Genomic DNA, 53746 nt, shown 5'->3' on the forward strand with positions numbered 1-53746 from the left:
CACGTGGGTGATCTCGGTCATCGGCAGATCGAGGTCGAAATTGACCTCGCAGAATTCCTTGACCGCATCCTCGGTGTCGAGTTCCTGCGCGAAGTCGTCCGAGGGCACGGCCAGCACGACGAGGCCGGCCTCGCGGTAGCGGTCGTAAAGCGCCTGCAGCGCATCGTATTGCGGCGTGAAGGCGCATTGCGAAGCGGTGTTGACCACAAGGACGGGCCGCCCCGAGAAGGCGGCAAGGTCGATCTGCCCGCCGTCGATCGACTCGAACACGAACCGGTCGGGCGTGGCCGCCGGCCCGCCCGCCGCCGACGCCGCCATCGAACCCATCGCCGAAACCACCGCCGCCACGATCAGAGTGTTGCGCATGCTCGCCTCCTGACTGCTGCAGGATCTAGGGGAAATCCCACGGTTTCAACACTATCTGGCGAGGGCGGCCTTTCAAGTTGCCGGGCGCAATGCTAGGTTTGACGCAATCACAACGCCGAAGTGGACGCGAAGACGTCCCGGGACGGCGGTCGAGCGGAAAGCGAAGTCAGGATGAACCAGCCACGGATCAAGCATCGCCCGTTGCATCTGATGTCGTTCGGCAAGCGCGACCTGCGCACGCAGTTCGGCGCGATCTGCTGGCGCCTGCGCGAGGGCGAGGTCGAGATGATGCTGGTGACCAGCCGCGGCACCGGGCGCTGGATCATCCCCAAGGGCTGGCCGCTGCGCGGCACCACGGCGGCACGCGCCGCCGCCAACGAGGCCTGGGAAGAGGCCGGCGTCACGGGCGTGATCCACCCCATCTCGCTTGGCATCTACAGCTACGAGAAGGTCGGCGGGCGCCGCCGCAAGCAGCCCGTGGTCGTGGCCGTCTTCGCGCTTCACGTCACGCAGGTCGCCGAGAAGTGGCCCGAGATGCGTCGGCGCACCCGGCGCTGGGTGAGCCAGGCCGAAGCCGCCGAACTGGTCGAGGAGCCCGAGCTCAAGCACCTGCTCGAAACCTTCGTGCCGCCCGAAGCGGTGCACGCCGAGTGACCGCGACCTCACCGCGCGGGGCTTTGACATTGCGGCGGGGATGCCTACCTCTGTCCGGGCCGGCCCGTGCCGCGGGCCGGGGGTAACGTCGGGGTCGCAGGGAATGATCCGCTACACGCTCAGATGCGCCGAAGGGCACGACTTCGACAGCTGGTTCCAGTCGGCCGACAGCTTCGACAGCCTGTCGCGGACGAACATGCTGACCTGTCCCGACTGCGGCGGTACCCGGATCGAGAAATCGCTGATGGCGCCGCAGGTCCGGCCCGCCCGCCGCCGCGCCACCATGCCTGACGAAGAAACCGCGGCGCGCGGCCCGAAGGCGCCCCCGGTGGCGGGCCCGCAGGCCGGGCCACTGGCCACCCCCGCGGACGAGCGTGAACGTGCCCTCGCGGCGCTGCGTGCCCATGTCGAGGCGACCTCCGACTATGTCGGGCTGAACTTCGCAGCCGAGGCGCGGGCCATGCACGAAGGCACCGCGCCTGCCCGCTCGATCCATGGCGAGGCGCGGCTCGACGAGGCGAAGAAGCTCATCGAGGACGGCGTGCCTGTGGCGCCCCTGCCCTTCCTGCCGCGATCCCGGACGAACTGACCGCGCACCAGCCGCCACGACCAAGGGGGGAGCAACCCGCATGCATGTGACCATCACCGGCGCCTCGCGCGGAATAGGGGCCGCCCTCGCAGACCGCTACCGCGCCCAGGGCCACCGCGTGACCGGGACCTCGCGCCGGGGCGGCGGGACGGACGATCTTGTCGCCCTCGACGTCACCCAGCCCGCGCAGTTCGCGGCCCTCGCCAAGCGCCTTGGCGGCGCGCCCGTCGATCTTCTGGTCTGCAACGCCGGCGTCTATCCTGACGGGGACGAGACGCTCGACACCGGCTATCCGGCCGCGCTCTGGGCCGAGGTGCTGGCCACCAACGTGACCGGCGTCTTCCTGACGATCCAGACGCTTCTGCCGAACCTGCGGCTTGCCCCGGGTGCGCGCATCGCGATCCTGTCAAGCCACATGGGCTCGACCGCGCGGGCGCCGGGGGACAGCTACATCTACCGCGCCTCGAAGGCGGCGGTGCTGAACCTCGGCCGCAACCTTGCGGCCGACCTGCGCGGCGACGGCATCGCGGTGGGCATCTATCATCCGGGCTGGGTGCAGACCGACATGGGCGGACCCGGGGCCGACATCCCGGTTCAGACCTCGGTCGAGGGACTTCTGGCGCGCTTCGCGGCGTTGTCGCCCGAGAATTCCGGCTGTTTCGAGACCTGGGACGGTCGGCCGATCCCCTACTAGCCGGTCACCCCGCCGCCCGGCCCATGGCCGAACGGGTGACGCTGATGAGGGCGCCGCCCTCGGTGGCCATGCAGGTCCAGAAGCTGCCGTCGCGGTCGTCCCTGATCTGCACGCGCACGCCGGCCTCGGTGGGCGCGACGGCCAGCGTGGTCAGGCCACCCGACCCCGACGCCTCCGCGACCGCGGCGCGGCAGGCGAACTCGGCGGGGGACTGGACAAGGCTCATGATGTCCGGCCCGCGGTTGCATCCCGCAAGCGCAACGCCCGACAGCGTCCACAAGACCAGTGTCGCGATCCTCATTGCCTGCCGTGCCGTCCCATTCCTGCCCACTGCCGCGGCCCCGACCGGGTCCGCGTCCGCACATCTTGCAAGCCCGGCGCGCAATGTCCACCACCCGCGGCACGGCACGGCCTCTTGCCCTTGCCCCGGGCCTTCCCTAAAAGCCCGCCAGTTGCAAGGCGCAACAGGAACGGGACAGGGACAGAACCGCGGGCCATGCCAATCCTGGTGATGAAATTCGGCGGCACCTCGGTCGCCACGCCCGACCGCATCAAGCGGGCCGCGAAACGTGTCGGCCGCGAGGTCGCCAACGGCCATGACGTGATCGTCATCGTCTCGGCCATGGCCGGCAAGACCAACGAACTCGTCGGCTGGGTCGAAGAGACGTCGAAGTTCTTCGACGCCCGCGAATACGACGCCGTCGTCTCGTCGGGCGAGAACGTGACCGCGGGCCTGATGGCGCTGACGCTTCAGGAAATGGACATCCCCGCGCGCAGCTGGCAGGGCTGGCAGGTGCCGCTTCGGACGACCTCGGCCCATTCGGCCGCGCGCATCGTCGAGATCCCCACCGACCACATCATGGCCAAGTTCGCCGAGGGCATGAAGGTCGCCGTCGTCGCGGGCTTCCAGGGCATCAGCCCCGAGGGCCGCATCACCACGCTGGGACGGGGCGGGTCGGACACCACCGCCGTGGCCTTCGCCGCCGCCTTCGACGCCGAACGCTGCGACATCTACACCGACGTGGACGGGGTCTATACCACCGACCCGCGCATCAGCGCCAAGGCGCGCAAGCTCGATCGCATCGCCTTCGAGGAGATGCTCGAACTCGCCTCGCTCGGCGCCAAGGTGCTGCAGACCCGGTCGGTCGAACTTGCCATGCGCTACAACGTGAAGCTGCGGGTGCTCTCGAGCTTCGAAGACAACGGCGACGAGGCGGGCACCCTCGTCTGCGCTGAGGAGGATATCGTGGAAAGCAATGTGGTCTCCGGCGTCGCCTACAGCCGCGATGAAGCCAAGATGACGCTGACCGCGGTCGCCGACCGCCCCGGCATCGCGGCGGCGATCTTCGGGCCGCTGGCCGACGCGGGCGTCAACGTCGACATGATCGTCCAGAACATCTCGGACGGCGGGCTGACCGACATGACCTTCTCCTGCCCGGTCAACCAGGTTCCCCGCGCGGAAAAGGCCATGACCGAAGCCAAGGCCAAGGGCGAGATCGACTTCGCCAGCCTCGTCGCCGACACCGATGTCGCCAAGGTCTCGGTCGTGGGCATCGGCATGCGCAGCCATGCCGGCGTCGCCAGCCAGATGTTCAAGGCGCTCAGCGCCGAGGGGATCAACATCAAGGTGATCACCACCTCCGAGATCAAGATCTCTGTCCTGATCGACCGCAAGTACATGGAACTTGCCGTCCAGGCGCTGCACGACGCCTTCGGCCTCGACCGCGCCGCCTGATCGCCGGGCGTGCACCGGACCACGGTCCTTCTTCTTGGGTCAAGTATCCCGGGGGAGTCCCCGCCCCGGCGGGGACGGGGGCAGAGCCCCCAAGACCGTTTCGTTTCCGACAGTTGTATGCTCTAAGCTGACCTCGGCGCGGACTGGTCGCGCCCTCAGCCGGAGACGCCCGACCGCCGATGCCCGATCGCGCCGAGACCGAAAGCCGCAAGCTTCTGCGCCGCCTGCGCGAGACGATGGCGGATGCCAGCACCGCCGGGCAGGTGCGGCTTGATCGAATCACCCACATCATCGCCGACTCGATGGGCACCGAAGTCTGCTCGATCTATCTTTTCCGCGACAAGGACACGCTCGAGCTGTGCGCCACCGAAGGCCTCAAGCCCGAGGCCGTGCACCAGACCCGGATGCGGGTGGGCGAAGGCCTGGTCGGGCGCGTCGCGCGCACCGCGACCCCGATCAATACCGCCAACGCCCCCCAGACCACGGGCTTCCGCTACATGCCCGAAACCGGCGAGGAGATCTTCTCGTCCTTCCTCGGCGTGCCGATCCAGCGGCTGGGCGAACGGCTGGGGGTCCTTGTCGTCCAGTCGAAGCAGGCGCGTGAATACTCCGACGACGAGGTCTACGCGCTCGAGGTCGTGGCCATGGTGCTGGCCGAGATGGCCGAGCTTGGCGCCTTCGTGGGCGAAGGTTCGGCGATGGCCGCGCGCCACAAGCAGCCGGTGATGTTCCGCGGCGCCGTGGGCCAGGAAGGCACCGCCGAAGGCCATGTCTGGCTGCACGATCCCCGCGTGGTCGTCACGAACCCGGTGGCCGACGACCCCGAGACCGAGATCGCGCGCCTGCACGCCGCGGTCGAGAAGCTGCGCGTCTCGGTCGACGACCTGCTCGAAGGGGCGGCCGCGGCGGGCGACAAGGACCAGCGTGAGATTTTCGAAGCCTACCGCATGTTCGCCAACTCGCGCAGCTGGATCCGCCGCATGGTCGAGGACATCAGCCGCGGGCTGTCGGCCGAGGCCGCCGTCGAAAAGGAACAGTCGGCCGCCCGCGCGCGCATGGCGCAGGTGCCCGACACCTATCTGCGCGAACGTCTCGACGACCTTGACGATCTGTCGAACCGGCTTCTTCGCATCCTCACCGGTCAGGGCCGCGACACCGGCGCGGCGATGCCGCAGAACCCGATCCTCGTCGCGCGCAACATCGGCCCGGGCGAGCTTCTGGAATACGGCCGGGCGCTCAAGGGCGTCGTGCTCGAGCAGGGCTCGGTCGGCAGCCATGCCGCGATCGTCGCCCGGGCCTGGGCGATCCCGCTGATCATCCATGCCGACGGCATCATCAACGAGGCGCTGAACGGCGACCACATCATGCTCGACGGCGAACAGGGCATCGTGCACCTGCGCGCCGAGGACACCGTGGTCTCGGCCTTCCGAGACAAGATCGCGATGCAGGCCAAGGCGCAGGAACGCTATGCCGGGCTGCGCGACCTTCCGGCCGAGACGCTCTGCGGCCAGCGGATCTCGCTTCAGATGAACGCGGGCCTGATGGCCGACCTGCCCAGCCTCGAAGGCTCGGGCGCCGAGGGCGTGGGTCTTTTCCGGACCGAGCTGCAGTTCCTCGTGCGCAACAAGGTGCCCCGGCGCGACGAGCTTGCCGCGCTTTACGGGCGCGTCATGGATGCCGCACGGGGCCGGCGCGTGGTGTTCCGCACGCTCGACATCGGGTCGGACAAGGTGCTGCCCTACATGAAGCGCGAGGACGAGCCGAACCCCGCGCTGGGCTGGCGCGCGATCCGCGTGGGCCTCGACAAGCCGGGCGTCATGCGGATGCAGCTTCAGGCGCTTCTGCGCGGCGCGGCGGGGCGGCCGCTGACGGTCATGTTTCCTTTCGTCGCCCAGCTCGACGAATTCATCGAGGCCCGCCAGCATCTTGTGGACGAGATCGAGCGCGAACGCCGGCTCGACCATGTCCTGCCGTCCCGCGTCGAGATCGGCGCGATGGTCGAGACGCCGTCGATGGCCTTCGCGCCGCGACGCTTCTATGAACTGGCGGATTTCATCTCGATCGGCGGCAACGACCTCAAGCAGTTCTTCTTCGCCGCCGACCGCGAGAACGAGCGCGTGCGCCGCCGCTACGACACGCTGAACGTCAGCTACCTGTCGCTGATCGAGCAGATCGTGCAGCGCTGCGCCGAAACCGGGACGCCACTGAGTTTCTGCGGCGAGGATGCCGGCCGCCCGGTCGAGGCCGTCTGCTTCGCGGCGATCGGACTGCGCGCGCTGTCGATGCGGCCGGCCTCGGTCGGCCCGGTCAAGAACCTGCTCCGGCGGGTCGACCTGACGCAGGCCCGCGCCGTTATCGAAGAGGCGCGCGCCTCGGGCGTGCAAAGCGTTCGTCCCGCGGTGATGGAGTGGCTGCGCGGCGTGTCCTGACGCCTCAGGCGGGCGCCGGGGTGCGGCCGGCCAGCGTCCAGAAGCGCCGGAACAGAAGCCCTGCCGCGAAGGCCAGCCCGATGACGAGGCCGGTCCAGACGCCGACGACCCCGAACCCCAGCGGGAAGCCCAGCACATAGGCCGCGGGCATCCCCACCCCCCAATAGCTGATCGCGGCATGGATCATCGGCACCCGCGTGTCCTGGATGCCCCGCAGGACGCCCAGCGACATGACCTGCCCCGCGTCCATCAGCTGAAAGAGCGCGGCCATGGCCAGAAGCGTCACCCCAACGGCGATGATCTCGGGGCGCGCGGGATCGGACGGGTCAAGGAAAAGGCCCACGATCGGCGCGCCCAGCGTCAGGAAGGCGGCGATCGTCGCGGCAACCATCAGCCCCGACAGGCCGTAGGCGGCGAAGGCCGCGCCGCGCAACGCGCGCGGGTCCTGCCGCCCGTGGAACTGGCCCACGCGGATCGTCGCGGCCTGGCTCAGGCCGATGTGCACCATGAAGGTGATCGAGGCCACGTTCATCGCGATGCCGTGGGCGGCCAGTTCGACCGTGCCGATCCAGCCCACCAGAAGCGACGAGCCCGCGAAAAGCCCGGTTTCGGCAAGGCTCGTCATGCCGATCGGCCAGCCAAGGCGGAAGACGGCGCGGAACGCCTCCCAGTCGGGACGCCAGAAACGGATGAACAGCGCGAATTCCGGCGTCACCCGCGCGACATAGACCGCAAGTGCGGCAAGGCTCACGATCTGAAGCGTGACCGAGGCGACGGCCGCGCCCGCGACGCCCAGTTCGGGAAAGCCCCAGTTTCCGAAGATCAGCGCATAGTTCAGAAGCCCGTTCAGCACCGCCGTTGCGACGGTGATCCAGAACACGGCCTGCGTACGCTCAAGCGCGGCAAGATAGCTTTTCAGCACCATGACCAGAAGGCTGGGGATGAAGCCGATGGCGGCGATGCGCAGATAGACGGCGGCAAGGCGGCTGACCTCGGGATCCTGGCCCATCAGGCGCAGAAGCGGCTCGGACCAGACGAGCACAGGGGTCACCGCGGCGCCGAACAGGATCGACAGCCACAGGCCCATCCGCGTGACGCGGCGCACCTGCGTCCCCTCGCCCGATCCGGCATAGCTTGCCACCATCGGCATCACCGCCCAGGCGAAGCCCGAGCCCACGACGAACAGCACGAAGTAAAGCGGCACCGCCAGCACCAGCGCGGCAAGCTCGGTCACGCCGTACCAGCCCAGCATGACCGTGTCGGTGGTGTGGATGGCGATCTGCCCCAGATGGCTGCCGATCAGCGGCAGACCCAGCACCAGAAGGGCGCGGGCGTGTCCCGCTTCGGGGCCGGGCGGCGTATGATCGGCGATGCGGGCCATGCGCCGGCTCTAGACCTGCGGCGTGGCGGCGGCAAGTGGGGCCTGCGGGCCGGAAAGAAAAAGCCCCGGCGCGATGGCCGGGGCTTTCGTGTTTCGCTTGTGGCTGCGGCCCTGGCTCAGGCCGACTTGCGCTTGCGGCGGACCGCAGCGAGGGCGCCAAGACCGCCGATCAGCATGAGCGCCGGGGCCGGCAGAGGAACGGCGCTGACGGTGATATCGTCGATACCCCACCCATCGTTCCGGGTGTCAACGTTGAACGTCACCGACTTCACGCCCATGTCGAAGAAGGCCGTGACGTAGCTGATCTCGCCGTTATTGGCAGCACCGCCCGCACCGCCGAAACTCAGCACCGTCGAGTCACCGTTGGCGAACGTCGCGGTCATGGACGCGGACACGTCGTTGATGTCCGTCATGAAGAAGCCCAGCGACAGCACGGTCTGCGTGAAGTTGAGTGTCCACTTGACCTCCTTGCTGTCGTTGCTGTCCAGCCACTGACCCGAGTTGTCCGCGTTGGTCATGTCGCGGCGGCCAAGGAACGGCGAGGTCCCGGCGTCAAGAATGCGCAGCCCCCCGGCCTTTTGACCCGCAACCGTCTGCTCGAACGTACCCACGGCCGTCGAGATCGTGGTGTTGCTCTGGATCGGCAGCGACTCGAAATTCTCGGTCTTGATATTCGTTCCTGCGATCAGCGCCAGATAGGCAGCCTCGGCCGCCTTTGCGCCGGCATAATCACCGCTGGCAAAAACCTGCTGATTGACCGTGGCCGCCGACACGGCACCGGCCGCAAGAAGCGCCACCGCAGCGGTTGCACCAAAAATTGCTCTCTTCATCTTTTCCCTCACAAGTTACCCAAGCGCCGCCACACGCGATCACTTCCCCGACAAGTTAACAGAACGTGAAGTGCGAGTCTCCCTGTTTCTTGGCCAAAAGTCGCCCAAAATGTGGTCGGATTGTGGCCGCGACCGCGGCGCCCGCCCGCGCAATCCTGAAGCGAAAAACGTTCTTTGTCAGTTACTTACATCCGAATGGGGCGCCGCACCTTCCCCAGGGTCAAGCAGGCCTCAAACGCGAACCAGTGCGTTCTCGATATGGAAACAGCGACTCGCCGCCCGCCCATACCCCTTTCCTGTCCCTTGCCCGGCGTTTCCCCGGCCTGCCGCCACGGCCATTGCCGAGACGGCGCCTTCGGCCCTATCCTGCGCGCAACCAACAACAACATCCGAGCAGCCCATGGCCGACGACCTTCTTTCCGCCGCCGCAGACACCTATGACGCCACGTCGATCGAAGTGCTCGAGGGGCTCGAGCCCGTGCGCAAGCGGCCGGGCATGTACATCGGCGGCACCGACGAGCGCGCGCTGCACCACCTTGTGGCCGAAGTCCTCGACAACGCGATGGACGAGGCCGTCGCCGGCCACGCCACCCGGATCGAGGTGGAGCTTCACGCCGACTACAGCGTCAGTGTGCGCGACAACGGGCGCGGCATACCAGTGGACCCGCACCCGAAGTTCCCCGGCAAGTCCGCGCTCGAGGTGATCCTGTGCACGCTGCATGCGGGGGGCAAGTTCTCGGGCAAGGCCTATCAGACCTCGGGCGGCCTGCACGGGGTGGGCGTCAGCGTGGTCAACGCGCTGTCCGACCATCTGCGCGTCGAGGTCGCCCGCAACCGCGAGCTTTACGCCCAGGAATTCTCGCGCGGGCTGCCGCAGGGACCGATCCAGAAGATCGGCCCCACCCCGAACCGGCGCGGCACCACCGTGACCTTCCACGCCGACGACGAGATCTTCGGCCATCACCGCTTTCGGCCCGCGCGGCTTCTGCGCATGGTGCGCTCGAAGGCCTATCTTTTCTCGGGCGTCGAGATCCGGTGGAAATCCGCGATCGAGGACGGCGACACGCCGATGGAGGCGACGTTCCACTTCCCCGGCGGCCTGTCGGATTACCTGGGCGAGACGCTGGAAGGCGCCACCACCTATGCCGACCGGCCCTTCGCCGGCACCGTCGAATTCGCCGAGCGCTTCGGCGTGCCGGGCAAGGTCGAATGGGCGATCAACTGGACGCCCGTGCGCGACGGTTTCATCCAGTCCTACTGCAACACGATCCCCACGCCCGAGGGCGGCACGCACGAGGCCGGCTTCTGGGCGGCGATCCTGAAGGGCATCCGTGCCTACGGCGAGCTTGCCAACAACCGCAAGGCCGCCAACATCAGCCGCGAGGACCTGCTGACGGGCGGCTGCGCGCTGGTGTCGTGCTTCATCTCCGAGCCCGAGTTCGTGGGCCAGACCAAGGACCGGCTGGCCACGACCGAGGCCGCGCGGCTGGTCGAGAATTCGGTGCGCGACCATTTCGACAACTGGCTGGCGGCCGACACGCGGTCGGCCGGGGCGATCCTCGACTTCCTCGTCCTGCGGGCCGAGGAACGCATCCGCCGCCGGCAGGAAAAGGAAACAAGCCGCAAGACGGCGACCAAGAAGCTGCGCCTGCCGGGCAAGCTGGTCGACTGTTCGCGCCAGACCCGCGAGGGGACCGAGATCTTCCTGGTCGAGGGCGACAGCGCGGGCGGGTCGGCCAAGATGGCGCGCGACCGCGAAACCCAGGCGCTTCTGCCGCTGCGCGGCAAGATCCTGAACGTGCTTGGGGCGGCGTCCTCGAAGCTGGGCCAGAACCAGGAGATCGCGGACCTTGGCCAGGCGCTGGGCGTGGGGCTGGGGTCGCGCTTCGTGCTGGATGACCTGCGCTACGAGAAGGTCATCATCATGACCGACGCCGACGTCGACGGGGCGCATATCGCCTCGCTTCTGATGACGTTCTTCTTCACCCAGATGCGCCCGATGATCGACGCGGGCCACCTTTACCTGGCCTGCCCGCCGCTGTTCCGGCTGACGCAGGGGGCGAAACGGGTCTATTGCCTGGACGAGGCCGAGAAGGCCGCGTGGATGGCCAAGGGCCTTGGCGGCAAGGGCAAGATCGATGTCAGCCGCTTCAAGGGCCTGGGCGAGATGGACGCCAAGGACCTCAAGGACACCACGATGAACCCCGCGACGCGCAAGCTGATCCGCGTGACCGTGGGCGACGAGATCCCGGGTGAGACAGAGGACCTGGTCGAGCGTCTGATGGGCAAGAAGCCCGAACTGCGGTTCCAGTTCATTCAGGAGAACGCGAGGTTCGTCGAGGAGCTGGATGTTTAGGCAAGCATAAATTCATCAAAGTCCGGGCGCACATAGGCGCAATGCTTGCTAAGCGTCTGCAAGCATGCTAGCAGCATTGGCGACGGATTCGGAAGAAGGATGCTTGCCTTGAAAAGATCACCTCAACGTATGGGCGGGGAAGCCCGCGCAAAGGCACTCGATCCCCAGAAACGGGCGGAAATTGCCCGAAAGGCGGCGGCCGCGCGATGGGAAGGCAAGGATGACGTTCCGGATCAAACGGAGCTGCCGGTCGCCACACACCAAGGAAGCGTGAATCTCGGAGGGCTCGCACTTGACTGCTATGTCCTCGCTGACGGCAGGAGAGTGTTTCACAAACGCGGCATGGCGCGGGCTCTTGGTATGCGCTCCGCTGGCGGAAATGCCTTCGTCAAGACCATTCAGCGGAAGGGGCTTTCTAGTCAAATCGACCGGGAACTTGCCGAGAAAATTGACAATCCATTCTACTTTCGTGCGTTGAATGGTGACATTGCTCACGGCTACGACGCGGAGATTCTGGTTGAAGTTTGCAAGGCGATCATGCGCGCCCAGCAAAACGGAAACCTAACCTCTGCACAAGAACCTTTGGCAGAACAAGCTAGAGTCCTTCTAAACGCCTTTGCAAAGGTTGGCGTCACAGCACTTATTGATGAGGCGACTGGCTTCCAAGAGATTCGTCACCCGGATGCCTTGCGCCTTTTGGTCGATCAATACATTGAAGAAGAGAAGCGGGAGTGGGCCAAGGAATTCCCGGACGACTACTATGACGAGCTTAATCGAATATTTGGAAGCAAGAGGCTGACTCACACTAAGTCTGGCCGGGTAGTGCAGAACCGTCCACAACACTTTGCGAAGTTCACACGAAGCTACGTTTATCATCCGCTTGAGAATGGCGCAGTTCTTGAGGAACTCGACCGAATTAATCCGAAGTTTGGAAAAAATGGAAACCGCCGCGCTAGGTTTCACCAACATCTTTCGGAAGGCTATGGACTTCAGAAATTAAAGATTCAAGTTCAGGAAGTCCTGACGCTAATGAAGATCTCGGACAATGTTTCTCAGTTTAAGAAACTCTTCGAGAAGAGGTTTAGCAGAAGTTATCAACCTGACCTTTTCGACACCTGAGGGCTGGGGTTGGGATCGACTTTGAGCCGTGAGTTGGCCGAAATCCTCCGCAAGGCTTGCAAGCTCGGCCGACTGCCCCTGCCCGAGGATCAGCGGAAGCTGCAGGTGACGCTTTACCTCGACCGCGATGTGCTGGCGCGGTTGCGCGCGGACGGGCGCGGCTGGCAGACGCGGGCCAACGCCGCGTTGCGCAAGGCGCTCGGGCTTTGAGGGCCCCAAACCCCCTCCCCCTTGCACGCCACCCCGCGCCCCCATAGATTCCCCCGTGCAGGCGCGGTGCGCCGCCCTGCTGCCAAAGGGATCATCGCCCCGACGATGCGCGGCTGTCGCGCCCGCTCGGGCAACCCTGACACCCCCCAAAGCATCGGCCCGGGCCGGCATTCCGCCCCCGGGAACCAGCGACGGGAGAGACCCCATGTCCAAGGAAAAAAGCCGCGGCAACAAGGAAGCCAAGAAGCCCAAGAAGGAAAAGCCGAAGGTTCTGGCCACCGCCAACTCGAACCTCGGCAAGGATGGCACCGTGATCGCCGGCAAGAAGATCAAGTGACCGCCCGGGGCGTCACAGCGGCACGACACGACCGACGGGCGGGCAGCGATGCGCCGCCCGTTTTCCTGTCTGTCGCCGGGTCGGCCCGCTACTGCTGCACCGCCTGAAGCCAGGCCACGAGGTCGGCGATGGGCGCGGCGGTCAGGATCGGCTGGCCGTCCTCGGCCGGGATCGCCGCGTCGGGAAAGTCGAAGTAGGTCCCGAACAGCGGCATGACGCCGCCATGGACCAGTTCGGGGTCGCGCCCGTCGATCTGACGCGCGACGCGCGCGGTGGGAAAGACCCCGCCGTTCATGGCCGCAAGCTGCGTCAGGTCGGGCGGATGCAGCGCGAGGATCGCCGACAACTCGCCCCCGCCCGTCGCGTCCGCGCCATGGCAGGCCGCGCAGAACGAGGCGAACAACTGCCCGCCGAACTCGGCGTCCTGCGCCCTGCCCGGCCCCGGCACACCCAGTGCCAGTAGCAGCGCCGCAACGCCCATTCCGATCATCCGCCGCATCGCATCCTCCGGTGAACGCGCCCCGTGCCCGCGGATCAAGCCTGCCGCAGCGCCGCGCGCCGCGCCTTGATGCGCGTCAACTCAGCGCTGAAGCGACTCGATGTAAAGCGCGAGGTCCAGAAGCCGCAGGGGCGTGGGCGTCATCACCCCCGGCGCGGTTTCGAACAGCACCGTCTCGCCGGTCAGAAGCGCGCCGAACTCGGGCATGGCGCCCGTGCCGTGGGTGTAGCCGTCGACCCGGGCCATGACATCGACCGTCGGGAAGACCCCGCCGTTGCGCGCCGCCAGCCGCGTGAGGTCGGCGGGCGGCGGCGACAGGTCCTGCCCCACCGGCCCGTCGCCCCGCCCGCCGTCGCCGTGACAGGACGCACAAAGCGCCTGGAAATCGGCCCGCCCCGCCCCTTCCGAGGGCGGCGGCACGCAGGCGGCCAGCGCAAGCCCCGCAAGACCCAGCGCCAGGGTCGGAATGATGAATGCTCGCATGCTGTGCCTCCGGTCCTTGTTGTTGCGGCAAGCCTAGCACGGTCGGCGCGCTTGCAGAACCGCCCGGAGGCATTCTAGGGTCGCATCATGCGCGTTTCCGCCCTTCTCGCCCTTCTGGTCCTGTCCGGCTGCGTCGGCTTCGCCCGCGGCGACGGACAGGGCAATGTCGAGGTCGTGACCAACTGGGGCAGCTTCGGCGGGGCTGCCGAGGAGACGCCGGAAAAGCCCGTCGCCGAGGCTGCGCAATAGCGCGAAAAACCCCTTGCAGCCCCCGGCCCGAGTCGCTATCTGACGCCTCACCCAAGGACGCGGGCGTAGCTCAGGGGTAGAGCATTACCTTGCCAAGGTAAGGGTCGTGAGTTCGAATCTCATCGCCCGCTCCAACATCCAGGAAACCGGCCTCTGGCCGGTTTTTCTTTTTCTGCAGCGCACTGGCCCCTCGCTGGCCCCTCCCCGACACCGCCCGTCGGCCCGGGCGACCTGAGGCACGCCCGCCGCGCCGGGCGGCGAAATGACGGCCTCCGGCTTCCCCCCCGGGCCCGGCCGCCCTATAAGGCGCGCGCAGCAACCGGAGCACGCCCATGCGCACCGCGAAGATCACGCGCAAGACCGCCGAGACCGAGGTGACCGTCGAGATCGACCTGGACGGAAGCGGCAGTTACAACAACGTGACCGGGGTCGGGTTCCTCGACCACATGCTCGACCAGCTGGCGCGGCATTCGCTGATCGACATTCGCGTGCGCGCCGAGGGCGACCTGCACATCGACGACCACCACACGGTCGAGGACACCGGCATCGCGCTGGGCCAGGCGCTGAGCGCGGCGCTGGCCGACAAGCGCGGCATCCGGCGCTATGGCGAATGCCACCTGCCGATGGACGAGACGCTGGTGCGCGCCGCTCTTGACCTGTCGGGGCGGCCCTTCCTTGTCTGGGACGTGCCGATGACCGCGCCCAGGATCGGCAGCTTCGACACCGAGCTGGTGCGCGAATTCTTCCAGGGCTTCGCGACCCATGGCGGGATCACGCTGCACGTCAGCCGGCTGGCCGGCGTCAACAGCCACCACATCGCCGAGGCCACGTTCAAGGCCGTGGCCCGCGCCCTGCGCATGGCGGTCGAGACCGATCCGCGCAAGGCCGACGAGATCCCGTCGACCAAGGGAAGTCTCTGAGGCGGGCATGCTGACGGCACTGATCGACTACGAGTCGGGCAATCTTCACTCGGCCGAGAAGGCCTTTCAGCGCATGGCGCGGGAAACCGGCGCGGGCCAGGTCGTCGTGACCTCGGACGCCGAGGTCGTGGCGCGGGCGGATCGGATCGTGCTGCCCGGCGACGGAGCGTTTCCGGCCTGTCACGCGGCGCTCACCGGGCGCGGCGGCCTTCACGAGGCGCTGCGCGAGGCGGTCGAGGTCAGGGGCCGGCCCTTCCTTGGGATCTGCGTGGGCATGCAGCTCATGGCGCGGACGGGCCACGAATACCGCGAGACGCCCGGGCTGGGCTGGATCGACGGCGAGGTGGTCGCGATCCGGCCGTCGGACGCGCGGCTCAAGGTGCCGCACATGGGCTGGAACGACCTGGTGATCGACCGCGCACACCCCGTTCTCGACGGGATCGCGACCGGCGACCACGCCTATTTCGTCCATTCCTACCAGATGGTTCTGGACGATCCTTCAAGCCTTCTGGCGCATTGCGACTATGGCGGCCCGGTGACCGCCATCGTCGGACGCGACACCATGGTGGGCACCCAGTTCCACCCCGAGAAAAGCCAGGCGGCCGGCCTGCGGCTGATCGCGAATTTCCTGGGCTGGGCGCCCTGATCCGGCCCTACTCGACCCGCGTCCAGGCCTGGTCGCGGCAGATCAGGCCACCCGCGACGCAGCCCGCCACGCTTAGCGTGCTGCCCGACAGCGACATCTTCGAATTGTAGGTCTTGTCGCGGTCCGGCGCCCAGATCTTGCCGCCGGAATAGGCGCCGTTGCCGGTGGCCTTCATGTCCCAGATCATCCGCTTGCCGATGTTGGGCGAGGCGACCTCGGTTCCGGCGGCGTCGAAGGCCTTTTCGATCGTTCCGCACAGCGCGCCGCTGCAATCGTAGATGCGGACATGGCCGAAGTTGCCGTTGTCGTCCGGGCGCGTCTTCCACAGGCCCTCGACCGGATCGGCGGCAAGGGCGGGCACAGCAAGACAGAGGGCCGCAACGGTAAGCGTGGCAAGGTGTTTCATGGATCCTCCTCCCTGATCGCGGCGGAGAGTGGGGCCGCGCCGGGCCATCGCGCAAGCGTGACGTTGGGACAGACCCGCCGGACCGGAGGGGCCAGCCCCTCCGGACCTCCCCGGGATATTTGCAGGTCGATGGAGGGACGGGGTTGCCCTGCAACGCGCGGCCGGGCAAGAGGGCCGCGCCAAAGACGGAGGCGGCGATGATCCTTTACCCCGCGATCGACCTCAAGGACGGGCAGTGCGTGCGGCTTCTGCGCGGCGAGATGCAGGCGGCCACCGTCTTCAGCGACGATCCTGCCGCGCAGGCCTGCGCCTTCGAGGCCGCGGGCTGCGACTGGCTGCATCTTGTCGATCTGAACGGCGCCTTCGCCGGCGCGCCGGTGAATGGCGCGGCGGTCGAAGCGATCCTGGCCGCGGTCTCGGTCCCTGCGCAGCTTGGCGGCGGCGTCCGCGACATGGCCACGATCGAGATGTGGCTGTCGAAGGGGCTGGCGCGGGTCATCCTGGGCACGGTCGCGGTCGAGACCCCGTCCCTGGTGCGCGAGGCGGCGCGGGCCTTTCCCGGGCAGGTCGCGGTCGGGATCGACGCGCGCGGCGGCAAGGTCGCGACCCGGGGATGGGCGGAAGAGACGGATGTCGACGCCGTCGCCCTTGCGCGCAGCTTCGAGGACGCGGGCGTGGCGGCGATCATCTATACCGACATCGACCGCGACGGCGCGATGGGCGGGCCGAACATCGCCGCGACAGAGGCGCTGGCCCGCGCGGTGACGATCCCGGTGATCGCAAGCGGCGGCGTGTCGCGTCTGGCGGATCTGATCGCGCTGCGCGACACCGGCGCGATCGCCGGCGCGATTTCGGGGCGGGCGCTCTACGACGGCGCGATCGACCTGGCCGAGGCGCTGGCGGCGCTCAGGGGCTGAGCCTCAGGGCAGCGGGCCGGTCTGCCACAGCTTCACCGTCAGCCCGCCATGGGCGACCGGCGGACCTGGCGGCAGGAACGGCAGGCCCGTGGCCTTCGCCAGCCCGTCGTCCGACGTGACAAGCCCCACGCGCCAGCCCGACAACCGCTCTTTCGTGACCGCGCCCAGCGCCCCGTAGAGGGCGAAAAGAAGCTTCCGCTCGCCGATGCGCGCGCCATAGGGCGGGTTCACCATCATCAGGCCGGGCGGGCCCTCGGGGCGGACGAGGTCGCCGATCGCCCGGCGCTCGAACGTGCAAAGGCCCGCCACACCCGCCCGTTCGGCGTTCTCCGCCGCGCCCCGGGTCGCGCCCGCGTCGCGGTCGGCGCCGTGAAAGCGCAGGCCGGTCGTCCGGGGCGCGGAGAGGCCCGCGCGCATCGCGCCCCAGGCGGTGGCGTCGAAGCCCGCGAGATCCTCGAAGGCGAAACGGCGCGCGCGGCCGGGGGCGAGACCCGCTGCGATCTCGGCCGCCTCGATCACGAAGGTGCCCGAGCCGCACATCGGGTCAAGCACGGGTTCGGTCCCGGTATAGCCGCAGGCGCGCAGGAACAGCGCGGCCATCGTCTCGCGCAGGGGGGCCTTGCCGACGGCCTGTTTCAGGCCGCGTCGGTGCAGGGGCTCGCCGCTGGTGTCGAGGCTGAAGGTGGCGAGGTCGTCGTCGATGCGCACCATGAGCCGCAGCGCCGCGTCCTCGGCAATCGGCGCGCCCAGCGTTTCGGCGATCGCACGCGCGACGCGGTCGCGGGCGGCGCCGGCGTGGTAGATCCGGGATTTGCGCGTCGTGACCTCGATGCGAAGCGGCACGTCGGGGCGCAGCAGCGTTGACCAGTCGACCTTGTGCGAACGCTTGTCGAGCTGCGCCAGGTGCAGGGCGCGGAATTCGGCCACGCGCGCCAGCACCCGGCCCGCGCCGCGCAGGGTCAGGTTCGCACGCCAGACCTCGGTCCAGCCTCCGGTGCAGGTGACGCCGCCCGGCGTCTCGGCCACGCCCTGAAACCCCGCCTCGCGCGCCTCGTCGGCCAGAAACGGCTCGAGGCCGGGCTGGGTGGCGAGGAAGATCTGAAACGGGGCGTCCATCCCGCCCCCTTAGCGCGGCGGGCCGGGGGCCGGAAAGGCAAAACCCGCTTCCCCCGCGTCGCTTTCCCCAGTATCACGCGCCGCATGCTGAAGACGCGCATCATCCCCTGCCTCGACGTGGCCGACGGCCGCGTGGTGAAGGGCGTGAACTTCGTCGATCTCGTCGACGCCGGCGACCCGGTCGAGGCCGCCATCGCCTATAACGAGGCCGGCGCGGACGAGCTGTGCTTCCTCGACATCCATGCCACCCACGAGAACCGGGGCACGATGTACGATCTGGCCACCCGCACGGCCGAACAGTGCTTCATGCCGCTGACCATCGGCGGCGGCGTGCGCACGGTCGAGGATGTGCGCAACCTTCTGCTGGCGGGCGCCGACAAGGTCAGCTTCAACTCGGCCGCCGTGGCCGACCCCGACGTCGTCGCGCGCGCCGCCGACCGCTTCGGCAGCCAGTGCATCGTCGTGGCCATCGACGCCAAGACCGTGGAACCCGGCCGGTGGGAGATCTTCACCCACGGCGGCCGCCGGCCCACGGGGATCGATGCGGTGGCGTTCGCGCGGACCGTGGCTGAAAAGGGCGCGGGCGAGATCCTGCTGACCTCGATGGACCGCGACGGCACGCGCGCGGGCTTCAACATTCCCCTGACGCGCGCGGTCGCCGACGCGGTGTCGGTGCCGGTCATCGCCAGCGGCGGCGTCGGCACGCTCGATCATCTGGTCGAGGGCGTGACCGAGGGCCACGCGAGCGCGGTGCTTGCCGCCTCGATCTTTCACTTCGGCGACTTCACCATCGGCCAGGCGAAGGCCCACATGGCCGCCGCCGGCATCCCGGTGCGCCTGACATGAGCGCGCTCGACCGCCTTGCCGCGACCATCGCCGCCCGCAAGGGCGCGGACCCCGGCACGTCGTGGACCGCGAAGCTTCTGGCCAAGGGCCCCGAGAAATGCGCCGAGAAATTCGGCGAGGAAGCCGTCGAGGCCATCGTGGAGGCCGTGAAGGGCGACCGCGACCGGTTGACCGCCGAGGCCGCCGACGTGCTGTATCATCTGCTGGTGATGCTGGCCGCGCGGGACGTGACCCTGACCGACGTTCTGGCGGAACTGGAACGCCGGGAAGGCACCTCGGGCATCGCGGAAAAGGCATCGCGCGGCTGAGGCGCCGGCCGCCCCCGCGCCGCCCGCCGCTGGGCGCCGCATTCCCAAGAAAAAGGCGCCCGGTGCAAAGCACGGGCGCCAGTCACGGAACGAGGGACAGTGAAGTGAAACGCAAGTGTTCCGGACCTGCGCTTCGTGAACAGAAGGTAGGCAGGCCCTCCTGCGTTTAAAGAGGATGTAATAGACTTGTGAACAGGGAGTGAACAGAGCGTGCGCCCAGCACCCCTGCCCCGTCTCAGTCGAAGATGTCCTCGATCAGGTCGAAGGCTTCCTCGAACAGCCGTCGCCCGAAGCCCTTGCGGCGCTTCGCCTTGCGCGGTCCTGGCCTGGGTCTGGCGGGGCGTCCGTCCGGCGCGCCCTGCCAGTCGTGCAGCGGCGACGGCTTGACGGTCCGACGGTCCTCGACGTGATCGGCCTTCAGCATCTTCAGGTCATGCAGCGGCGCCCCGCACCCCGCGCAGGCCAGTTCGTGCCGGGCGGTTCCCGTCAGCACGAGGGCCGCGCGCGCGCCGCAATAGCAGCAGGTGGCGATCTTCCGGTGGGGCATGCTCTCTCCGCTCGTCGCGCCGATTCAGCGCCGTTGCGTGGCATATAGGGCGATCGCGGCCGCGTTGGAGACGTTGAGCGACCCGAATTCGCCCGCCGCCTCGATCCGCACCAGCGCATCGCAGGCCGCCTTGGTGCCCTCGCGCAGGCCTGGCCCCTCGGCGCCAAGCACCAGCGCGACGGGCCGGTCCGTCGCCTCGGCCAGCGCCTCGCCCAGCGCGAGCTCTGCCTCGCCGTCAAGGCCAAGGACCCGGTAGCCCATGTCCTTCAGCGTTCCGATCGCGTCGGACAGGTTCTTGACCCGCAGGTAGGGCTGGCGCTCGAGCGCGCCCGACGCGGTCTTGGCAAGCGCGCCGGTCTCGGGCGCGGAATACCGCGCCGGCGCCACCACCGCGCGCGCGCCGAAGACCTCGGCCGAGCGCAGGATGGCGCCGGCGTTGTGGGGATCGGTCACCCGGTCAAGCAGCACCATCACGGGCGCGCGCCGTTCAGCGCCGTCCCCGGTCGCGGCCATGGCCAGATCCTCGAGCCGGCCCCAGTCCAGCGGCCGGACCTCGAGCGCGGCGCCCTGATGCACCGAGTCGGGGTCGATGGGTGCGGGAAACTTGCGGGGGTCGGCGATTTCGGCCGTCATCCCCGCCGCGGCGACGGCGTCGGCCAGACGGTCGGCCGCGTTCTTTGTCAGGATCAGGCGCAGCTTCTCGCGCCGGGGATTGAGCAGCGCGTCGCGCACCGCGTGCAGACCGAACAGCCAGACCGTCTCGGCCGCGGCCTTGCGGCGGGCCTGTTCCTTCTCGACGACCCATTTCGGCTTCTGCATCGCACCCTCCGGCCCTTCCCGGGGCCCGTCATCGTGCCCGCCCCGCGGCCCCTTCCAGGGCCGCGCGCGACCCTGCCCCGCGCGCCTTCGGGATGCAAGGGTCGGCGGCGCGGGGGGCGGGCCAGCCCCGCATCGGCCGCGTTTCGATTCGGCATTGACGGCCCCGGCCTTGCCGCGTATCCACCGCCCGCATCGGGCCGCGAGGCGCGATGAGGGCGACGAGCTGCAAGGTGCGGCAGCGGACTGTAACTCCGCCGGGGAGACCCATGCCTGGTTCGATTCCAGGGTCGCCCACCACTTCCCACGCAATTGGTTATCCTTGGGTGGCCAGACAGGGTCCGGGCCCCCGGTGGGAAAAAGCGCCTCCTGCGCTCCGCCCGGCGACACACGGCATCTAAGCGAACACACCAGTGGAAGCTTTCGTCTTCCTGCCGGCAAGATTCCGGGGGTCACGTCCCCCCGGGATGCTTTTCCAGCTCCGGCCGCTCGGCGCCCTCCGCCTTCGCCCGCCGGCCCGCGAAACCCTGATGCCGATGGGTCCCAGGCCTATCATGCAGAGACACCCAAACCGGACCACTCGGTGGGCGCAGTCCACGGCCTCCTGCACTCGTGCACGGGTCAGTCGCGATCCGTGCGTTCAGGTCGGCCGGAAGACAAGCGCCAGGCCGTTGAGACAGTGGCGCTTGCCGGTGGGTTCGGGGCCGTCGTCGAAGACATGGCCAAGGTGCGAGCCGCACCGGCTGCAGTGCACCTCGGTTCGGACCTGGAAGATGAAGCTCCGGTCCGCGCGCGTCGCCACCGCGCCCGGGAGGGCGGAATGGAAGCTTGGCCAGCCAGTGCCGCTGTCGTACTTGGCCGCGGACGGATAAAGCGGAAGATCGCAGCCGCGGCAATGGTAGGTCCCCGTCCGCGCCTCGCCGTTCAGGGGGCTCGAGCCCGGCGGCTCGGTCGCTTCCTCCCGCAGGACCTCGTATTCGGCCGGTGACAGCAGGGCGCGCCATTCGGCCTCGCTGCGTTGGATCTGGAAGGTCTCGTTTCCTGCACGGGCCGACCCTGCCGCGCAAAGGGCAGCGGCCGATCCGAGAAGCATCTGGCGGCGGTTCATGCGGGTTCCCCCTTAACGGTGTGAGGGCCGCCCCGGATCGACCATGATACGGGGCGGCACGGGCGTCACTTCGGAACAAGCACGATGTCCACGACGTGAATGACGCCGTTCGACTGCTTCACGTCGGAGATCGTGATGCGTCCCGCATTGCCGCTTTCGTCGTAGATGTAGAGGTTCTGGCCCCGCGCCTGTGCGGACAAGGCATCGCCGGAGACGGCGTTGAAGTGGTAAAAGCCGTCCGCGCTGGCGCGCGCCATGCGCGCGATGTCCGCCGACGACCAGTCGCCCGCGACGACGTGGGCGGTCAGCACCTTCGTCAGCATGCCCTTGTTCTCGGGCATCAGAAGGGTCTCGACCGTTCCCGCCGGCAGGGCTTCGAACGCGGCGTTGACCGGCGCGAACACGGTGAACGGGCCATCCGACTGGAGCGTCTCGACTAGGCCCGCCGCCTGAACGGCCGCGACGAGTGTGGTGTGGTCGGCGGAGTTCACTGCGTTCTCGACGATGTTGCGCTCTTCCAGCATGGGGGCGCCGCCGACCATGGGGTTTGCGGCAAGCGCGGCGCCGGCGACGGCGAAAAGCGCGAGGGCGGCGGTGGCAGTCTTGGTGAAGGTCATGTCTGACTCCTGTGTTGCATCGTCCGGGTCACGCCCGAAGACATGCAAAGCCACGAGGCAAGGCAGGAAAGAGTTTCAGCGGGCGCGCGAAAAAGATGCCTAGCCGGCCGGAAGGGTTCCAAGCGCAAGCACCGCGCCGGTGGGCTGGCCGGTCGGCGACCCGCCGGGTGGCTCGTCCGACACGGCCAGAGTGCCGCCGGCCATCGCCGCGGCGAGGGTTTCCGGCAAGGCAAGCGACATGCGGTCGCCCCCGGGCAGCACCCCAAGCGACACCGGTGCGGACGCGCCCTCGGCGATAAGCCACAGTTCGTGGACCCGACCCTCGGCCGGCGCGCCGTCGATGCGCGCGACCTCGAGGCGACCCTGCGCAGGTTCAAAGCGCACCGCATAGACAAGCGAGCGGTCCTCGGCCGCGACCTCGGCCGTGAGCGCGGGACCCGGTGCGGGCGGTCCGATCCAGAGCAGGAGCGCCACGACAAGCGCGATCGCAGTCAACGCCCCGCCGAGGAACCGGGTCCAGCTCCAGCGTCCGGGGCGCGTCGCCGGCGCGTTCCCGAAGAGCCGCCCCTCGATTGCCGATTTCAGGCGCGGCGGCGGTGCGACGGGGTCGACCTCTGCGGCCAGCGACGCCAATCGCTCTTGCCAGGCGCGGACCTGCCCGCGCAGGACCGGGTCGCGCGCGAGCCGGGTCTCGAAGGCGGCACGCGCGTCGGACTCCATCAGCCCAAGCGCGTATTCCCCCGCGAGCACGTCGTCCTCGTCGCTGTCGGTCGCGTCCGTCATCGGCTGAGGCACTCCCTGAGTTTCAGAAGGCTTCGGCGCAGCCAGGTCCGCATCGTGTTGAGGGGGACGGCATATCGGTCGGCGAGTTCCTGGTAGGTGGCCCCGTCGAGATAGGCACGGCGCACCGCATCGGCCCGGCCGGGTTCGAGTTCGGCAAGGCAGCCGGCGATCCGGGCGCTTTCCGAAGCAGCGATGGCGGCCGCCTCGGGCGTCGGCCCCGCATCGGCGAGTTCGGGCATCGCGTCAAGCCCGTCGGCCGGCGCCTTGCGGGCACGCAGCCGGTCGATGGCGATGTTCCGCGCCAGCGTGATGAGCCAGGTCATCGGGCTCAAGCCATTCGCCGAATAGCGGCCCGCCTTGTGCCAGACGCGCACGAAGACCTCCTGCAGGGCATCCTCGGCTTCGTGCCGATCGTTCAATACACGGAGGCAGACACCGAAGAGTTTCGCGCTGGTCGCGTCGTAAAGCGCCGCGAAGGCGGCCCTGTCGCCAAGCGCGACGCGCGCGATCAGCGCCTCGATGTCGGAAGGTGTGCGCATCGCCGCCCGTGAAGGTCCCAAAATCGAAGCTATGCGTTGGCCCTGCGATGTCAAAGGGAAACGCCGGGGGCGGCTTCTGCCCCGGGCGTCCGGCGTCGCCGTCGACATGCCGTCGTCCGCCCGGCGCGCGTCACCCACCCGGTCTCACGCGCCGCTGCCCTTTCGGCGGAGATGACGATGATGACAAGGGCGTCGTCGACTGGGATGCCCTTCACCCGTCCGGCAGGCGCGGCCCGACCACGCGGCGTCGCAGAGCGGCCAGTGCCAGGTCGGGCAGATCACGTCCGACGTGGCAGGTCCGGAGCAGACCCCGGACCCGACCGACGACGACACCGCAGGGTGTGCCTAAGGCCGTTCCGGCGTCGCTTCCGCAAAAGTTCTGAAAAGCTCCTCGATCTCGTCCCGCGTCGCCACACCAAGGGCGACCGCGGCGTCGGCGACGCCGAGCCCGCCGTCAAGCGCGGCCTTCGCGACTTTCGCCGCGCGGGCGTACCCGATGGTCGGCACCAGAATCGTCGCCAGGACAAGGCTGTTTTCGAGCGCCCCCTCGCAGACCTCGACGTTGGCCTCGATCCCGGTCACGCACCGCTCGGCCAGCGTGTCCATCGCGCTCATGAGGATGCGCATCGACTGCAGCACGTTCAGCACGATCACCGGCTCCATCGCGTTAAGCTGCAACTGCCCCGCCTCGGCGGCCATCGTCACCGTCAGATCATTGCCGATGACCTGGAAGGCCACCTGGTTCACCACCTCTGGTATAACCGGGTTGATCTTCCCCGGCATGATCGAAGAGCCCGCCTGCACCGGCGGAAGGCGGATCTCGTTGAAGCCGGATCTTGGGCCGGACGACAGCAGCCTGAGATCGTTGCAGATCTTCGAAAGCTTCACCGCGATCCGCTTCAGCACGCCCGAGAAGGTGACGTAGGCGCCCGCGTCCGACGAGGCCTCGATCAGGTTCGCGGCCAGCGATACCTCGAAGCCCGAAACCGCCGAAAGCTCGGCCACCGCGCGCTCGGGATAGCCCTCGGGCGTGTTCACGCGCGTCCCGATGGCCGTTCCGCCAAGGTTGACCTCGAGGAGAAGGCGCGACAGCCGTCCGATGATCTCGACGTCCTCGTCGATGGTCGCGGCAAAGCCTCCGAATTCCTGCCCGAGAGTCATCGGCACGGCGTCCTGAAGCTGCGTGCGCCCGATCTTGCGCACCCCGGCAAAGGCCGTCGCCCGATCCGCGAAGGCCGCCGACAGGCGCCGCTGCGCGTCCTGGAAGGCCGCGCACTGGCTGACGATCGCTAGCCGCATCGCGGTGGGATAGACGTCGTTCGTGGACTGAGAGCGGTTCACGTCGTCGTTCGGATGCAGGCGCGCGTAGTCGCCCGGCGTGCTGCCCAGCCGGAGAAGCCCGAGGTTCGCAATCACCTCGTTGGCGTTCATGTTGGTCGAGGTCCCTGCCCCGCCCTGGATCATGTCCACGCGGAAGTTCTCGTGATGCTGCCCCGCGATGATCTCGGCACAGACCGCCTCGATCACCTCGGCCTTCGCGGGATCGAGCACGCCCAACGCGCGGTTCGCCCGCGCGGCCGCCGTCTTCACCCAGGCGAGCGAGCGGACGAACTCGGGGAAGTGCGACAGGGGAATGTGCGAGATCGGGAAATTCGCCATTGCGCGCGCGGTGTGGATGCCCCAGAGGCAGTCGCGCGGCAGGACCATCGTGCCGAGGCTGTCCTCCTCGATCCGGATGTCGGACAGGTCGAGCGGGCTCATGCTGCTTGCGCCGCAAGGAAGGCCTGAAGCCGTTCGGTCCGCGGCGTCCGCAGCACCTCGCGCGGATCGCCCTCTTCGCAGATGACGCCCTTGTTCAGGAACACGACCTTGTTCGCCACCTCGCGCGCGAAGTTCATCTCGTGGGTGACGACGATCATCGTGCGCCCCTCCTCGGCGAGGCTGCGCATCACCCGCAGCACCTCGCCCACCAGTTCGGGGTCAAGCGCGCTTGTCGGTTCGTCGAAAAGCATGAGTTCCGGCTCCATCGCCAGTGCCCTGGCGATTGCGACGCGCTGCTGCTCTCCGCCCGAAAGGAAGCCGGGATAGGCGTCCTTGCGGTGCGACAGGCCCACGCGCGCAAGATAGGCCTCGGCCCGTTCGCACGCTTCGGCCCGCGACAGGCCGTGGACACGGATGGGGCCAAGCATCACGTTCTCGACCGCGGTCATGTGGGACCACAGGTTGAACTGCTGGAACACCATCGTCACCCGGGCGCGGTAGGTGCGCAGGGCCGCAGGATCGGCCACCGTCAGGTGACCCGCGCGGTCGCGGCGGCAGACAAGCTCCTGCCCGTCCAGCCGGATCGTGCCCGAGGTCGGCCGCTCGAGGAAGTTGAGGCAGCGCAGGAAGGTGCTCTTGCCCGACCCGGACGAGCCGATCATGGCGATCACGTCGCCCCGGCGGGCCGACAGGTCGATCCCCTTCAGGACCTCGACGGCCCCGAAGGACTTGTGGATGTCGGTGGCGGTCAGCATCTCGGTCATGGTCGGGTCCTCACGGGCTGAGCAGCAGGCCGTCACGGAACGGCACCGCGCCGGCGATCTTGCCAAGGCGCTTTCCGACCTCGGCGATGCGGGTGGCAGGTCGGGCGTAGAACACGCCCGAGGTGGTCGCGCGGACCGCGCTGACGCGGCCCGTGCCAATATCGGTGATTTCGGCCACGACATCCCCGGCAGAGACCTCGGTCCCGACCGCGACGGCATAGGACAGAAGGCCCGGAACCGGGGCCGTCAGCGCCTCGGAGCCCGCGAGCGGCGCGGGATCGCAAGGCAACGGCGGAAGCGTCACGTCGCCGGCCACGGCCCCCATGTGGACGAGATAGTCGAAAAGCGCCGCCGCATCCCGCGCTCCAAGCTCGCGCGACACGTCCGACCGCCCCCGCAGTTCGAGCGTGCAGCTTGCGCAGCCGTGCGGCACCGGGTGGTCGGGCAGTTCCCGGCCAAGATCGGACCAGAGCCGGGTCAGCGCCTCGTCGAAGGGATTGCCGCCCGACACCTCGGCCACCAGCACGGCCCGGCACCCGGTCAGCGCCGCCAGCGGCAGGATCCGGTCGAGGGCGGCGGGACAGGTGTAAAGATGCACCTCGGCCTCTCCGTCGCAATGCAGGTCCAGCACCACATCCGCCCCGGCGGCCAATCGCAGAAGTGCCAGGCGCAGTGCATCGGACGGCGTCGGTCCCTTGCGGGCTTCGACCGTCGCGGCCAGCGCAGAGCGGATCAGCCGCAGGTTCGCCTCCGGATCGTCGCCAAGCGACGGACCGACGCGCGCGGCCACCTCCCGCGCAAGGTCGGGGTAGTCGCGGTTGAAGTTGCGCCCGTCGTAGAGGTCGAACCGCCCGGCATGGTCGCCCAGCACGAACTGGCCAAGCCCGATGGGATTGGCGGCCGGCACCACGGTGACGCAGCCGGTCAGGCGCCCCTCGCGCTCGGCCTCGGCCAGCCGGTCGGCCAGCATTCGCGCCGCAAGCATCCCGGGCCCCTCGTCGGCGTGAAGCCCGCCCTGAACGTGGACATGGGGTCGCGCGTCGGGATCCCCGAAAGCCAGAACCGTCAGCGCGTGGGTCGTTCCCGGGCCGAAGCCCGGCAGGGTGATGGTCGTCTCACGCATCGGCGATGTGAACCTTTCCGGTCGGCAGGGGCGTCGCGCTCTCACTCGGGCGAAGGTGGCGCAAGTAGTGCCGTTCAAGGCGGCGGAAGCCCTGGGTCAGCAGGATCGTCAGGGCGAGGTAAAGGACCGCTGCGGTGCCGAAGCTTTCCGGCACGACAAGATAGTTGGTGTAGACGTCCTTCGCGACGCGCAGGATCTCGACGATGGTCACGGTGCTTGCCAAAGCCGTCGCGTGCATCATCTGCACGACCTCGTTGCCGTACTGCGGCAGCGCGCGCCGCCAGGCCCCCGGCCAGAAGACGTCGCGGAAGACCTGAAGTGGCGTCAGGCCCATCGCGCGGGCGGCTTCGATCTCTCCCGCCGGGGTGGCGCGGATGGCGCCCGCGAACATCTCGGTCGTGTAGGCCGTCGTGTTCAGCGTGAAGGCCAGCCACGCGCAGAACCAGGGGCTGCGGAAGAGGGGCCAAAGCGCACTTTCGCGGAGCGCGTCGAACTGCGGCAGGCCGTAGTAGATGATGAAGAGCTGCACCAGAAGCGGGGTGCCCCGGATCACGTAGGTGTAAAGCCACACCGGGGTGCGCAGCCAGGGATTGCGCGAGGCGCGGGCCACCGACAGAGGGATCGACAGAAGAAGCCCGGTCGAGACCGAGATCACCAGCAGGATCAGCGTGACCTGCACCCCGCGCAGGAAGGCAGGCAACGTCTCGGCGATGATGGTCCAGTCGATCATCACGCCTGCTCCCGCCGGACGCCGCGCGAGAACCGCCGCTCGAGCGCGGACAGCGCGAGGATCGAGACCGTGGTGACCGCGAGGTAGAGCGCGCCGGTCAGCGCATAGAAGGTGAACGGCGCGCGGGTCGCGGCCGAGGCAAGGCCCGCGCGGTGGACCATGTCGTCAAGCCCGATGACCGAGACGAGCGCGGTCGCCTTCAGCATGACCAGCCAGTTGTTGGTGAAGCCCGGGATCGCGTGGCGGATCATCTGCGGCACGAGGATGTGCCGGACGACCTGGCCCCCACTCAACCCGCAGGCCTGCCCGGCCTCGATCTGGCCGCGCGGGATGGCGAGGATGGCGCCCCGGAATGTCTCGGTCAGGTAGGCGCCGAAGACGAAGCCCAGCGTCAGCGTGCCGGCGGCGAAGGCGTTTACGTCGATGTAGCCCCAGTCCTGCGCCTCGGCGACGCGGTTGAGCAGGATCTGCCCGCCGTAGAACACGACGAGCATGAGAAGGAGGTCCGGCAAAGATCGCACGACGGTCGTGTAAGTCCCGGCGATCGCCCGCAGGACGGGCGAGGCCGACAGTTTCGCCAGCGCGCCCATCATCCCGAAGACGCAGGCCACCGCAAGCGAGACCGCGGCGACCGAAAGCGTCACGCGCAGCCCGTCAAGGATCATCGGCAGGTAGCCATGGAACATTGGAAGACCCTCCCCGGGACGCGGCGTCAGTTGCCGACGCCCTGCGGCGTCACGTCGAAGTCGAAGTACTTGTCGGCCAGCGCGGCATAGGTGCCGTCGGCCATGATCGCAGCCAGCGCGTCGTTGATCTGCGTCTTCAGCTCTTCCTCGTTCTTGCGCAGCGCGATGCCGACGCCGCCGTCGGACACGGCGGTCAGGAACATGGGCTCGCCCACCTGCACGAAGCCTTCGCCTTCCGGCGTCTTCAGGAAGGACTCGCCCGACACAACCGACGAGCCGAAGGCGATGTCGCCGCGACCGGCCGCGAGTTCGAGGTAGACGGCCGTCTCCTTGTCGACGAGGAGCGTGGGGCTTTCGGGATAGGTAGCGGCGATATAGTCGGCGCGCGGGCTGTTGCGCAGGACGATGATCGTCTTGCCCTTCAGCTCATCGGGCGTATACCCGGTGAAGGCGCCGTCCTTGGCGATGAAGCGCGAGGGCACGTCATAGTAGGGGTTCGAGAAATCGACGACTTCCTTGCGCTTGTCGGTGATCGACATCGAGGCGACGATCATGTCGAACTTCCTGGCGTTCAGCGCCGGGATCATGCCGTCCCATTCCTGCTGGACCATCTCGCAGGTCACCTGCATTTCGGCGCAGAGCGCATTGGCGATGTCGATGTCGAAGCCGGACAGCGTGCCGTCCGCAGCGACCTGACTGAAGGGCGGGTAGTTGCCTTCGACGCCGATTCGAATGGCGTCAGAGGCATGTGCGATGGACGCACTGAAGACTGCGGCCACGAGGGCCGGGAAAAGGGTGGAACGCATCGGGAATCCTCTCCTGAAGGATGTTTTCTTCCGAGGCGATTCATGGCAATAGATTTTCATTTGGTCAACACATGAAAAACAAAACGTCATCGCAATCGGCGTCCTGGTCGCCCGACTCCGATCGCCGCTTCACCTCGTCGGCGCTTGGCAAGCAGGTTCTTGCGCTGTTCTCGACCGGTTCGCCGTCTCAGCGGCAGCTGTCCGAGTTCCTCCTGCGCGACCCGGTCTTCGTGGCGACGCACGGCATCGAGGATCTCGCAAGATCCTCGGGAATCTCGGCCAGCACGATCAGCCGCTATGTCCGCGACCTCGGGTTCGCGGGCTTCGCCGAGTTTCGCGCGGGCGTGGGCGAGACGGTGCATTCCCTGATCGCGCCGGTCGCGAAACTCGGCGAACGGATGGCGAGGCCCGACCCCGACCGCGCGCCGGCCGAGGCGAGCCTTGCAGCTGCCGTCCACAGCGTCGAGACCCTGGCAGGTCCGGGCACGGCAGACAGCATCCGGGCCGCCGCGCATCGCCTCAAGGACGCGCGCCAGGTCTGGGTGATGGGCTTCGGCCTGTCCGCGCACCTCGCCGGGATGCTGGCGCTGGGACTTCAGCCTTACCGGGACGGAGTGGTGAACGTGGTGCAGTACGGCGGGAACGAGGTCGCGGCCGGGCGGCTCATGTCGGCAGGTCCGGGCGATGTCGTGATCGCCCTGACCTTCCCGCGCTATTCGGCGGACGTGACCGAACTGGCGCGCGCCGCTCGGGCGGCCGGGGCGCGCATCGTCGCGCTGACCGATTCCGTCGTCTCGCCGCTGGCTGCGGTGGCCGACGACCTTCTCCTGGCGCCATCGCCGCACCCGGTCCTGTCGGCCTCATCCCTGCCCGCGCTCGCCGTCATCGAGGCACTGGTTTCGGAGTTCCTTTTGTCCGATCCCGCTCACCTCGAGCGCGCGGGCCGGCTGGCGGCGGCGATGGCCGCCTATCTCGCCTCGCAGGGATAGGGGTCAGGCGGCGACTGGTGTCGACCGCTGCACCATGCCGAACAGGTCGCGCGGATCGTCCGGGTCGGCGAGAAGGTCGAGGTCAATGTAGAGGCCAGTGCCCCGGATGCGCTCGCGCACGTAGCAGAGCGCACTGAAGTCCTCGACCGCGAAACCCACGCCGTCGAAAAGCGTGATCTGCCGCTCGTACGTGCGGCCCGGCGCGCGGCCGGCCAGCACCTGCCAGAGCTCTGTCACCGGATGGTCGGGTGCAAGCTGCTGGATCTCGCCCTCTATCCGGGTCTGCGGCGTGTATTCCACGAAGATGTCCGACCGATGCAGGATCTCGGCCGCGATCTCGGTCTTGCCGGGGCAGTCGCCGCCGATCGCGTTGATGTGGACGCCCGCGCCGACCATGTTGTCGGTCAGGATCGTGGCGTATTGCTTGTCGGCCGTGCAGGTCGTCAGGATCTGTGCCCCCTCGATCGCCTCTTCGGGACTGCGGCAGACGGTGACGGACAGGCCCGTTCCGGCAAGGTTGCGGGCGCATTTCGCGGTTGCCGCAGGGTCGATGTCGTAAAGTCGCACGGCGGTAACGCCGCAGACCGCCTTCATGGCCAGCGCCTGGAACTCGGACTGTGCGCCGTTACCGATCATCGCCATCGTGCGGGCGTCACGCGGCGCGAGGTGCCTCGCCACCATGGCCGAGGTTGCCGCCGTCCGCAGCGCGGTGAGCAGCGTCATCTCGGACAGGAGCACCGGGTAGCCGGTCCCCACGTCCGCCAGAAGTCCGAAGGCCGTCACGGTCTGAAGCCCCGACCGCGTGTTCTTCGGATGGCCATTGACGTACTTGAAGCCGTAGACCTCGCCGTCCGAGGCCGGCATCAGTTCGATCACGCCCTCGGCCGAATGCGACGCGACGCGCGGCGTCTTGTCGAAGCTCTCCCACCGCAGGAAGTCGGCCTCGATCCTGTGGGCGAGGCCCACGAGCATCGGTTCGAGCCCGATCCGGTGAACGAGCTGCATCATGTGGTCGACTGAGACGAAGGGCACGAGGGCCCGTCCGGAAGGTAGTGGTGTCATGCGTAGGCCCTTGTCGGTCGGTCGAAGACGCGGCGGCCCAGCGCCGAAGCGGCGAGGTCCACCATGAGAAGCGCGGTGCGGCCGCGTTCGTCGAGGAAGGGGTTCAACTCGACGAGGTCGAGCGAGGTCATCAGGCCGCTGTCGCTCACCATCTCCATCGCGAGGTGCGCCTCGCGGATGGTGACGCCGCCGGGAACGGTCGTGCCCACCGCCGGCGCGACGCCGGGATCGAGGAAATCGACGTCGAGCGACACGTGCAGCATGCCCCCCGCCGCGGACACCCTGTCGAGGAAGGGCGCGATCAGGCGTTCGATGCCCTGCTCGTCGATCTCGCGCATGTCGTGGCGGCGGATGCGGCTTCGGGACAGCGCCTCGCGCTCGGCCCGGTCGACCGAACGCAGGCCGATCACGCAGATGTTTTCCTCGGGCACCGGCGCACGCAGCGGCGGGAACCCGTGGAACCCCGGGCGGCCGGTCACGTAGCCGAGCGGCGTGCCGTGCAGGTTGCCCGAGGTCGTCGTCTCGGGCGTGTGGAAGTCGCTGTGCGCGTCGAGCCAGAGGACGAACTGCGGACGCCCGACCGCCGCGGCATGCGCCGCGACCCCCGAGACCGTACCGAGCGACAGGCTGTGGTCGCCGCCAAGAAAGATCGCAAGGCCCTTGGCCACCGCCGCCTCTGCGGCGGCCGCGAGGGTGCGCGTCCAGCCGATCGTCTCGCCAAGGGCGTGCAGGCGGCTGTCGCCGAGATCGCGGTTGAGCGGCACGGGCGTCAGGTTGCCGTGGTCCTCGACAGCGTGCCCGAGTTCGCGCAGCGCCGTGGCAAGTCCGGCCGTCCGGTAGGCGTCCGGCCCCATGAGGCAGCCCGGGCAGCGCTGGCCGCTATCGACGGGCGCGCCGATCAGAAGGCAGGTCTGGGGTGTCATCAAGGGCTCCGAATGGTGCAGTCGCCTCATGCATCCTTCCGATTTGGATTGCATTCCATGGATCATTTCGATCAGAAAGAACACAAATTCGCCGCAACGAAGGGCAATATGGACAAAACGGACGAACGTTTGATCGCCGCGCTCCGCGTGGACGCGCGCGCTTCGCTGTCGGATCTTGCGCAAGGTCTTGGTCTCTCGCGCACCACCGTTCGCGCGCGGATCGAGCGTCTTCAGCGCGACGGGCAGATCGTCGGCTTCACGGTGCTGACCAAGGCCGACGTCGCGACCGCGGCCGTGCGAGGGCTGATGATGATCGGAATCGAAGGCCGCGGCGCCACGCGCATCATCCGCCAGCTTCAGGGCCTGCCCGAAGTGCGCGCAATCCACAGCACAAATGGCCGCTGGGACCTGATCGTTCAGATCGAGACCGCGACGCTCGAGGCGCTCGACGCCGTTCTCGCGCGAATCCGCCAGTTCGATGGGGTCAGCACCAGCGAAACGAACTTGCTGCTGTCCACGAAGGCGGCCAGTTGACCTTTGGGTCCCTGCCCGGACGCCGGCCTTTGCCACCCATCCTTCGGCAGGCGCCCGAATGGTGTCCGTCGTCAGAGTTTGCTCGAGACCTGAGTGGCTTTGTGAGGGAAGGCTCCGGTTGGGTTTCTGGTTCAGATTTGGCTGCAGCGCATTGGTTCCAAAAGCGGCGCTGGTGGAAGGTCTGTTCTTGATCTTCTCTCTCTCGCATTCAGGATCCGGGCGCCGATCTCAAGGGCGTTCAGGAGCCGCACCGCTGGGATACCGCCCGGGACGATGCGCCGCGCGACCGCGGTCTTGGTTCAGCCCGCCAGCCGACCTGTGCACTTGCCGGCCTGGCATCATCGACTTCCGCTTCCCTCTGCGGGTTGATCGCCACCCCGCCCGCAAGGGCGGGCACGTCAAGGTGTCTTTGGGCACGAGGGAACCAACACTCGCCGGGCCGCTTGCCGCCATCCGATCACCGCACCAGAACCACCGGCACCTTGCAGGACCGGAGCATCGCGGTCGTCGTGGAGCCGATGATCAGGCTGCGGATGCGCGAGTGCCCGTAGGCGCCCATCACCAGAAGGTCGTAGGGCGCCGTTTCCACCAGCTCGCCAAGAGCCGTCTCGGGCTGGCCCGACAGGACCTCTGTCGCGGCGGTCAGGCCGGCCGCGGCCAGCATGGCGCGGGCCTCCTCGAGACCCGTCCTCACGGCATCCGTCGCGGTTCCCACCGTCGCCACCGTCACGGAAAGCCCCCGGTAAAGCGGGGAGTGCGCGATGTGATCGACCGCCCGCATGGCCGAGGGGCCCCCATCATAGGCGACCAGCATCCGCGAGATGGGCCGGAACGCGCGCGCGGCCACGAGGATGGGCCGGTGGCTGGCCCGCACGATCCGTTCGAGGTTCGACCCGAGGTGCCCTTTGGCGAAGTCCGCGGCCTCGCCCCGCTTGCCTATGAGGACGAACGCCGCCCCCGCCTCTTGTTCGGCCAGCGTGTCGACGATGTCGCCCTGACGTAGGCGCGTGGTGATCTCGGTCACGCCCGCCTTGTCGACGAGGGCGTGCGCATCCTCGAGAATGGCGCGGCCGCGGTGCGACACCAGCCTGGCCCGCTGCGCGTCGAGTTCGGCCAGTTCTTCCAGCAGCGCCGTCCGGGCGCCAAGCGCGATGGACCCCGACAGGTCGGTTCGGGCCGCGCCCTCGCGCCGGCCGAGGACGTGCAAGATCTCGACGGCCCAGCCGGTGCGGGTGGCCACCCAGGCCGCATGGTCGCAGACGCTGGCCGAATAGACCGAGCCATCCACGAAGGCGATGATCTTCTGGGTCATGTGCGTCCCTCCCTCAATGCGCCATGAGCCGGCCAAGCGCGCCGGGCCTGTCGTGCTCGGCCAGACGGTCCATCAGCGTCTCGGACGCTTCGTTCATGCCCGCGATTTCGACCTCGGCGCCGTCCCGGCGGAACTTCAGCACCGCCATGTCGAGTGCCTGGACCGACGAGATGTCCCAGATATGCGCCGCGCTCACGTCGATCACGACGCGCTCGGGCACCTCGCGGAAGTCGAAGGCGCGCATCAGGTCCTCGACTGACCCGTAGAACAGCTGACCCTCGACCCGGTAGGTCCGGACGCGGCCGTCCGCGCTGATCTCGGACGTGACGCGGAAGAGCTGCGCGATCTTGGCCGCGAAGAAGATGCCCGAAAGAAGCACGCCCACCAGCACGCCGATGGCGAGGTTGTGGGTATAGACCACGGTCGCCACCGTCGCGATCATCACGATCGACGAGGATCTCGGGTGCGTGCGCAGATTGCCGATCGAGGACCACGAGAAGGTCCCGATCGACACCATGATCATGATGGCGACTAGCGCGGGCATCGGGATGACGCTGACAAGATCGCCAAGGCCCACGACGAGGATCAGAAGGACCACGCCCGCCGTGAAGGATGACAGCCGCCCGCGCCCGCCCGACTTCACGTTGATGATGGACTGCCCGATCATCGCGCAGCCTGCCATCCCGCCGATAAAGCCCGTGGCGGTGTTGGCAAGACCCTGCCCGATGCATTCCTGGTTCCGGTCCGAGGTCGTGTCGGTCAGGTCGTCAACGATGTTCTGGGTCATGAGGCTTTCGAGAAGGCCCACGACCGCGACGGCCACGGAATACGGGAAGATGATCGCCAGCGTGCCGAAGGTGAAGGGCACGTCGGGGATCAGGAAGACCGGCAAGGTATCGGGAAGCGCCCCCATGTCGCCCACGCTGCGCACGTCGAGTCCAAGCGCCCAGACCAACGCCGTCAGAACGACGATCGTGACAAGCGGCGACGGCACCGCACGGGTAAGGCGCGGGAACAGATAGATGATCGCAAGCCCCGCCGCGACGAGGACATAGGTGATCCACGTGACCTCGCGCGGGTCGAGTTCGGGCAGTTGCGCCATGAAGATCAGGATCGCGAGCGCGTTGACGAAGCCCGTCATGACGGACTTCGAGACATAGCGCATCACGAAGCCGAGCTTCAGCGCCCCGGCCCCGATCTGAAGAAGCCCGGCAAGCACCGTCGCGGCGAGAAGGTACTCCAGCCCGTGGTCGCGCACGAGCGTGACCATCAGCACCGCCGTCGCCGCCGTGGCGGCCGAGATCATGCCGGGCCGGCCGCCCGTGATCGCGGTGATCACCGCGATCGAGAAGCTGGCGTAAAGTCCGATCTTGGGGTCCACACCGGCGATGATCGAGAAGGCGATCGCCTCGGGGATCAGCGCAAGGGCCACGACGAGACCGGAAAGAAGGTCGCCGCGGACGTTGTCCGTCCATTGGCGACGGTAGGCGTCAAAGGAAATCATGCAAATGCTTCGTGCCCGGCGGCGCGGCGGACCGGCTGAGGGCATCTGTCCCGCTGTCGTTGTCCGGCGGATCGGCGGCCGGAAGAGCCACCCGCCTCAGGCGGCGGGTCCAGGTTTACACGCGGCTATAGACGCTGCAGCGCGGCAAGCCAAGGCGGAACGGTCGCCAAGGGCCGGCGCGGGCTGCCACGCACCCCCACCGGTGCGCGAAAGTTCAGGCGGGACCTAAGGTGGCTTCGACCCGATGTCCTTGCCCGCGCACTCCACGGCGGATCGGCGCCCTTGGACCCCGATTGACCCGATACTCCTGCGACTTCGCTGTTTGCAGCGAAACCCGGACCAAGGGCGGTGTTGCTGTCGCGCGGGTCCGCCACCATGCTTCACGAACCCGGTGGCCGGCACGTCGTCGGCTGGCCTCACGCCGGCGATACGTCTGTGGCGAAGGGGCCCTTTTCGCCCTCGATCTCGCGGAACTTCAGGCGGCTGCCGCGCGCGAGTTCGGCCCAGTCGCCGGTGACAAGGCCATCCTTCTGGAAATAGACCTCGCGCCCGTCGTCGGCGCGCAGCACCCCCCAGCCAAGCTCGGGTTCGAATTCGACGATCTCGCCATGCAGGATCGGCGGGTGCTGCTTGACGTGGCGCCCGCGCATCTGCTGCCTTGCGTCCTTCAGCCGCCGCTCGAGCGCGCCGAAGGCGGCGTTGACCGCCAGCACGAGGTCGTCCGAGGCATGGCCCTGCCGGATCGCCTTCGAGACGTCGACATCCGGCCCCGGCATCTCGAGGTGGATGCGCACGTCGAAGCCCTGCGCGGTGCGCTTCCGGTGTTCGGACGGCTCGAGCGTCACGCGGCAGCCCACCGCCTCGGGGGCCAGCCGCTCGATCGCCGCGATGCGGGTCATCACGATGTCTTCCACCGCTGGCGACGGCGGGATCTGGTGCCAGGTTATGATCGGATCGCGCTGCATGTCCGGGCCTCCCGTCTTGTCTGGGTCGACTCATGGGTCGGACGAAACCTGCGCCAGCCCAAGAGCGCGCACATTGACCGCGCGCAAGGAAACCGCATGCGGGGGGCAGGCTCAGGGCGCGGTCTGGATCTCGTCGATAACCTCGTCGACGCCCAGGACGCTCCAGGCATCCGCCACCGCGATCCGGCGGTGCGCCGCGTTCCGCAGAAGCCCCGTCAGCCGCACCGTGGTGTGGCGCACGCCGACGCGCAGCTGCGCGGCGTCGATCATCGGATCGCGGTCAAGCACCGCGCGCACCGCCTCCTCGATCCGGATCGGGGCGTCTTCCTCCGGCGGGACGGGCTCGAGCCCGTTGACCACGTCGCGCACCCCGGGGGCCCACCAGGCCAAGGCACCCGCAAGCCGCTTTGACACAAGGCCGGGCACCTCGCCGTTCAGGATCACCACGCCGTCGCGCACCTCGACGTCGATGCGGCCGCGCGCGGTCGCCGGATCGCCGGCCACCTGCACGAACTCGGGCGGCGTGGTCGGCCTTTCGGCCTCGCGCAGGGCAAAGCCCGCGAAGGCGGGCTCGGCCGAGAAGTCGCGTCGCAGACGGGCGCGGATCCCTGCGTCCGACACCCGCTCTCCTCGGGTCACGCGAAGACGGTCGACGACGCCGGTCACCCCGGGAAGCGCTGCGGCAAGACGCAGGGCCAGCTTCTTCTGCGCGACATCGGCGACGTCGCCCTGAAGGATCAGGCTGCCGTCGGGAGCGAAGGCGACGACCTCGGGCCGGAAGTGCGGACCAAGCCGCGACTCCTTGTGCAAGGCGGCAAGGATGATTTCGGTGCTTGGGCGGTCGGGCATGGCAAGGCGTCCCTGTCTGGCTTCTCCGGTCGGGTCGGGTGGCTTGTCGCCCCGCACGGGGCCATCCTGCATTGACCGCGGGCAACGGCAGGCGCTTGCCCGGCCGATGCCCCCGTTGACCCCCGTCAAGGCGCCGCGCTGCCCGAGTCCCCTAGAGATGTTCTGTCAACGACGGAGGCCGCCATGCCGATGACCCTTCAGTCCACCGCCTTCGGGCCGGACGGGACGATCCCCGTCGATCACACCTGCGAGGGCGCCAACCTGTCGCCGCCGCTGGTCTGGTCGGGCGTGCCCGAAGGCGCGGCAAGCCTTCTGGTGACCTGCGCCGACCCCGACGCACCGCGTGGCATGTTCCGGCATTGGGCGGTCTGCAACCTGCCCGCGTCCGCCACCGGGCTTGCCGCGGGCGATACGGGTGGCGACGCCGCGATCAACGATTTCGGGCGCGCGGGCTATGGCGGCCCCTGCCCGCCCCGCGGCGACCGCCCGCACCGCTATGTCTTCCGCGTCGCGGCGCTGTCGGCCCGCCTTGCGCCGGGGGACGCGGCCCGCTGTGCCGACGTCGAAGCGCTTGCCCGCCCTTACGAGCTGGACCATGCCGAGCTTCATGGCCGATTCGGACGCTGAGCGGCTGCGCATCTTCGCCCCGAAGGCCTCGGCCGCCTTCGGCGCGGCCGTGGCCCTGTCCATGGGCCGGCCACTCGACCCGATGGAAGAGCGCGAGTTCGAGGACCATGAGCACAAGGCCCGACCCCTTGTCGGCGTGCGCGGCTGCGACGCCTACGTGATCCAGGGCCTGCACGACGACCCCGGCCAGTCGCCCAACGACAAGCTGGTCCGGCTTCTGTTCTTCCTGGGCTGCCTGCGCAGCAACGGAGCGGCGCGGACAACCGCGGTGATCCCCTACCTCGCCTATGCCCGCAAGGATCGACAGACGAAGCCGCGCGACCCGCTGAGCCTGAGCTATGTCGCCCGACTGATCGAGGCGATGGGCACCGGCAGGGTGCTGACGTTCGAGCCGCACAATCTTGCGGCGGTTCAGAACGCCTTCCGGATCGAGGTGGTGGCGCTTGATCTCAGGGGGGTGATGATCGCCCGGGCGGCCGCGCTGGCGGGCGGGGACCCGGTGACCGTCGCCTCGCCCGATCCCGGCGGCGTCAAGCGGGCGCAACTGTTCCGCGAGGCGCTCGAGGCGCGAATCGGTCGGTCCGTCGCCTTTGCCTTTCTCGAGAAGCGTCGCAGCGCCGGGGTCGTCAGCGGCTCTCTCCTGGCCGGCGATGTCCACGGGCGGCGCGTTCTGGTCGTCGACGACCTGATCGCGGGCGGCGGGACGATGCGGCGCGCCGCGGCGGCGCTGAAGGCGGCGGGCGCGGCTTCGGTCCATGCGCTGGCGGCACATGGCCTTTTCACGTCCGGCGCCGAGGCGCTGTCCGATCCGGCCGTGGACGGCTGGCACGTGACCGACAGCATCCCGTCCCGTGGCGCCGAACCCGGAAACAGATCGAAAATCGACAGTGTTTCGGCGGCGCCGCTCTTTGCCGAGGCGATCCGCCGGCTGCACCTTGACGGGCAGGTTTCCGATTTGATTTCAGGGCTTTGGAGATAACTCCTTACAACCCGACATCTGGCCGGGGCTGGCCTTTAGCGCGAACATTCACAGGTTGCCATACATATTCAGCTTTTCCAATGCTTGCCTTCCCGGCAACGCAGGCTACTCTAGGCAAACTGGTTCCGGGGCTTGGGGAGGCCGCGTGCGTCACCGTTCGCAAACCCGGGGCGATTTGGGAGGAAAAACATGACCGAAACTACCAGGCTCAACCGGCGTTCGTTCCTGAAGAAGACGGCGCTGGCCAGCGGCGGCGCGGCAGCCGCGACGACCCTTGCGGCCCCCGCGGTGCTCGCGCAGGCACCGCTCGTGATCAAGATGCAGACGTCCTGGCCGGCGTCCGACATCTGGGACGAATTCGCGAAAGACTATGCCACGCGCGTCAGCGAGATGTCGGGTGGCCGGATGACGATCGACGTGCTTCCCGCGGGTGCGGTCGTCGGCGCCTTCCAGGTGCTTGACGCGGTCAACGACGGCGTGCTCGACGCGGCGCATTCGGTGCCGGTGTACTGGTACGGCAAGAACAAGGCCGCCTCGCTTTTCGGCACGGGTCCGGTGTTCGGCGGGTCGGCCACGACCATGCTTGCCTGGTTCTGGGCCGGCGGCGGCGAACAGCTTTATGACGAGCTGACGCAAGAGATCATGGGGCTTGACGTCAAGGGCTACCTTGGCTTCCCGATGTTCGCCCAGCCCTTCGGCTGGTTCAAGGGCGAGGTCAACACCGTCGCCGATCTTCAGGGCTTCAAGTACCGCACGGTGGGCCTTGCGGCCGACCTGATGCAGAAACTGGGCATGTCGGTCGCGCAGCTTCCGGGTGGCGAGATCGTTCCGGCGATGGAGCGCGGCGTGATCGACGCGTTCGAGTTCAACAACCCGACCTCGGACAGCCGCTTCGGCGCCCAGGACGTGGCGAAGAACTACTACCTGTCGTCCTACCACCAGGCGTCCGAGAGCTTCGAGTTCCTGTTCAACAAGACCTTCCTCGAAGACCTCGAGCCCGATTTCCAGGCGATCCTGAAGTACGGCGTCGAAGCCGCGTCGACCGCCAACACGGCGAAGGCGATGAACCAGTACTCGGCCGACCTGCGGAAGCTGCAGGAAGAGTCGGGTGTCACCGTCCACCGGACCTCGAAAGAGATCCTCGACGCGCAGATCGCCGCGTGGGACGCGCTGATCCCCGAACTCGAGGCCGATCCGTTCATGAAGAAGACCCTCGACAGCCAGCGCGAGTGGGTCGAGCGCGTGACGTTCTACGAACTGATGAACGCGCCGGACTATGCGCTTGCCTACGAGCACTACTTCCCGGGCCGTCTGAAGCTCTGAGACCCGGATTCTGACGGACAGACCCCGGCGGCACCACCGCCGGGGTCGCGCTGTGCGACCGCTTCCGCACGACAAGGGGGATCACCGTGATCGGTTTTATCCGCTTCGCCGACAGTCTGTCGGCATGGTTCGGCAAGGCGTTCGCCTGGCTGATCGTTCTCATGGCCGTGGGCACTGGCTATGAGGTCTTTGTCCGCTACGTGCTGAACAGCCCGACCGCCTGGGCGCTGGACGTGTCGTTCATCATGTACGGCTCGCTCTTCATGATGGGCGGCGCCTACACGCTGTCGCGCGGCGGCCACGTGCGGGGCGACTTCATCTATCGCCTCTGGCAACCGCGCACGCAGGCCAAGGTGGACCTTGTCCTGTACATCCTGTTCTTCTTTCCCGGCGTCACGGCCCTGATCCTTGCAGGCTGGAAGTATGCCTCGCGGTCCTGGGGCTATGGCGAGGTGTCGATCAACAGCCCGGCCGGCATCCCGATCTACCAGTTCAAGAGCGTGATCGTCGCCGCCGGCATCCTTCTGTTCATCCAGGGCATCGCGCAGGTCTGCCGCTGCATTCTTGCCATGCGCACCAACGAATGGCTGGCCGCCGAAGAGGACGTCTTCGAAACCGAAGACCTGCTGATGCAACAGGCCGCGAAGGCCGAAAGGGACCACCACATATGACGGACCCCCAAGTTGCCCTGCTGATGCTGGGGCTCTTCATCGTCTTCGTCTTCCTTGGCTTCCCGATCGCCTTCACGCTGATGGCGATGGGAATCGGCTTCGGCTATTACGCCTATTACGACGAGGGCCGCATGTGGCGCGCCTTCGACCGGCTCGACGAGACCGCCGGAAGCTGGGAGAGTTTCAGTCTCTGGGTCGAAGGCTTCTTCAACAACCGAATATTCGACCTCTTCGTGAACCAGACCTACACGGTCATGGCGAACGAAGTGCTGACCGCGGTGCCGCTGTTCCTGTTCATGGGGTACATCGTCGAGCGGTCGAACATCGTCGACAAGCTTTTCGGCACGCTGAACATCGCCTCGAAGAACGTTCCGGGGTCGATGGGCGTGGCCGCGCTCGTCACCTGCGCGTTGTTTGCCACCGCCACCGGCATCGTCGGCGCGGTGGTAACGCTGATGGGACTTCTGGCGCTGCCGCAGATGCTGAAGGCGCGCTACAATGCGTCCTTCGCCAGCGGCATCATCTGCGCCGGCGGCACGCTGGGCATCCTGATCCCGCCGTCGATCATGCTGATCGTCTATGCGGCGGCCTCGGGGGTGTCGATCGTGCGGCTTTACGCAGCGGCCCTTCTGCCCGGTCTGACGCTGGTCGGCCTCTACCTGATCTACGTGGTGGGCCGCGCGATCCTTCAGCCGTCGGTCGCGCCCCGCCCGGGCCCGGGCGAGGTGCCCGACGTGCCCTTCGCCAAGCTGATCGGGATGATCATCACGTCCTTCCTGCCGCTGGCCTTCCTGATCCTCGCGGTGCTGGGATCGATCCTGTTCGGGCTTGCCACGCCGACCGAGGCGGCCTCGATCGGGGCGCTGGGCGGGATCCTGCTGGCGTTCCTCTATCGCGCGATGACCTGGCAACGGATGCGCGAGAGCGTCTATCTGACGGTGCGCACGACGGCGATGGTGTGCTGGCTCTTCGTGGGCTCCTACACCTTCTCGGCGGTGTTCTCGTATCTTGGCGGCGAACACGTCATCTCGGAGTTCGTCCAGAGCCTCAGCCTTGAGCCCTGGCAGTTCCTCATCCTGGCGCAGCTCATCATCTTCCTGCTGGGCTGGCCGCTCGAGTGGTCCGAGATCATCATCATCTTCGTGCCGATCTTCCTGCCGCTCCTGGCCTTCTTCGGGATCGACCCGCTGTTCTTCGGCATCCTCGTGGCGCTGAACCTTCAGACCAGCTTCCTGACGCCGCCCATGGCGATGTCGGCCTATTACCTCAAGGGGATCGCCCCGCCCGAGGTGAAGCTGACGCAGATCTTCGCCGGGGTCATGCCGTTCCTCGTCTGCGTGATCATCTCGATGGTTCTGATGTACGCCTACCCGCAGATCGTCTTCTACCTGCCCGAGCTGTTCTATGGCAGCTGAGGCCAGGCACAGGGCCGCACCGCGCGCCCGGCCGGCGGCCACGCCGCTGGCCGCTCTGGGCGCGGTGGCCCTGCGTGACCGCATCGCGCAGGGCAGCCTGACGGCGGTGGCCCTTGTCGAGGATTGCATCGCCCGCATCGCGGCGCGGGAAGAGACGGTGCAGGCCTGGGCCTGGTTCGACGCCGCCCACGCGCTGGATCAGGCGCGGCGGCTTGACGCCTATCGCGGCACGGGGCGCGCGCTTGGCCCCCTGCACGGGCTGCCGGTGGCGTTGAAGGACATCGTCGACACGGCACGCATCCCCACCGAGAACGGCTGCGCGCTGGACCGGGGCCGGGTGCCGGTGCAGGACGCCCACGTGGTCGAGCGTCTTAAGCAGGCCGGTGCCATCGTGATGGGCAAGACGGTCAGCACCGAACTGGCCTTTCTGCACCCCGGCAAGACGCGCAACCCGCATGACCCGGGCCACACGCCCGGCGGATCGTCTTCGGGGTCGGCGGCGGCGGTGGCCGACGGGATGGTGCCGCTGGCCATCGGCACCCAGACCGGCGGTTCGGTGATCCGGCCCGCGTCCTACTGCGGGGTCACCGGGTTCAAGCCGACCTACGGCGCCATTTCCCGGCGCGGCATCCTGATGCAGTCGCCGACCCTTGATACCGTGGGGGTCTTCGCGGCCGATCCGCTGGGCGCCGCGCTTCTGGCCGATGCGCTTTACGGCCATGACGGCGCCGACAGCGCGACGACGCTTGCGCCCGCCCCGCGCCTTCTCGACATCGCGCGCGAGGCGCCGCCGCTGCGGCCGGTCTTCGCGTTCGTCCGCCCGCCGGGGTGGGAAACCGCCGCGCCCGAGCTTCACGCGGCGTTCGAGGAACTGGTCGAGGCGCTGGGCGATCAGGTCTTCGAGGTTCCCCTGCCCGGCGTCTTCGGCGAGGCCGCCGAACAACGCAAGCGCATCAACTACGCCGAAATGGCGCGGTACTATTACCGCTACGGGCGCGACGGCGCCGATGTCCTTGCCCCCGAGACCCGCGCCGCGATCGAGGAAGGCAACGCCATCCCCGCGCGCGACTATCTGGCCGCGCTCGACTGGCGGCCCGTGCTGAACAGTGCGCTGGACGAAATTTTCGAACGCTGCGACGCGATCCTTTGCCCTGCCGCGACCGGCCCCGCGCCGAAGGGGTTGGAATCGACCGGCGACGCGATCTTCAACGGGCTCTGGACACTGTGCGGCACGCCCGCCGTCACGCTTCCGCTGCTGACGGCTTCGAACGGGTTGCCGATGGGCGTTCAGCTTGTCGGCGCACGACACAACGACGCGCGGCTTCTGCGCACGGCGAACTGGCTTCACCGCTTCGCCGACGGACAGGACTGACAGGGAGAACCGACATGGACCGGCTCATCGCAATCTTCGCCTTCGCAGTCTTCGCGGGCTTCCTTGGCATCCTGACCTTCGAGGTGATGCAGTGGGACCTCAAGGCGATCATCCTGCTGACGATCGCGCTTGTCGCCTACGACTTCTGGACCTCGAGCCGCAAGTCGGACAACTGAGCGCGTCATGGCACGACCCGTCGTCTGGATCCCGCGCCGGCTGTCGGAGGCGACCCTCGCGCGCGCGCGGCGCGACTACGAGGTGATCCTGAACGAGGCCGACACCCCCGGAACCGCCGACCAGATCGTCGAGATGAGCGCGCGCGTCGACGCGATGATCCCCTGCCATTCGGAACGCTTCGACGCGGCCGTGGTGGCGCGCCTCGACCCCCGTCTGAAGATCGTCGCGAACCATTCCGTCGGCACCGACCATTGCGACCTGCCCGCGCTGAAGGCGCGCGGCATCGCGGTCACGAACACGCCCGGCGTGCTGGCCGACGCCACCGCCGAACTTGCGATGATGCTGATGCTCGGGGCCGCGCGCCACGCGGTGACGGGCGACCGGCTGGTGCGCACCGGCCGCTGGGATTTCTGGTCGCCCGCCTTCCTTGTCGGCAAGCAGGTGACGGGGGCGCGACTTGCCATCGTCGGCATGGGCGGCGTCGGACGGGCCCTGGCGCGCAAGGCGCGCGGCTTCGACATGGAAATCCACTATCACAACCGCCGCCGCCTGCCGCCCGAACAGGAACAGGGCGCGATCCATCACGACAGCCTCGACACGCTTCTGCCGGTCGCCGATTTCCTGTCTCTGAACTGCCCGGCCACGCCCGAGACGACCGGGCTGATGACCACCGAGCGCTTCCGCCAGATGCCGCCGGGCAGCATCCTTGTGAACGTCGCGCGCGGCACCCTCGTGGACGAGGCCGCCCTACTGATGGCGATCGAAAGCGGGCATCTGGCCGCCGCCGGTCTTGACTGCTTCCGCGAGGAACCGGGCGGCAACCCGGCCTTCGCCGCGCATGAGTCCATCGTGATGATGCCGCACGTGGGCAGCGCCACCGTGCGGACGCGCGACGCCATGGGCTTTCTCGCGCTCGACAACATCGACGCCTTCTTCCGGGGCGAGACGCCGCCGAACCTTCTCTGACGTCCGGCCCGACGGGCTTTCCGGCCCGGCATCGCGCCGTTATGGTCCGCGCCAAAGCGCAGGGGCGGCATGGGCGGGCAGTTCAACATCCTGATCGTGGGCCAGCAGGGCCGGCTGATGTACGAGGCGGTGCTGTTCGCGGCGTCGCTTCGGGCCGCAAGCCCCGGATTCGCCGGCCGCCTGTTCGTGGCCGAGCCGCAGCCCGGGCCGCTCTGGTCGCGCGATCCGCGCATGGGCGACGCGGGCGCGCGGGGCCTGCTTGAAGGCTTCGGCGCCGAGATCGTGCCCTTTGAAAGCCGTCACTTCGGCGACAGCTATCCCTATGGCAACAAGGTCGAGGCCCTCTTCGCCCTGCCCCAGACCGAACCCTTCGTCTTCTTCGATACCGATACGCTGGTCACCGGCCCCCTCGACGCCATCGCCTTCGACTTCGACCGGCCCTCGGCCTCGATGCGGCGCGAAGGCACCTGGCCGGTGATCGAGCTTTACGGACCGGGCCATACCGCGATCTGGCGGGCGCTTCACCAGCGTTTCGGGCTCGACTTCGAAAGCTCTCTCGACCTCTCGCAGCCCGACGGCCACTGGGAGCGGTATCTCTACTTCAACGCCGGCTGGTTCTTCCACCACGCCCCGCACGCCTTCGCCGCCCGGATGATCGAGATCATGCTGTCGATCCGGGACGACCCGCCGCCCGAACTTCTTGGCCAGTCGCTTGACCCCTGGCTTGACCAGGTCGCGCTGCCGCTGGTGATCCACGGCTTCGGCGGCGGACGGCCCGGGCCCGAGCTTGACGCGCTCGACGGCGGGGCAAGTTGCCACTATCGCGCGCTGCCGCTGCTGTATGCGCGCGAAAGCGACCGCGTGGTCGAGGTGCTTGAACAGGTCGCCGCGCCGAACGCGGTCAAGAAGGTGCTCAAGCAGTACGAACCGATCCGGCGCATGGTCTATCAGGGCAAGGGCAGACAGGCGCGCGCGTTGTTCGACCGGGCGGCGCTGCCCCGCAAGGAGGCGCAGATCCGCAACCGGCTTCGGCGCGAGGGGCTTTGGCTGCGATAGCGCGACCGGACCGCCGCATCAGGCGTTCCTGACGCTTGCATCATGTGATATGCTTTTCGCGTGGTTCTGTAAAAGCGAGGGGCAAATGGCTGACGGGGCGTCGAAAACGGCGTTCGATGCGAAGATGCTTGGCATGTCCGGACGCACCGAACCCGAACTCGCCTTGCGCCGCATCTTCAACGCCGCGGGCGTTCGGCCGCCCCTGGTGCTGTGGTCGCCGGCCGATGGCGAACTGACCGAGCCGCTGATCCGCGCCTTCGTGCGCCGCATCCGGGCGGTGGCCGACGATCTGGGCCGGGTCCGGGCATCCGACCTGCGGTCCGAAACCCTGGGCGAGTTGTCACGCTGGACACTTCTCTTGTCCGAAGACGGCCCCGACGGCCCCTTCCGCTATCGCTTCGTGGGCGAGAACCTTCTGCCCTATGGCTCGCGCGGCGATCAGACCGGAACGACGCCCGAGGACCATGGCGGCTACATCGGCGCCTTCTTCGGCGCGCTTTATCGCGCCACCGCCGAACGCGGTGAATGGGTCTTTTCCGAACACGAGCCCCCGCGCGAACTGTTCGTCCGCACCTGGCAGCGGCTGGTCGTGCCGCTTTACGACGACGGCCTGACCCGCGTCACCGGGTTTCTGGTGATGGCCATCCCCGAGAATACCTTCCGTGCCGGGCTTGACCTGATCCTCGACCCGGTCTTCGTGCTCGACGATGCGCAGGTCGTCCGCTACTGCAACCGCGCCGCGCGCCATACCTTCGCCCAGACGTCCGGCAGCTGCGCCTGCGGGATCACCCTGCACGGTGCCACCGGCATCGCGCTTGACCTGCGGATGACCCCCACCGAGGTGCTTGCGCGCGGCGAGACCCTGGAGCTTGTCGAGCTTCTGCCGAAGGCCGGCCTGATCGAGCGTGTCGCGATAACGGTCAGCGCGACCCAGCACCGCGGCCACGCCTTCTATGTCGTGGTCATGCGGATGACGGGCCGCTAGGGCGGCCGGTGCCGCGCGGGTCGGCAGCCGGCGCCGTGTTGTGACCGCCCCGGACTTCGACTAGCGTCCCGGCGCAAGGACGCATGTCAGGGAGAAACGCACCATGTCCGACAGACCCCAGGGGTTCGACACCCTTCAGATCCACGGCGGCGCAAGCCCCGATTCCGCCACCGGCGCGCGCCAGGTGCCGATCTACCAGAGCACGGCCTTCGTCTTTCGTGACGCCAACCATGCGGCCGCCCTCTTCAACCTGCAGGAAGTGGGCTACATCTATTCGCGCCTGACGAACCCCACCGTCTCGGCGCTGGCCGACCGGATCAACGCGCTGGAAGGCGGCGCCGGCACGGTCTGCTGTTCGTCGGGGCATGCCGCGCAGATCATGGCGCTGTTCCCGCTGATGGGCCCGGGGCGGAACATCATCGCGTCGACACGCCTTTACGGCGGAACGGTGACCCAGTTCAGCCAGACCATCAAGCGCTTCGGCTGGTCGGCGAAATTCGTCGACTTCGACGATCTGGCGGCCCTCGAGGCGGCGGTCGACGACGACACCCGCGCGATCTTCTGTGAATCGATCGCCAACCCGGGCGGCTACATCACCGATCTCGACGCCGTCGCCGGCGTGGCGAACAAGGTGGGCCTGCCGCTGATCGTCGACAACACCTCGGCCACGGCCTGGCTTTGCCGCCCGATCGAGCATGGCGCGACCCTGGTCGTCAACTCGACCACGAAATACCTCACCGGCAACGGCACGGTCACCGGCGGGGCGATCACCGATTCGGGCAAGTTCGACTGGTCGGCCAGCGGCAAGTTCCCGTCGCTCAGCGAACCCGAACCCGCCTATCACGGCCTTGCCTTCCACCCCGCACTCGGCGCGATGGCCTTCACCTTCCACTCGATCGCCGTGGGTCTGCGCGATCTCGGCATGACGATGAACCCGCAGGGCGCGCACTATACCCTGATGGGGATCGAGACGCTGAGCCTTCGGATGGAAAAGCACGTGGCGAACGCCGTGAAGGTGGCCAAGTGGCTCGAGGCCGATCCGCGGGTCGACCATGTCACCTACGCGGGCCTCGAAAGCTCTCCCTACCACGACCGGATGGCGCGGATCTGCCCGAAGGGCGCAGGCGCGCTGTTCACCTTCGCGGTGAAGGGTGGCTATGAGGCCTGCGTCAAGCTGATCGACAACGTCAAGCTGTTCAGCCACGTGGCCAACCTGGGCGATGCGCGTTCGCTCATCATCCACTCGGCCTCGACCACGCACCGCCAGTTGTCGGAGGCGCAGCAGATCGCCGCCGGCGCGGCCCCGAACGTGGTCCGTCTGTCGATCGGGATCGAGGATGCCGACGACATCATCGCCGACCTCGATCAGGCGCTGACAGCCGCCACCGCCTGACGCGCCCATCCCTCAGCCGTCAATCGGCGATGGAATAGACCACACGGACCCGGGCGCTGACCGTCAGTTCGCCCGGGGCCACCGGCGGGGCGGCGTCCGACATCGCCGCCTCGGCCGCCATCATCCGCGGCATCGGCTGCGAGAAGCCTTCTTCCGCGATCTCGCGCACCGGACCAAGCGTGACGCCCGCCGCCTCGGCGTAAAGCGCGGCGCGGGCGCGGGCGTCCTCGACCGCGGCGCGGCGGGCGTCGTCCTCGGCCGCGCGCGGTTCGGACAGGGCGAAGGACACCCCGCCCAGAGTGTTCGCGCCCGACGACACCACCGCGTCGAGAACGCCGCCCAGCACCTCGAGATCGCGCACCCGCACCGTCAACTGGTTCGATGCGACATAGCCCTCGATCCGGGGGGCGCCGTTGCCGTTTTCCGGCCAGACCATGCGCGGCGACAGGCTGATGCCGCTGGTCTGAATGTCGCGGGCGTCGATCCCGGCCCCGGTCAGCACCTCCAGCGACGCGGCCACCGCAGCCGATGTCGCGGCAAGCGCTTCGGCCGCCGTCGCGGCTTCGGCCTGCGCGCCAAGGGTAACGTAGGCCATGTCCGGCACGGCTGAAACCTCGCCCAGGCCGCTGACGACGATGGTGCGCGGGACCTCCTGCGCCAACGCGGGCAGCGCGAGAAGGACGAGGGCAAGAACGGGGGCGAAAGGCAGGCGCATGGGTGGCTCCGGTTGGGGGTCGGCGCCAGACTGCGGCGAAGTCCGCGACGGCGCAAGGTCGGGCACGGCATCGGCGGTTTCCCGCGCGTGCCTTGATGACGAGGCACGACCTGCATGCTAGATTTTGTGTCATGGCTGTCCCCCATCTGCTCGACCTTGGACCCGATCACATCCGCCTCTTGGGGCGGATCGGAGATGAGTTTGAAATCCTTGGGGAAATATCGACCGATGCCGACGATCTGACCCCCCGCCTCAAGGCCCTCGTCGCCAGCATCGGAGCGCGTCCCCTGCCCGTGGTGCTGGTGCTGCCCGAATCGCAGATCCTCTACACCCGCGTCGACGCGCCCGGCCCCGATGACGCCGCGCGCGAGGCAGCGGTGCTGGCCGGGCTGGATGGCCGGACCCCCTATGCCCTGGACGAGATCACCTTCGACTGGGCGCCCGATGGGTCCGATGCGGAGGGGCAGATGGCGCTGGTCGCCGCGATCGCGCTTGAAACCCTGGACGAGGCCGAAGCCTTCGCCGCGGCCCACGGCCTTGACGTCCGGGGCTTCGCCGCCCTGCCTGAGCCCGAGCTTTTCCCGCGCGAGGTGGTCTTTCGCCACCCAGGCAGAGCCGCCGAAGCAAGCGACGCCGGGGCCGAGGGGAATGACACCCCGGTCGAGGACACCCCGGCACCGACCCTCGCCGATCCGCCGTCCGCTTCGGCCCCCTCGTTCGCGACGATGCGCGCCGAAAAGACCGAAGCCGGGTCCGATGCGCAGGCGCTTGCCGCGCGTCTGGCCGCGACGGCTGCGCGCTTCCGTCCGTCCGAACAGCCCGCCACCGTCGCCGCCGGCGTGACCGCGCGCGACCTACCCGCCGATGCCGCACCGGCCGGCGACACGGATGCCGTCGCTGGCCCGGTCGTGACCAGTGGGCCCGGCTTCACCGCCGACGCCCTGCCCGACCGGGGGGCCGGCGCGACGGCCGCCCGCCCGCCAGCAGCAGCAGCGCCTTCCCCCGGCGCGACGGCACCAACCCCATCCGCGCCCCAGGCCGATGGTCATCGCTTCGGCGCGACAGCCACGACCGGGCGTCGCAGGCTAGTACTGGCGGCGGTCGTGGCGCTTCTGCTGATCGCCGGCGGATGGACGCTGCTGGCGACCTTTGCCCCGCCTGCGCCGACCGACGCAGCCCTGCCTCTGGCGGACGGGCAAGAGATCCCCGAAAACGCAACCGCCGGGATCGACGACGCGGATGCGCCCGACCGCGCGGCCCTGGACCTGAACGCCCAGGCCTTCGCCCCCACGCCCGAAGAGCTGGCCGAGGGCGAGGATGGCGCGGTGCCCGAGGCCCCTGTCGTCGCAGCGGCGCCGCCGCGTGCGCTTGTGGACACGCCGCCGGTCGCGGGGCGCCTGCTGGAGTTGCTCGACGGCGTCTGGATGACCCCGCCCGCGGCGCCCCAGGCGCCCGGCCTTCTGTCCGATCTTGATGTCGAGTTCGCGGCGATCGACCCGGTCTCGACCGCGACCGACGCCTTCGCGATGCCGCTGCCCGGCGCTGTCGACCGTCTTCCGTCCCTGGCAGGGCGGCCGGGCGCGGATGCGCCCACCACCCCCCCGGCGATCCCGCCCGGCGCCGTGGCGCTTGATCTGGTAGAGGGGACCGTCGGGGATGGGGACGCCCTGGTTCCGACCGAGCTTGCCGCCGCGCTTTCGGCCGCGGACCGTCCGCGCGCGCGTCCCGACGGGCTTGTCGAAGAGGCCGAGCGCGCCCGGTTCAACGGCCTCACGCGCGCGGATCTGGCCGAGCTTCGCCCCGCCGACCGTCCGCCCTCGCCCCAGGCCGATCCGTCGGTCAATCCCGAGGCGACCGCCCTTGCGGTGCAGCGGTCGCCGCTTCCGCGCGCGCGTCCCGAGGATTTCGAGTCGATCATCGCCGCAGCGCGTCCGGTTCTCAGCCCCGAGCAGCCCGAAGCCGCCGCCGCCGCCTCGACCGCGGCTTTGGCCCCGGCTGCGCCCGCGCCGGGCGCGGCCCCCGCCGCTGCCCCCGACGTGACCGCCGAAGAGGCCGAGGATTCCGAACCCGAGGTCGTCGCTTCGGCCCAGCCGTCGCTGCCGACCCGGGCCGAGGTCGCGCGCGAGGCGACGCTCGAGAACGCGATGCGGCTCAACCAGGTCAACCTCATCGGCGTCTATGGGACGCCGTCGGACCGCCGCGCGCTGGTGCGGCTGCCCTCGGGGCGTTTCGTGCGCGTGAAGGTCGGCGACCGGGTGGATGGCGGGCGAGTGGCCGCGATCGGCGACACCTCGCTGCGCTATGTGAAAAGCGGGCGCGAGCATACGCTGGTCCTGCCCTCGGGCTAAGGCCGCGCTGCCGAATTCCGCGCGCTGGCCGTGGCGGATGCGTGGACTTTCCCGCCGACACCCGGCTATCCTTCGCCCACGGCGGGCACGGGGCCTTACCGCGACGCACCGACCGGGGCACGGCGCCGCCCGATTTGCGGCGGACAGGCCCTGCGCCGGCCGTTGGCGTCTCGGACCGCGCCAGGCCGGACACACCGCCACCCATCTGACCGGGGACCGATGGAAACCATTCTGATCGAGGCGACCATCTACCTTGCCGCCGCGGTCTTTGCGGTGCCCATCGCCACGCGCCTTGGGCTGGGGTCGGTGCTGGGCTATCTGCTGGCCGGCATCGCGATCGGGCCGCTGGTCAACCTTGCGGGGTCGGACACCGAGGACATCCAGCATTTCGCCGAGTTCGGCGTGGTGATGATGCTGTTCCTGATCGGGCTTGAGCTGACCCCGCGCAAGCTGTGGGACATGCGCGACAAGCTTCTGGGGCTGGGCGGACTTCAGATCGTCCTGACGATGCTCGCGATCATGGGGTTCGGCCTGTGGCTTGGCTACCCGTGGCAAACGGCGCTGGCGATCGGGATGATCTTCTCGCTGTCGTCGACCGCCATCGTCCTTCAGACGCTGAACGAAAAGCGGCTGATGCAGACACCGGGCGGGCGGGCGTCCTTCTCGGTCCTGCTGACGCAGGACGTGGCGGTCATCCCGATGCTGGCGATCCTGCCGCTTCTGGCGCTGTCGCGACCGGGGCGGACACCGGCGCCCGAGGCGCATGGCGGCGCTGCAGGCGAAGCGGGCGGCGCGGCGGAACTCGCGATCTCGTTCATGCAAAGCCTGCCGGCCTGGGCGGTCACGCTGAGCACGGTCCTTGCAGTGGTCCTGATCGTGCTCTTCGGGCAGTACGCCTCGCGCCCGCTGTTCCAGTTCGTGCACATGGCGCGCCTGCGCGAGCTTTACACGGCCTTCGCGCTGCTCATCGTCTGCCTGATCGCGGCCTCGATGATCCTTGTCGGCCTGTCGCCGGCGCTTGGCACCTTCCTTGCCGGCGTGGCGCTCGCGAACAGCGAATTCCGCCACCAGCTCGAAAGCGATCTCGAGCCGTTCAAGGGTCTTCTGCTGGGGCTTTTCTTCATGACCGTGGGCGCGGGCATCAGCTTTGCCACGCTCCTGTCGAACCCCGGCGGGCTGATCGGGGCGACGCTGGCGATCATGCTGATCAAGGGGCTGATCCTCTACGGACTTGCGGTGCTGTTCCGAGTCCAGGGGCGGGACCGCTGGCTGTTCACCCTGGGCCTGGCCCAGGCGGGCGAGTTCGGGTTCGTGCTGGTCGCCTTCGGGCTTCAGCAAAGCGTGCTGCCCACCGTGCTTGCGGAACGTGCGCTGTTCGTGATCGCGCTGTCGATGCTGCTCACACCGCTGTTCTTCATCGCCTACGATCTTCTGTCGCGCCGCCTGGCCGACGCCGGCGAGACGCCCGAGGCCGACGCCATCGACGACCAGCAGCCGATCATCATCGCCGGGATCGGGCGCTTCGGTCAGGTCGTCAACCGTCTGGTGCAGATGGCGGGCTTCCGCACGATCGTGCTGGACAACGACCTTGCCACGATCCAGCTGATGCGGCGCTTCGGCTTCAAGGGGTTCTTCGGCGATCCGACCCGGCCCGAGCTTCTGCACGCGGCCGGGCTGGCCAAGGCGCAGGTTCTGGTCGTGGCGCTTGACGATCGGGCGGCGGCGGTCCGCCTTGTCAGCTATGCCCGGCGCGAACGGCCGGACCTGCACATCGTCGCGCGCGCCCACGACCGCATCCATTCCTACGAGTTGCGCCGCGCCGGCGCCAACGACGTCGTGCGCGAGATGTTCGATTCAAGCCTGCGCGCGGGACGCTACGTACTTGAGAACATGGGCCTCTCCGAGGCCGAGGCCGCCTCGATGGAGCGCTTCTTCTACCGCAAGGACCGCGAGGCGCTGCGCGAACTGGCCGATCTGTGGCAGCCCGGCGTGCCGGTGGCGGACAACCCCGCCTATATCGCCCGCTCGAAGGAACTGAACGCCGAGCTTGAGGCCGCGCTTGTCGCCTCGCTCGACCCCGGCACGCCCGAACGCGACGGTCCGGCGAAACCCGCGGCCGAGGCCAACGAGGGCGAAGCGCCACCCGAACACGAAACACGCCGCCGCGCAGGGCGCGACGGCGTGTCCTGATCTTCGAAAGGCGCCGCGGGG

At 68.4% G+C, this 53746-nt stretch carries 57 protein-coding genes, 2 tRNA genes and 1 other annotated feature (1 of these 60 running past the window's edge); of the genes, 32 read left to right on the forward strand and 27 right to left on the reverse strand.

Annotated features, from left to right (window positions below; all coding sequences use genetic code 11):
* Window positions 1-366, reverse strand: the 5' portion of a protein-coding gene (locus tag ACRDNQ_RS14360; RefSeq protein WP_431829378.1) for a glutathione peroxidase. It extends 180 nt beyond the left edge of the window; only the first 366 of its 546 coding nucleotides appear in the window; the start codon lies at window positions 364-366; the stop codon falls past the left edge of the window.
* Window positions 367-537: 171 nt separating this feature from the next.
* Here ACRDNQ_RS14360 and ACRDNQ_RS14365 point away from each other — a divergent pair, with 171 nt between their 5' ends.
* The 3 genes from ACRDNQ_RS14365 to ACRDNQ_RS14375 all read left to right on the forward strand — a co-directional run bounded on the left by ACRDNQ_RS14365 (window position 538) and on the right by ACRDNQ_RS14375 (window position 2303).
* Window positions 538-1020, forward strand: coding sequence for an NUDIX hydrolase (locus tag ACRDNQ_RS14365; protein WP_431829379.1), 483 nt, complete (start codon window positions 538-540; stop codon window positions 1018-1020).
* A gap of 103 nt (window positions 1021-1123) precedes the next feature.
* Window positions 1124-1609 carry a DUF1178 family protein gene (locus ACRDNQ_RS14370; RefSeq protein ID WP_431829380.1) on the forward strand — a complete coding sequence of 162 codons (486 nt, stop codon included), beginning with the start codon at window positions 1124-1126 and terminating at the stop codon, window positions 1607-1609.
* 40 nt (window positions 1610-1649) lie between these two features.
* A complete protein-coding gene (locus ACRDNQ_RS14375) occupies window positions 1650-2303 on the forward strand; it encodes an SDR family oxidoreductase (RefSeq protein WP_431829381.1) in 654 nt (217 codons plus the stop codon).
* Between the two features lie 4 nt (window positions 2304-2307).
* On the opposite strand, the gene ACRDNQ_RS14380 is transcribed toward ACRDNQ_RS14375, so the two are convergent.
* Window positions 2308-2604, reverse strand: a complete 297-nt coding sequence (locus tag ACRDNQ_RS14380; protein ID WP_431829382.1) for a hypothetical protein — start codon at window positions 2602-2604, stop codon at window positions 2308-2310.
* A gap of 195 nt (window positions 2605-2799) precedes the next feature.
* Here ACRDNQ_RS14380 and ACRDNQ_RS14385 point away from each other — a divergent pair, with 195 nt between their 5' ends.
* Complete coding sequence (locus ACRDNQ_RS14385) at window positions 2800-4038, forward strand: aspartate kinase (protein WP_431829383.1); 1239 nt, start codon at window positions 2800-2802, stop codon at window positions 4036-4038.
* A 179-nt stretch (window positions 4039-4217) separates the two neighbouring features.
* Window positions 4218-6467 carry a phosphoenolpyruvate--protein phosphotransferase gene (ptsP, locus tag ACRDNQ_RS14390; protein ID WP_431829384.1) on the forward strand — a complete coding sequence of 750 codons (2250 nt, stop codon included), beginning with the start codon at window positions 4218-4220 and terminating at the stop codon, window positions 6465-6467.
* Between the two features lie 4 nt (window positions 6468-6471).
* Here ptsP and ACRDNQ_RS14395 read toward each other — a convergent pair whose 3' ends face one another.
* Complete coding sequence (locus ACRDNQ_RS14395) at window positions 6472-7848, reverse strand: MATE family efflux transporter (RefSeq protein WP_431829385.1); 1377 nt, start codon at window positions 7846-7848, stop codon at window positions 6472-6474.
* 116 nt (window positions 7849-7964) lie between these two features.
* Window positions 7965-8678, reverse strand: coding sequence for a VPLPA-CTERM sorting domain-containing protein (locus tag ACRDNQ_RS14400; protein WP_431829386.1), 714 nt, complete (start codon window positions 8676-8678; stop codon window positions 7965-7967).
* 400 nt (window positions 8679-9078) lie between these two features.
* Between ACRDNQ_RS14400 and parE the strand changes: the two genes are divergently transcribed.
* The 4 genes from parE (at window position 9079) to ACRDNQ_RS14420 (ending at window position 12700) form a co-directional block, all read left to right on the forward strand.
* Window positions 9079-11034 carry a DNA topoisomerase IV subunit B gene (gene parE, locus ACRDNQ_RS14405; protein WP_431829387.1) on the forward strand — a complete coding sequence of 652 codons (1956 nt, stop codon included), beginning with the start codon at window positions 9079-9081 and terminating at the stop codon, window positions 11032-11034.
* A 99-nt stretch (window positions 11035-11133) separates the two neighbouring features.
* Window positions 11134-12153, forward strand: coding sequence for a P63C domain-containing protein (locus ACRDNQ_RS14410; RefSeq protein ID WP_431829388.1), 1020 nt, complete (start codon window positions 11134-11136; stop codon window positions 12151-12153).
* Window positions 12154-12174: 21 nt separating this feature from the next.
* Window positions 12175-12363, forward strand: coding sequence for a BrnA antitoxin family protein (locus ACRDNQ_RS14415; RefSeq protein WP_431829389.1), 189 nt, complete (start codon window positions 12175-12177; stop codon window positions 12361-12363).
* Window positions 12364-12568: 205 nt separating this feature from the next.
* Window positions 12569-12700, forward strand: coding sequence for a hypothetical protein (locus ACRDNQ_RS14420; RefSeq protein WP_431829390.1), 132 nt, complete (start codon window positions 12569-12571; stop codon window positions 12698-12700).
* An 88-nt stretch (window positions 12701-12788) separates the two neighbouring features.
* Here the strand turns inward: ACRDNQ_RS14420 and ACRDNQ_RS14425 are convergent, their stop codons facing one another.
* Window positions 12789-13199, reverse strand: coding sequence for a c-type cytochrome (locus ACRDNQ_RS14425; protein ID WP_431829391.1), 411 nt, complete (start codon window positions 13197-13199; stop codon window positions 12789-12791).
* An 81-nt stretch (window positions 13200-13280) separates the two neighbouring features.
* Complete coding sequence (locus ACRDNQ_RS14430; RefSeq protein ID WP_431829392.1) at window positions 13281-13682, reverse strand: c-type cytochrome; 402 nt, start codon at window positions 13680-13682, stop codon at window positions 13281-13283.
* A gap of 87 nt (window positions 13683-13769) precedes the next feature.
* Between ACRDNQ_RS14430 and ACRDNQ_RS14435 the strand changes: the two genes are divergently transcribed.
* The 4 genes from ACRDNQ_RS14435 to hisH all read left to right on the forward strand — a co-directional run bounded on the left by ACRDNQ_RS14435 (window position 13770) and on the right by hisH (window position 15497).
* Window positions 13770-13931, forward strand: coding sequence for a hypothetical protein (locus tag ACRDNQ_RS14435; protein ID WP_431829393.1), 162 nt, complete (start codon window positions 13770-13772; stop codon window positions 13929-13931).
* Between the two features lie 59 nt (window positions 13932-13990).
* Window positions 13991-14065: transfer RNA gene (locus ACRDNQ_RS14440), tRNA-Gly, on the forward strand.
* 198 nt (window positions 14066-14263) lie between these two features.
* Window positions 14264-14851: an imidazoleglycerol-phosphate dehydratase HisB gene (gene hisB, locus ACRDNQ_RS14445; RefSeq protein WP_431829394.1), complete on the forward strand. Its 588-nt coding sequence runs from the start codon at window positions 14264-14266 to the stop codon at window positions 14849-14851.
* A 7-nt stretch (window positions 14852-14858) separates the two neighbouring features.
* Complete coding sequence (gene hisH, locus ACRDNQ_RS14450) at window positions 14859-15497, forward strand: imidazole glycerol phosphate synthase subunit HisH (protein ID WP_431829395.1); 639 nt, start codon at window positions 14859-14861, stop codon at window positions 15495-15497.
* Window positions 15498-15504: 7 nt separating this feature from the next.
* Here the strand turns inward: hisH and ACRDNQ_RS14455 are convergent, their stop codons facing one another.
* Window positions 15505-15903 carry a DUF2147 domain-containing protein gene (locus ACRDNQ_RS14455; protein ID WP_431829396.1) on the reverse strand — a complete coding sequence of 133 codons (399 nt, stop codon included), beginning with the start codon at window positions 15901-15903 and terminating at the stop codon, window positions 15505-15507.
* Between the two features lie 197 nt (window positions 15904-16100).
* On the opposite strand from ACRDNQ_RS14455, the gene hisA reads away from it, so the two are divergent.
* Window positions 16101-16820 carry a 1-(5-phosphoribosyl)-5-[(5-phosphoribosylamino)methylideneamino]imidazole-4-carboxamide isomerase gene (hisA, locus tag ACRDNQ_RS14460; protein WP_431829397.1) on the forward strand — a complete coding sequence of 240 codons (720 nt, stop codon included), beginning with the start codon at window positions 16101-16103 and terminating at the stop codon, window positions 16818-16820.
* A gap of 3 nt (window positions 16821-16823) precedes the next feature.
* Here the strand turns inward: hisA and ACRDNQ_RS14465 are convergent, their stop codons facing one another.
* A complete protein-coding gene (locus ACRDNQ_RS14465) occupies window positions 16824-17936 on the reverse strand; it encodes a THUMP domain-containing class I SAM-dependent RNA methyltransferase (protein ID WP_431829398.1) in 1113 nt (370 codons plus the stop codon).
* Between the two features lie 84 nt (window positions 17937-18020).
* On the opposite strand from ACRDNQ_RS14465, the gene hisF reads away from it, so the two are divergent.
* Complete coding sequence (gene hisF / locus ACRDNQ_RS14470; RefSeq protein ID WP_431829399.1) at window positions 18021-18782, forward strand: imidazole glycerol phosphate synthase subunit HisF; 762 nt, start codon at window positions 18021-18023, stop codon at window positions 18780-18782.
* Window positions 18779-19090 (forward strand): phosphoribosyl-ATP diphosphatase, encoded by a 312-nt coding sequence (locus ACRDNQ_RS14475; RefSeq protein ID WP_431829400.1) that lies wholly within the window; start codon window positions 18779-18781, stop codon window positions 19088-19090. The genes hisF and ACRDNQ_RS14475 overlap by 4 nt, the downstream gene beginning before the upstream one ends.
* Before the next feature lie 235 nt (window positions 19091-19325).
* Here ACRDNQ_RS14475 and ACRDNQ_RS14480 read toward each other — a convergent pair whose 3' ends face one another.
* Window positions 19326-19637: a hypothetical protein gene (locus ACRDNQ_RS14480; RefSeq protein ID WP_431829401.1), complete on the reverse strand. Its 312-nt coding sequence runs from the start codon at window positions 19635-19637 to the stop codon at window positions 19326-19328.
* A gap of 24 nt (window positions 19638-19661) precedes the next feature.
* Window positions 19662-20456 carry a 23S rRNA (guanosine(2251)-2'-O)-methyltransferase RlmB gene (rlmB, locus tag ACRDNQ_RS14485; protein WP_431829402.1) on the reverse strand — a complete coding sequence of 265 codons (795 nt, stop codon included), beginning with the start codon at window positions 20454-20456 and terminating at the stop codon, window positions 19662-19664.
* A 213-nt stretch (window positions 20457-20669) separates the two neighbouring features.
* Between rlmB and ACRDNQ_RS14490 the strand changes: the two genes are divergently transcribed.
* A tRNA-Tyr gene (locus ACRDNQ_RS14490) sits at window positions 20670-20753 on the forward strand.
* A gap of 340 nt (window positions 20754-21093) precedes the next feature.
* Here ACRDNQ_RS14490 and msrB read toward each other — a convergent pair.
* From msrB to ACRDNQ_RS14540, 10 genes are all read right to left on the reverse strand, one after another.
* Window positions 21094-21561, reverse strand: coding sequence for a peptide-methionine (R)-S-oxide reductase MsrB (gene msrB / locus ACRDNQ_RS14495; RefSeq protein ID WP_431829403.1), 468 nt, complete (start codon window positions 21559-21561; stop codon window positions 21094-21096).
* Window positions 21562-21626: 65 nt separating this feature from the next.
* Complete coding sequence (locus ACRDNQ_RS14500) at window positions 21627-22178, reverse strand: fasciclin domain-containing protein (protein WP_431829404.1); 552 nt, start codon at window positions 22176-22178, stop codon at window positions 21627-21629.
* A 99-nt stretch (window positions 22179-22277) separates the two neighbouring features.
* A complete protein-coding gene (locus tag ACRDNQ_RS14505; RefSeq protein ID WP_431829405.1) occupies window positions 22278-22961 on the reverse strand; it encodes an anti-sigma factor in 684 nt (227 codons plus the stop codon).
* Entirely contained in the window at window positions 22958-23500 is a 543-nt protein-coding gene (locus tag ACRDNQ_RS14510; protein WP_431829406.1) for a sigma-70 family RNA polymerase sigma factor, read from the reverse strand. Before ACRDNQ_RS14510 ends, ACRDNQ_RS14505 begins: the two co-directional genes overlap by 4 nt.
* A gap of 345 nt (window positions 23501-23845) precedes the next feature.
* Window positions 23846-25261 (reverse strand): aspartate ammonia-lyase, encoded by a 1416-nt coding sequence (locus tag ACRDNQ_RS14515; RefSeq protein WP_431829407.1) that lies wholly within the window; start codon window positions 25259-25261, stop codon window positions 23846-23848.
* The gene (locus ACRDNQ_RS14520; RefSeq protein ID WP_431829408.1) at window positions 25258-26025 is read right to left on the reverse strand and encodes an ABC transporter ATP-binding protein; all 768 of its coding nucleotides are present in this window, start codon (window positions 26023-26025) and stop codon (window positions 25258-25260) included. Before ACRDNQ_RS14520 ends, ACRDNQ_RS14515 begins: the two co-directional genes overlap by 4 nt.
* 10 nt (window positions 26026-26035) lie before the next feature.
* Complete coding sequence (locus ACRDNQ_RS14525) at window positions 26036-27148, reverse strand: succinylglutamate desuccinylase/aspartoacylase family protein (RefSeq protein WP_431829409.1); 1113 nt, start codon at window positions 27146-27148, stop codon at window positions 26036-26038.
* Window positions 27141-27878 (reverse strand): ABC transporter permease, encoded by a 738-nt coding sequence (locus tag ACRDNQ_RS14530; protein ID WP_431829410.1) that lies wholly within the window; start codon window positions 27876-27878, stop codon window positions 27141-27143. The genes ACRDNQ_RS14525 and ACRDNQ_RS14530 overlap by 8 nt, the downstream gene beginning before the upstream one ends.
* Window positions 27878-28564: an ABC transporter permease gene (locus ACRDNQ_RS14535; protein ID WP_431829411.1), complete on the reverse strand. Its 687-nt coding sequence runs from the start codon at window positions 28562-28564 to the stop codon at window positions 27878-27880. Before ACRDNQ_RS14535 ends, ACRDNQ_RS14530 begins: the two co-directional genes overlap by 1 nt.
* 26 nt (window positions 28565-28590) lie before the next feature.
* Window positions 28591-29370: a transporter substrate-binding domain-containing protein gene (locus ACRDNQ_RS14540; protein WP_431829412.1), complete on the reverse strand. Its 780-nt coding sequence runs from the start codon at window positions 29368-29370 to the stop codon at window positions 28591-28593.
* A gap of 71 nt (window positions 29371-29441) precedes the next feature.
* Between ACRDNQ_RS14540 and ACRDNQ_RS14545 the strand changes: the two genes are divergently transcribed.
* On the forward strand, window positions 29442-30359 hold the full coding sequence (locus ACRDNQ_RS14545) for a MurR/RpiR family transcriptional regulator (protein WP_431829413.1): 918 nt from the start codon (window positions 29442-29444) through the stop codon (window positions 30357-30359).
* Window positions 30360-30362: 3 nt separating this feature from the next.
* On the opposite strand, the gene ACRDNQ_RS14550 is transcribed toward ACRDNQ_RS14545, so the two are convergent.
* Together ACRDNQ_RS14550 and rocF are read right to left on the reverse strand one after the other, a co-directional pair.
* A complete protein-coding gene (locus ACRDNQ_RS14550) occupies window positions 30363-31421 on the reverse strand; it encodes an ornithine cyclodeaminase (protein ID WP_431829414.1) in 1059 nt (352 codons plus the stop codon).
* Window positions 31418-32344, reverse strand: a complete 927-nt coding sequence (gene rocF, locus ACRDNQ_RS14555) for an arginase (protein ID WP_431829415.1) — start codon at window positions 32342-32344, stop codon at window positions 31418-31420. The genes ACRDNQ_RS14550 and rocF overlap by 4 nt, the downstream gene beginning before the upstream one ends.
* A gap of 108 nt (window positions 32345-32452) precedes the next feature.
* Here rocF and ACRDNQ_RS14560 point away from each other — a divergent pair, with 108 nt between their 5' ends.
* Window positions 32453-32878 (forward strand): Lrp/AsnC family transcriptional regulator, encoded by a 426-nt coding sequence (locus ACRDNQ_RS14560; protein WP_431829798.1) that lies wholly within the window; start codon window positions 32453-32455, stop codon window positions 32876-32878.
* A gap of 457 nt (window positions 32879-33335) precedes the next feature.
* On the opposite strand, the gene ACRDNQ_RS14565 is transcribed toward ACRDNQ_RS14560, so the two are convergent.
* From ACRDNQ_RS14565 to ACRDNQ_RS14580, 4 genes are all read right to left on the reverse strand, one after another.
* Window positions 33336-34190 (reverse strand): universal stress protein, encoded by an 855-nt coding sequence (locus ACRDNQ_RS14565; protein WP_431829416.1) that lies wholly within the window; start codon window positions 34188-34190, stop codon window positions 33336-33338.
* A gap of 13 nt (window positions 34191-34203) precedes the next feature.
* Entirely contained in the window at window positions 34204-35694 is a 1491-nt protein-coding gene (locus tag ACRDNQ_RS14570; RefSeq protein ID WP_431829417.1) for a SulP family inorganic anion transporter, read from the reverse strand.
* Between the two features lie 57 nt (window positions 35695-35751).
* Window positions 35752-35808, reverse strand: a sequence feature (sul1 is cis-regulatory element that is thought to sense ions involved in sulfur or methionine metabolism; They are found in Alphaproteobacteria).
* Between the two features lie 302 nt (window positions 35809-36110).
* Window positions 36111-36659: an HPF/RaiA family ribosome-associated protein gene (locus ACRDNQ_RS14575; RefSeq protein WP_431829418.1), complete on the reverse strand. Its 549-nt coding sequence runs from the start codon at window positions 36657-36659 to the stop codon at window positions 36111-36113.
* A gap of 111 nt (window positions 36660-36770) precedes the next feature.
* Window positions 36771-37508 (reverse strand): BON domain-containing protein, encoded by a 738-nt coding sequence (locus ACRDNQ_RS14580; RefSeq protein ID WP_431829419.1) that lies wholly within the window; start codon window positions 37506-37508, stop codon window positions 36771-36773.
* Window positions 37509-37691: 183 nt separating this feature from the next.
* Between ACRDNQ_RS14580 and ACRDNQ_RS14585 the strand changes: the two genes are divergently transcribed.
* The 11 genes from ACRDNQ_RS14585 to ACRDNQ_RS14635 all read left to right on the forward strand — a co-directional run bounded on the left by ACRDNQ_RS14585 (window position 37692) and on the right by ACRDNQ_RS14635 (window position 48472).
* A complete protein-coding gene (locus ACRDNQ_RS14585; protein ID WP_431829420.1) occupies window positions 37692-38135 on the forward strand; it encodes a YbhB/YbcL family Raf kinase inhibitor-like protein in 444 nt (147 codons plus the stop codon).
* Complete coding sequence (locus ACRDNQ_RS14590; RefSeq protein WP_431829421.1) at window positions 38116-39114, forward strand: ribose-phosphate diphosphokinase; 999 nt, start codon at window positions 38116-38118, stop codon at window positions 39112-39114. The genes ACRDNQ_RS14585 and ACRDNQ_RS14590 overlap by 20 nt, the downstream gene beginning before the upstream one ends.
* Before the next feature lie 189 nt (window positions 39115-39303).
* On the forward strand, window positions 39304-40437 hold the full coding sequence (locus ACRDNQ_RS14595; RefSeq protein ID WP_431829422.1) for a TRAP transporter substrate-binding protein: 1134 nt from the start codon (window positions 39304-39306) through the stop codon (window positions 40435-40437).
* 86 nt (window positions 40438-40523) lie between these two features.
* A complete protein-coding gene (locus ACRDNQ_RS14600) occupies window positions 40524-41108 on the forward strand; it encodes a TRAP transporter small permease subunit (protein WP_431829423.1) in 585 nt (194 codons plus the stop codon).
* Entirely contained in the window at window positions 41105-42523 is a 1419-nt protein-coding gene (locus tag ACRDNQ_RS14605; RefSeq protein WP_431829424.1) for a TRAP transporter large permease, read from the forward strand. Before ACRDNQ_RS14600 ends, ACRDNQ_RS14605 begins: the two co-directional genes overlap by 4 nt.
* Window positions 42513-43895, forward strand: coding sequence for an amidase (locus ACRDNQ_RS14610; RefSeq protein WP_431829425.1), 1383 nt, complete (start codon window positions 42513-42515; stop codon window positions 43893-43895). The genes ACRDNQ_RS14605 and ACRDNQ_RS14610 overlap by 11 nt, the downstream gene beginning before the upstream one ends.
* 14 nt (window positions 43896-43909) lie before the next feature.
* Entirely contained in the window at window positions 43910-44071 is a 162-nt protein-coding gene (locus ACRDNQ_RS14615; protein ID WP_431829426.1) for a hypothetical protein, read from the forward strand.
* A gap of 7 nt (window positions 44072-44078) precedes the next feature.
* Complete coding sequence (locus ACRDNQ_RS14620) at window positions 44079-45038, forward strand: 2-hydroxyacid dehydrogenase (protein ID WP_431829427.1); 960 nt, start codon at window positions 44079-44081, stop codon at window positions 45036-45038.
* A gap of 69 nt (window positions 45039-45107) precedes the next feature.
* Window positions 45108-46094 carry a hypothetical protein gene (locus tag ACRDNQ_RS14625; protein WP_431829428.1) on the forward strand — a complete coding sequence of 329 codons (987 nt, stop codon included), beginning with the start codon at window positions 45108-45110 and terminating at the stop codon, window positions 46092-46094.
* 133 nt (window positions 46095-46227) lie between these two features.
* The gene (locus ACRDNQ_RS14630; protein ID WP_431829429.1) at window positions 46228-47079 is read left to right on the forward strand and encodes a nitrogen regulation protein NR(II); all 852 of its coding nucleotides are present in this window, start codon (window positions 46228-46230) and stop codon (window positions 47077-47079) included.
* Between the two features lie 103 nt (window positions 47080-47182).
* Complete coding sequence (locus tag ACRDNQ_RS14635; protein WP_431829430.1) at window positions 47183-48472, forward strand: O-acetylhomoserine aminocarboxypropyltransferase/cysteine synthase family protein; 1290 nt, start codon at window positions 47183-47185, stop codon at window positions 48470-48472.
* A gap of 19 nt (window positions 48473-48491) precedes the next feature.
* Here ACRDNQ_RS14635 and ACRDNQ_RS14640 read toward each other — a convergent pair whose 3' ends face one another.
* Entirely contained in the window at window positions 48492-49187 is a 696-nt protein-coding gene (locus tag ACRDNQ_RS14640) for an SIMPL domain-containing protein (protein WP_431829431.1), read from the reverse strand.
* Between the two features lie 131 nt (window positions 49188-49318).
* Between ACRDNQ_RS14640 and ACRDNQ_RS14645 the strand changes: the two genes are divergently transcribed.
* Both ACRDNQ_RS14645 and ACRDNQ_RS14650 read left to right on the forward strand, forming a co-directional pair.
* Window positions 49319-51535 (forward strand): hypothetical protein, encoded by a 2217-nt coding sequence (locus ACRDNQ_RS14645; RefSeq protein WP_431829432.1) that lies wholly within the window; start codon window positions 49319-49321, stop codon window positions 51533-51535.
* A 219-nt stretch (window positions 51536-51754) separates the two neighbouring features.
* Window positions 51755-53725, forward strand: a complete 1971-nt coding sequence (locus ACRDNQ_RS14650; RefSeq protein ID WP_431829433.1) for a monovalent cation:proton antiporter-2 (CPA2) family protein — start codon at window positions 51755-51757, stop codon at window positions 53723-53725.
* Window positions 53726-53746 lie beyond the last annotated feature (21 nt).

It is taken from the genome of Saliniferula longa, assembly GCF_050789285.1.
Taxonomy (GTDB): domain Bacteria; phylum Pseudomonadota; class Alphaproteobacteria; order Rhodobacterales; family Rhodobacteraceae; genus CAVPWP01.

Coding starts and splice junctions, on each gene's coding strand:
- ACRDNQ_RS14625 (WP_431829428.1), top strand. CDS start 45,108: ATGGGCGGGCAGTTCAACATCCTGATCGTGGGCCAGCAGGGCCGGCTG.
- ACRDNQ_RS14595 (WP_431829422.1), top strand. CDS start 39,304: ATGACCGAAACTACCAGGCTCAACCGGCGTTCGTTCCTGAAGAAGACG.
- ACRDNQ_RS14380 (WP_431829382.1), bottom strand. CDS start 2,604: ATGAGGATCGCGACACTGGTCTTGTGGACGCTGTCGGGCGTTGCGCTT.
- ACRDNQ_RS14530 (WP_431829410.1), bottom strand. CDS start 27,878: ATGATCGACTGGACCATCATCGCCGAGACGTTGCCTGCCTTCCTGCGC.
- ACRDNQ_RS14480 (WP_431829401.1), bottom strand. CDS start 19,637: ATGCCCCACCGGAAGATCGCCACCTGCTGCTATTGCGGCGCGCGCGCG.
- ACRDNQ_RS14585 (WP_431829420.1), top strand. CDS start 37,692: ATGCCGATGACCCTTCAGTCCACCGCCTTCGGGCCGGACGGGACGATC.
- hisB (WP_431829394.1), top strand. CDS start 14,264: ATGCGCACCGCGAAGATCACGCGCAAGACCGCCGAGACCGAGGTGACC.
- ACRDNQ_RS14590 (WP_431829421.1), top strand. CDS start 38,116: ATGGCCGATTCGGACGCTGAGCGGCTGCGCATCTTCGCCCCGAAGGCC.
- ACRDNQ_RS14575 (WP_431829418.1), bottom strand. CDS start 36,659: ATGCAGCGCGATCCGATCATAACCTGGCACCAGATCCCGCCGTCGCCA.
- ACRDNQ_RS14370 (WP_431829380.1), top strand. CDS start 1,124: ATGATCCGCTACACGCTCAGATGCGCCGAAGGGCACGACTTCGACAGC.
- ACRDNQ_RS14630 (WP_431829429.1), top strand. CDS start 46,228: ATGTCCGGACGCACCGAACCCGAACTCGCCTTGCGCCGCATCTTCAAC.
- ACRDNQ_RS14650 (WP_431829433.1), top strand. CDS start 51,755: ATGGAAACCATTCTGATCGAGGCGACCATCTACCTTGCCGCCGCGGTC.
- ACRDNQ_RS14395 (WP_431829385.1), bottom strand. CDS start 7,848: ATGGCCCGCATCGCCGATCATACGCCGCCCGGCCCCGAAGCGGGACAC.
- ACRDNQ_RS14550 (WP_431829414.1), bottom strand. CDS start 31,421: ATGACACCACTACCTTCCGGACGGGCCCTCGTGCCCTTCGTCTCAGTC.
- ptsP (WP_431829384.1), top strand. CDS start 4,218: ATGCCCGATCGCGCCGAGACCGAAAGCCGCAAGCTTCTGCGCCGCCTG.
- ACRDNQ_RS14410 (WP_431829388.1), top strand. CDS start 11,134: ATGCTTGCCTTGAAAAGATCACCTCAACGTATGGGCGGGGAAGCCCGC.
- ACRDNQ_RS14475 (WP_431829400.1), top strand. CDS start 18,779: ATGAGCGCGCTCGACCGCCTTGCCGCGACCATCGCCGCCCGCAAGGGC.
- parE (WP_431829387.1), top strand. CDS start 9,079: ATGGCCGACGACCTTCTTTCCGCCGCCGCAGACACCTATGACGCCACG.
- hisH (WP_431829395.1), top strand. CDS start 14,859: ATGCTGACGGCACTGATCGACTACGAGTCGGGCAATCTTCACTCGGCC.
- ACRDNQ_RS14605 (WP_431829424.1), top strand. CDS start 41,105: ATGACGGACCCCCAAGTTGCCCTGCTGATGCTGGGGCTCTTCATCGTC.
- ACRDNQ_RS14400 (WP_431829386.1), bottom strand. CDS start 8,678: ATGAAGAGAGCAATTTTTGGTGCAACCGCTGCGGTGGCGCTTCTTGCG.
- ACRDNQ_RS14540 (WP_431829412.1), bottom strand. CDS start 29,370: ATGCGTTCCACCCTTTTCCCGGCCCTCGTGGCCGCAGTCTTCAGTGCG.
- ACRDNQ_RS14455 (WP_431829396.1), bottom strand. CDS start 15,903: ATGAAACACCTTGCCACGCTTACCGTTGCGGCCCTCTGTCTTGCTGTG.
- rlmB (WP_431829402.1), bottom strand. CDS start 20,456: ATGCAGAAGCCGAAATGGGTCGTCGAGAAGGAACAGGCCCGCCGCAAG.
- ACRDNQ_RS14560 (WP_431829798.1), top strand. CDS start 32,453: ATGGACAAAACGGACGAACGTTTGATCGCCGCGCTCCGCGTGGACGCG.
- ACRDNQ_RS14425 (WP_431829391.1), bottom strand. CDS start 13,199: ATGCGGCGGATGATCGGAATGGGCGTTGCGGCGCTGCTACTGGCACTG.
- ACRDNQ_RS14520 (WP_431829408.1), bottom strand. CDS start 26,025: ATGACCGAGATGCTGACCGCCACCGACATCCACAAGTCCTTCGGGGCC.
- ACRDNQ_RS14375 (WP_431829381.1), top strand. CDS start 1,650: ATGCATGTGACCATCACCGGCGCCTCGCGCGGAATAGGGGCCGCCCTC.
- ACRDNQ_RS14385 (WP_431829383.1), top strand. CDS start 2,800: ATGCCAATCCTGGTGATGAAATTCGGCGGCACCTCGGTCGCCACGCCC.
- ACRDNQ_RS14640 (WP_431829431.1), bottom strand. CDS start 49,187: ATGCGCCTGCCTTTCGCCCCCGTTCTTGCCCTCGTCCTTCTCGCGCTG.
- ACRDNQ_RS14525 (WP_431829409.1), bottom strand. CDS start 27,148: ATGCGTGAGACGACCATCACCCTGCCGGGCTTCGGCCCGGGAACGACC.
- ACRDNQ_RS14620 (WP_431829427.1), top strand. CDS start 44,079: ATGGCACGACCCGTCGTCTGGATCCCGCGCCGGCTGTCGGAGGCGACC.
- ACRDNQ_RS14500 (WP_431829404.1), bottom strand. CDS start 22,178: ATGACCTTCACCAAGACTGCCACCGCCGCCCTCGCGCTTTTCGCCGTC.
- ACRDNQ_RS14515 (WP_431829407.1), bottom strand. CDS start 25,261: ATGAGCCCGCTCGACCTGTCCGACATCCGGATCGAGGAGGACAGCCTC.
- ACRDNQ_RS14535 (WP_431829411.1), bottom strand. CDS start 28,564: ATGTTCCATGGCTACCTGCCGATGATCCTTGACGGGCTGCGCGTGACG.
- ACRDNQ_RS14505 (WP_431829405.1), bottom strand. CDS start 22,961: ATGACGGACGCGACCGACAGCGACGAGGACGACGTGCTCGCGGGGGAA.
- ACRDNQ_RS14580 (WP_431829419.1), bottom strand. CDS start 37,508: ATGCCCGACCGCCCAAGCACCGAAATCATCCTTGCCGCCTTGCACAAG.
- ACRDNQ_RS14420 (WP_431829390.1), top strand. CDS start 12,569: ATGTCCAAGGAAAAAAGCCGCGGCAACAAGGAAGCCAAGAAGCCCAAG.
- ACRDNQ_RS14615 (WP_431829426.1), top strand. CDS start 43,910: ATGGACCGGCTCATCGCAATCTTCGCCTTCGCAGTCTTCGCGGGCTTC.
- hisF (WP_431829399.1), top strand. CDS start 18,021: ATGCTGAAGACGCGCATCATCCCCTGCCTCGACGTGGCCGACGGCCGC.
- ACRDNQ_RS14565 (WP_431829416.1), bottom strand. CDS start 34,190: ATGACCCAGAAGATCATCGCCTTCGTGGATGGCTCGGTCTATTCGGCC.
- ACRDNQ_RS14635 (WP_431829430.1), top strand. CDS start 47,183: ATGTCCGACAGACCCCAGGGGTTCGACACCCTTCAGATCCACGGCGGC.
- ACRDNQ_RS14510 (WP_431829406.1), bottom strand. CDS start 23,500: ATGCGCACACCTTCCGACATCGAGGCGCTGATCGCGCGCGTCGCGCTT.
- ACRDNQ_RS14545 (WP_431829413.1), top strand. CDS start 29,442: ATGAAAAACAAAACGTCATCGCAATCGGCGTCCTGGTCGCCCGACTCC.
- hisA (WP_431829397.1), top strand. CDS start 16,101: ATGATCCTTTACCCCGCGATCGACCTCAAGGACGGGCAGTGCGTGCGG.
- ACRDNQ_RS14610 (WP_431829425.1), top strand. CDS start 42,513: ATGGCAGCTGAGGCCAGGCACAGGGCCGCACCGCGCGCCCGGCCGGCG.
- ACRDNQ_RS14435 (WP_431829393.1), top strand. CDS start 13,770: ATGCGCGTTTCCGCCCTTCTCGCCCTTCTGGTCCTGTCCGGCTGCGTC.
- rocF (WP_431829415.1), bottom strand. CDS start 32,344: ATGACACCCCAGACCTGCCTTCTGATCGGCGCGCCCGTCGATAGCGGC.
- ACRDNQ_RS14570 (WP_431829417.1), bottom strand. CDS start 35,694: ATGATTTCCTTTGACGCCTACCGTCGCCAATGGACGGACAACGTCCGC.
- msrB (WP_431829403.1), bottom strand. CDS start 21,561: ATGAACCGCCGCCAGATGCTTCTCGGATCGGCCGCTGCCCTTTGCGCG.
- ACRDNQ_RS14365 (WP_431829379.1), top strand. CDS start 538: ATGAACCAGCCACGGATCAAGCATCGCCCGTTGCATCTGATGTCGTTC.
- ACRDNQ_RS14430 (WP_431829392.1), bottom strand. CDS start 13,682: ATGCGAGCATTCATCATTCCGACCCTGGCGCTGGGTCTTGCGGGGCTT.
- ACRDNQ_RS14465 (WP_431829398.1), bottom strand. CDS start 17,936: ATGGACGCCCCGTTTCAGATCTTCCTCGCCACCCAGCCCGGCCTCGAG.
- ACRDNQ_RS14645 (WP_431829432.1), top strand. CDS start 49,319: ATGGCTGTCCCCCATCTGCTCGACCTTGGACCCGATCACATCCGCCTC.